The sequence below is a fragment of the Burkholderia pyrrocinia genome (genome assembly GCF_003330765.1).
Taxonomy (GTDB): domain Bacteria; phylum Pseudomonadota; class Gammaproteobacteria; order Burkholderiales; family Burkholderiaceae; genus Burkholderia; species Burkholderia pyrrocinia_B.
On the sequence record NZ_CP024902.1, the window covers coordinates 1 to 57671 of the forward strand.

Annotated in this window: 37 protein-coding genes, 3 tRNA genes, 3 rRNA genes and 3 pseudogenes (1 of these 46 running past the window's edge); 21 read left to right on the forward strand and 25 right to left on the reverse strand. The window is 60.7% G+C overall.

All coding sequences use genetic code 11. From position 1 onward, the window contains the following. The 12 genes and pseudogenes from dnaA to CUJ89_RS00070 all read left to right on the forward strand — a co-directional run. Window positions 1–1578 (forward strand): chromosomal replication initiator protein DnaA, encoded by a 1578-nt coding sequence (gene dnaA / locus CUJ89_RS00005; protein ID WP_114175257.1) that lies wholly within the window; start codon window positions 1–3, stop codon window positions 1576–1578. 169 nt (window positions 1579–1747) lie between these two features. Next, a complete protein-coding gene (dnaN, locus tag CUJ89_RS00010; RefSeq protein WP_114175259.1) occupies window positions 1748–2854 on the forward strand; it encodes a DNA polymerase III subunit beta in 1107 nt (368 codons plus the stop codon). A gap of 193 nt (window positions 2855–3047) precedes the next feature. Further along, window positions 3048–5522, forward strand: a complete 2475-nt coding sequence (gene gyrB, locus CUJ89_RS00020) for a DNA topoisomerase (ATP-hydrolyzing) subunit B (protein ID WP_114175261.1) — start codon at window positions 3048–3050, stop codon at window positions 5520–5522. A gap of 502 nt (window positions 5523–6024) precedes the next feature. Continuing rightward, on the forward strand, window positions 6025–7821 hold the full coding sequence (locus CUJ89_RS00025; protein WP_114175263.1) for a GmrSD restriction endonuclease domain-containing protein: 1797 nt from the start codon (window positions 6025–6027) through the stop codon (window positions 7819–7821). A gap of 26 nt (window positions 7822–7847) precedes the next feature. Further along, window positions 7848–11144: a helicase-related protein gene (locus tag CUJ89_RS00030; protein ID WP_114175265.1), complete on the forward strand. Its 3297-nt coding sequence runs from the start codon at window positions 7848–7850 to the stop codon at window positions 11142–11144. Further along, a complete protein-coding gene (locus tag CUJ89_RS00035) occupies window positions 11141–11818 on the forward strand; it encodes a DUF4391 domain-containing protein (protein ID WP_114175267.1) in 678 nt (225 codons plus the stop codon). Before CUJ89_RS00030 ends, CUJ89_RS00035 begins: the two co-directional genes overlap by 4 nt. Before the next feature lie 25 nt (window positions 11819–11843). Further along, complete coding sequence (locus tag CUJ89_RS00040) at window positions 11844–13943, forward strand: site-specific DNA-methyltransferase (RefSeq protein WP_114175269.1); 2100 nt, start codon at window positions 11844–11846, stop codon at window positions 13941–13943. Between the two features lie 8 nt (window positions 13944–13951). After that, window positions 13952–17080, forward strand: coding sequence for a type III restriction-modification system endonuclease (locus CUJ89_RS00045; protein ID WP_114175271.1), 3129 nt, complete (start codon window positions 13952–13954; stop codon window positions 17078–17080). 205 nt (window positions 17081–17285) lie between these two features. Then, window positions 17286–17979 (forward strand): annotated as a pseudogene (locus tag CUJ89_RS00050) (transposase); the annotation flags it as partial. A gap of 91 nt (window positions 17980–18070) precedes the next feature. Beyond that, complete coding sequence (gene istA, locus CUJ89_RS00060) at window positions 18071–19099, forward strand: IS21 family transposase (protein WP_114175274.1); 1029 nt, start codon at window positions 18071–18073, stop codon at window positions 19097–19099. Further along, on the forward strand, window positions 19096–19869 hold the full coding sequence (gene istB, locus CUJ89_RS00065) for an IS21-like element ISBcen13 family helper ATPase IstB (RefSeq protein ID WP_114175276.1): 774 nt from the start codon (window positions 19096–19098) through the stop codon (window positions 19867–19869). The genes istA and istB overlap by 4 nt, the downstream gene beginning before the upstream one ends. A 69-nt stretch (window positions 19870–19938) precedes the next feature. Continuing rightward, a pseudogene (locus CUJ89_RS00070) lies at window positions 19939–20309 on the forward strand (integrase core domain-containing protein); the annotation flags it as partial. Window positions 20310–20445: 136 nt separating this feature from the next. On the opposite strand, the gene rrf reads toward CUJ89_RS00070, so the two are convergent. The 7 genes from rrf to CUJ89_RS00120 form a co-directional block, all read right to left on the reverse strand. Continuing rightward, a 5S ribosomal RNA gene (gene rrf, locus CUJ89_RS00075) occupies window positions 20446–20558 on the reverse strand. A gap of 184 nt (window positions 20559–20742) precedes the next feature. Continuing rightward, window positions 20743–23624 (reverse strand): 23S ribosomal RNA (locus CUJ89_RS00085). A 303-nt stretch (window positions 23625–23927) separates the two neighbouring features. Beyond that, window positions 23928–24003 (reverse strand) — tRNA-Ala (locus tag CUJ89_RS00095). Between the two features lie 90 nt (window positions 24004–24093). Next, window positions 24094–24170 (reverse strand) — tRNA-Ile (locus CUJ89_RS00100). A 62-nt stretch (window positions 24171–24232) separates the two neighbouring features. Continuing rightward, window positions 24233–25765, reverse strand: a 16S ribosomal RNA gene (locus CUJ89_RS00105). Together the 16S, 23S and 5S rRNA genes with 2 tRNA genes alongside form the textbook arrangement of a ribosomal RNA operon. Window positions 25766–26165: 400 nt before the next feature. Then, a complete protein-coding gene (locus CUJ89_RS00115) occupies window positions 26166–26696 on the reverse strand; it encodes a cytochrome b (protein WP_114175278.1) in 531 nt (176 codons plus the stop codon). Beyond that, on the reverse strand, window positions 26696–27787 hold the full coding sequence (locus tag CUJ89_RS00120; RefSeq protein WP_114175280.1) for a catalase family peroxidase: 1092 nt from the start codon (window positions 27785–27787) through the stop codon (window positions 26696–26698). The genes CUJ89_RS00115 and CUJ89_RS00120 overlap by 1 nt, the downstream gene beginning before the upstream one ends. A 157-nt stretch (window positions 27788–27944) precedes the next feature. Here CUJ89_RS00120 and CUJ89_RS00125 point away from each other — a divergent pair, with 157 nt between their 5' ends. Continuing rightward, on the forward strand, window positions 27945–28466 hold the full coding sequence (locus CUJ89_RS00125) for a sigma-70 family RNA polymerase sigma factor (protein ID WP_114175282.1): 522 nt from the start codon (window positions 27945–27947) through the stop codon (window positions 28464–28466). Continuing rightward, complete coding sequence (locus CUJ89_RS00130) at window positions 28463–29221, forward strand: anti-sigma factor family protein (protein ID WP_114175284.1); 759 nt, start codon at window positions 28463–28465, stop codon at window positions 29219–29221. The genes CUJ89_RS00125 and CUJ89_RS00130 overlap by 4 nt, the downstream gene beginning before the upstream one ends. 781 nt (window positions 29222–30002) lie before the next feature. Here CUJ89_RS00130 and CUJ89_RS00135 read toward each other — a convergent pair. From CUJ89_RS00135 to CUJ89_RS00165, 7 genes and pseudogenes are all read right to left on the reverse strand, one after another. Next, window positions 30003–30884: pseudogene (locus CUJ89_RS00135) on the reverse strand (Imm72 family immunity protein); the annotation flags it as partial. A gap of 129 nt (window positions 30885–31013) precedes the next feature. Then, complete coding sequence (locus CUJ89_RS00140) at window positions 31014–32090, reverse strand: Imm72 family immunity protein (protein WP_114175288.1); 1077 nt, start codon at window positions 32088–32090, stop codon at window positions 31014–31016. Further along, on the reverse strand, window positions 32087–33664 hold the full coding sequence (locus CUJ89_RS00145) for a hypothetical protein (protein ID WP_114178427.1): 1578 nt from the start codon (window positions 33662–33664) through the stop codon (window positions 32087–32089). The genes CUJ89_RS00140 and CUJ89_RS00145 overlap by 4 nt, the downstream gene beginning before the upstream one ends. A gap of 2 nt (window positions 33665–33666) precedes the next feature. Next, the gene (locus CUJ89_RS00150) at window positions 33667–36441 is read right to left on the reverse strand and encodes a type VI secretion system Vgr family protein (RefSeq protein WP_114175290.1); all 2775 of its coding nucleotides are present in this window, start codon (window positions 36439–36441) and stop codon (window positions 33667–33669) included. 178 nt (window positions 36442–36619) lie between these two features. Further along, on the reverse strand, window positions 36620–37294 hold the full coding sequence (locus CUJ89_RS00155; RefSeq protein WP_114175292.1) for a hypothetical protein: 675 nt from the start codon (window positions 37292–37294) through the stop codon (window positions 36620–36622). 123 nt (window positions 37295–37417) lie between these two features. Next, a complete protein-coding gene (locus tag CUJ89_RS00160) occupies window positions 37418–37675 on the reverse strand; it encodes an Imm74 family immunity protein (protein ID WP_114175294.1) in 258 nt (85 codons plus the stop codon). Window positions 37676–37693: 18 nt separating this feature from the next. Next, window positions 37694–38134: a hypothetical protein gene (locus CUJ89_RS00165; RefSeq protein ID WP_114178428.1), complete on the reverse strand. Its 441-nt coding sequence runs from the start codon at window positions 38132–38134 to the stop codon at window positions 37694–37696. 562 nt (window positions 38135–38696) lie between these two features. On the opposite strand from CUJ89_RS00165, the gene CUJ89_RS00170 reads away from it, so the two are divergent. Both CUJ89_RS00170 and CUJ89_RS00175 read left to right on the forward strand, forming a co-directional pair. Then, window positions 38697–38773, forward strand: a tRNA-Val gene (locus CUJ89_RS00170). A gap of 348 nt (window positions 38774–39121) precedes the next feature. Next, entirely contained in the window at window positions 39122–39637 is a 516-nt protein-coding gene (locus CUJ89_RS00175) for a DUF2628 domain-containing protein (protein ID WP_114175296.1), read from the forward strand. A 105-nt stretch (window positions 39638–39742) separates the two neighbouring features. Here the strand turns inward: CUJ89_RS00175 and CUJ89_RS00180 are convergent, their stop codons facing one another. Both CUJ89_RS00180 and CUJ89_RS00185 read right to left on the reverse strand, forming a co-directional pair. Beyond that, window positions 39743–40624: a sigma-70 family RNA polymerase sigma factor gene (locus tag CUJ89_RS00180; protein WP_114175298.1), complete on the reverse strand. Its 882-nt coding sequence runs from the start codon at window positions 40622–40624 to the stop codon at window positions 39743–39745. Then, window positions 40624–41100, reverse strand: a complete 477-nt coding sequence (locus CUJ89_RS00185; protein ID WP_114175300.1) for a carboxymuconolactone decarboxylase family protein — start codon at window positions 41098–41100, stop codon at window positions 40624–40626. The genes CUJ89_RS00180 and CUJ89_RS00185 overlap by 1 nt, the downstream gene beginning before the upstream one ends. Before the next feature lie 561 nt (window positions 41101–41661). Here CUJ89_RS00185 and egtB point away from each other — a divergent pair. The 5 genes from egtB (at window position 41662) to CUJ89_RS00210 (ending at window position 45370) form a co-directional block, all read left to right on the forward strand. Beyond that, window positions 41662–42885 (forward strand): ergothioneine biosynthesis protein EgtB, encoded by a 1224-nt coding sequence (gene egtB, locus CUJ89_RS00190; protein WP_114175302.1) that lies wholly within the window; start codon window positions 41662–41664, stop codon window positions 42883–42885. Next, complete coding sequence (gene egtD / locus CUJ89_RS00195) at window positions 42869–43882, forward strand: L-histidine N(alpha)-methyltransferase (RefSeq protein WP_114175304.1); 1014 nt, start codon at window positions 42869–42871, stop codon at window positions 43880–43882. Before egtB ends, egtD begins: the two co-directional genes overlap by 17 nt. A gap of 296 nt (window positions 43883–44178) precedes the next feature. Further along, window positions 44179–44499 (forward strand): hypothetical protein, encoded by a 321-nt coding sequence (locus CUJ89_RS00200; protein WP_114175306.1) that lies wholly within the window; start codon window positions 44179–44181, stop codon window positions 44497–44499. Between the two features lie 37 nt (window positions 44500–44536). Continuing rightward, window positions 44537–44791 (forward strand): hypothetical protein, encoded by a 255-nt coding sequence (locus CUJ89_RS00205; protein WP_069746326.1) that lies wholly within the window; start codon window positions 44537–44539, stop codon window positions 44789–44791. 204 nt (window positions 44792–44995) lie between these two features. Then, entirely contained in the window at window positions 44996–45370 is a 375-nt protein-coding gene (locus tag CUJ89_RS00210; protein WP_114175308.1) for a hypothetical protein, read from the forward strand. A gap of 224 nt (window positions 45371–45594) precedes the next feature. Here the strand turns inward: CUJ89_RS00210 and CUJ89_RS00215 are convergent, their stop codons facing one another. From CUJ89_RS00215 to fliR, 9 genes are all read right to left on the reverse strand, one after another. Continuing rightward, window positions 45595–48621 carry a type III restriction-modification system endonuclease gene (locus tag CUJ89_RS00215; protein WP_114175310.1) on the reverse strand — a complete coding sequence of 1009 codons (3027 nt, stop codon included), beginning with the start codon at window positions 48619–48621 and terminating at the stop codon, window positions 45595–45597. Further along, window positions 48621–50627 (reverse strand): site-specific DNA-methyltransferase, encoded by a 2007-nt coding sequence (locus CUJ89_RS00220; RefSeq protein ID WP_236654904.1) that lies wholly within the window; start codon window positions 50625–50627, stop codon window positions 48621–48623. The genes CUJ89_RS00215 and CUJ89_RS00220 overlap by 1 nt, the downstream gene beginning before the upstream one ends. Window positions 50628–50973: 346 nt before the next feature. Further along, window positions 50974–52104 (reverse strand): porin, encoded by a 1131-nt coding sequence (locus tag CUJ89_RS00225; protein WP_114175314.1) that lies wholly within the window; start codon window positions 52102–52104, stop codon window positions 50974–50976. A gap of 326 nt (window positions 52105–52430) precedes the next feature. After that, window positions 52431–53108, reverse strand: coding sequence for a response regulator (locus CUJ89_RS00230; RefSeq protein ID WP_114175316.1), 678 nt, complete (start codon window positions 53106–53108; stop codon window positions 52431–52433). 13 nt (window positions 53109–53121) lie between these two features. Next, on the reverse strand, window positions 53122–54489 hold the full coding sequence (locus CUJ89_RS00235) for a sensor histidine kinase (RefSeq protein ID WP_114175318.1): 1368 nt from the start codon (window positions 54487–54489) through the stop codon (window positions 53122–53124). Between the two features lie 90 nt (window positions 54490–54579). Further along, window positions 54580–55437 carry an ABC transporter permease gene (locus tag CUJ89_RS00240; protein ID WP_114175320.1) on the reverse strand — a complete coding sequence of 286 codons (858 nt, stop codon included), beginning with the start codon at window positions 55435–55437 and terminating at the stop codon, window positions 54580–54582. 28 nt (window positions 55438–55465) lie between these two features. Then, window positions 55466–56263, reverse strand: a complete 798-nt coding sequence (locus tag CUJ89_RS00245) for an ABC transporter ATP-binding protein (RefSeq protein WP_114175322.1) — start codon at window positions 56261–56263, stop codon at window positions 55466–55468. Window positions 56264–56370: 107 nt separating this feature from the next. After that, a complete protein-coding gene (locus CUJ89_RS00250; RefSeq protein WP_114175324.1) occupies window positions 56371–57375 on the reverse strand; it encodes an ABC transporter substrate-binding protein in 1005 nt (334 codons plus the stop codon). A gap of 162 nt (window positions 57376–57537) precedes the next feature. Continuing rightward, window positions 57538–57671, reverse strand: partial view of a flagellar biosynthetic protein FliR gene (fliR, locus tag CUJ89_RS00255; protein ID WP_114175326.1) — the 3' end only. The gene runs 649 nt beyond the window's last position; only the last 134 of its 783 coding nucleotides appear in the window; its start codon lies beyond the right edge, outside the window; it ends in the stop codon at window positions 57538–57540.

Consider the following 57671-nt stretch of genomic DNA (forward strand, 5'->3'; position numbering starts at 1 on the left):
ATGAACGATTTCTGGCAACACTGTTCCGCACTGCTGGAGCGCGAGCTCACGCCCCAGCAGTACGTGACGTGGATCAAACCCTTGGCCCCGGTGGCCTTCGATGCGTCGGCGAACACGCTGTCCATCGCCGCGCCGAACCGTTTCAAGCTGGACTGGGTCAAGAGCCAGTTTTCGGGCCGGATCTCCGCTCTGGCCCAGGATTTCTGGAATGCGCCGATCGAAGTTCAATTCGTCCTCGATCCGAAGGCCGGCATGCGCAGCGCCGCACCCGGCGCCGCGTCGGCGGCCGCCCCGCGCGCGCCGCTGACGGCCGGCGGCCCGGCCGCCGCGGTGGCCGCGATCGCCGCGAACTTCACCGCCCATGCATCGGGTGCGCCCGGCGCGCCGGCTAACGTGCCGATGACGCCGTCGGCCGCCGCCGCGCACCACCTGAACGCCGACGACGCCGACATCGACCTGCCCAGCCTGCCCGCGCACGAAGCGGCGGCCGGCCGCCGCACGTGGCGGCCGGGCCCCGGCGCCGCGCCCGCCGGCGGCGAAACCGATTCGATGTACGAGCGTTCGAAGCTGAACCCCGTGCTCACGTTCGACAATTTCGTGACCGGCAAGGCCAACCAACTCGCGCGCGCCGCCGCGATCCAGGTCGCGGACAACCCCGGCATCTCGTACAACCCGCTGTTCCTGTACGGCGGCGTCGGCCTCGGCAAGACCCACCTGATCCACGCGATCGGCAACCAGCTGCTGCTCGACAAGGCCGGCGCGCGAATCCGCTACATCCACGCCGAGCAATACGTGTCGGACGTGGTGAAGGCGTACCAGCGCAAGGCGTTCGACGATTTCAAGCGCTACTACCACTCGCTCGACCTGCTGCTGATCGACGATATCCAGTTCTTCTCCGGCAAGTCGCGCACCCAGGAAGAATTCTTCTACGCGTTCGAGGCGCTGGTCGCGAACAAGGCGCAGGTGATCATCACCAGCGATACCTACCCGAAGGAAATTTCGGGGATCGACGATCGCCTGATCTCGCGCTTCGACTCGGGCCTCACCGTCGCGATCGAGCCGCCCGAACTGGAAATGCGGGTCGCGATCCTGATGCGCAAGGCGCAGTCGGAGGGCGTGAACCTGTCGGAAGACGTCGCGTTCTTCGTCGCGAAGCACCTGCGCTCGAACGTGCGCGAGCTCGAAGGCGCGCTGCGCAAGATCCTCGCGTATTCGAAGTTCCACGGTCGTGAAATTTCGATCGAGCTGACCAAGGAAGCGCTGAAAGACTTGCTGACCGTGCAGAACCGGCAGATTTCGGTCGAGAACATCCAGAAGACCGTCGCCGACTTCTACAACATCAAGGTCGCCGACATGTATTCGAAGAAGCGTCCGGCGAACATCGCGCGGCCGCGGCAGATCGCGATGTATCTCGCCAAGGAACTCACGCAGAAGAGCCTGCCGGAAATCGGCGAGCTGTTCGGCGGGCGCGACCACACCACCGTGCTGCACGCGGTGCGCAAGATCGCCGACGAACGGAGCAAGGATGCGCAGCTCAACCACGAGCTGCACGTGCTGGAACAGACGCTGAAAGGCTGAGCCCGCGGGCGCGCTTGTTAATTCGGCATCCGCCCCAAATTAAGGGGGGCGGTTCGGTTTTGAGGCACAATACTGGTTTGACCGCCCCGGCGGTAGTGGGCCAAGAGCCCGGCTGGCGGGGCGCTGCGAGGCTGCTGCGCTGCAGGCCGTTACTCAACGAAGGAACTCTATGCAACTGGTCAAGACCGAACGAGACACCCTCCTCAGGCCGCTGCAAACGGTCAGCGGCATCGTCGAACGCCGCCATACGTTGCCGATCCTCGCCAACCTGCTGATCACCAAGAACGGCCCGGACGTTTCGTTCCTGTCGACCGACCTGGAGCTGCAGATCACCACGCGCGCCGATTTCGGCGTCGGCGGTGACCAGGTGGCCACCACCGTCGCGGCCCGCAAGCTGCTCGACATCCTGCGCGCGATGCCTGACGGCCAGGTCACGCTGTCGCTCGCCGACAAGCGCCTCACCGTTCAGTCCGGCAAGAGCCGCTTCGCACTGCAGACGCTCGCGGCCGACGAGTTCCCGACCGTCGCGCAGGCGAAGGATTTCGGCGCGACCCTCACCGTCCCGCAGAAGTCGTTCCGCCAGCTGCTCGGCATGGTGCACTTCGCGATGGCGCAGCAGGACATCCGCTACTACCTGAACGGCATGCTGCTCGTCGTCGACGGCGACCAGCTGATGGCCGTGGCCACCGACGGCCACCGCCTCGCGTTCTCGTCGATGAAGATCGAAGGCGGCACGTTCGGCCGCCAGGAAGTGATCGTCCCGCGCAAGACCATTCTCGAGCTGCAGCGCCTGCTCGAAGACATCGACGACACTGTCACCATCGACATCGCGCAAACCCAGGCCAAGTTCACGTTCGGCCAGGTCGAGCTCGTGTCGAAGCTGGTCGAGGGCAAGTTCCCCGACTTCCAGCGCGTGATCCCGAAGGCGCACAAGAACACGTTCGAGATCGGCCGTGAAGAACTGCAGCGTTCGCTGCAGCGCGCGGCCATTTTGACCTCGGACAAGTTCAAGGGCGTGCGCTGCATCATCGCGCCGGGCCAGCTGAAGATCATGTCGACCAACGCCGATCAGGAAGAGGCGCAGGAAGAACTCGAAATCGCCTACCAGGGCGATACCGTCGACATCGGCTTCAACGTCACCTACCTCCTCGACGTGCTCGCGAACCTGAAGGTCGACACCGTGCAGGTGAGCCTTGGCGACGCCAGCTCGAGCGCCCTGATCACGGTGCCCGAGAACGAGGAATTCAAGTATGTCGTGATGCCGATGCGCATCTGACGCGCGCGACATCACGGCACACACCAGGGGGCGGCAAGCCCCTTTGGCGTTTTTATGGCGAATCGATAACCCGTCTTTTCGGCGCCTTACCGGCGCCGTGGACGGGCCAGGAAACTGGAGCGGCCCGGCGATTTCTCTCGCTGAAACGCACCGCGCCGCCACTTGAGTGGCCTCGCAGAACCGGAAGATATCCATGAGTGAACAGCACAATTCGCAACCCGATAACAGCAGCTACGGCGCCTCGTCGATCCAGATCCTCGAAGGTCTGGAAGCGGTGCGCAAGCGCCCCGGGATGTACATCGGCGACACGTCGGACGGCACCGGTCTGCATCACCTCGTGTTCGAGGTGCTCGACAACTCGATCGACGAAGCGCTGGCCGGGTACTGCAACGACATCCACGTCACGATTCACGCCGACAACTCGATTTCCGTGACCGACAACGGCCGCGGGATTCCGACCGACGTGAAGATGAACGACAAGCACGAGCCGAAGCGCAGCGCCGCCGAGATCGTGATGACCGAGCTGCATGCCGGCGGCAAGTTCGACCAGAACAGCTACAAGGTGTCCGGCGGCCTGCACGGCGTGGGCGTGTCGTGCGTGAACGCACTGTCGAGCTGGCTGCGCCTCACCGTGCGCCGCGGCGGCAAGAAGCGTTTCATGGAGTTCCATCGCGGTGTTGCGCAGGATCGCGTGCTCGAGATGGTGGATGGCGTGGAAGTGTCGCCAATGCTGGTGACCGGCGATACCGAGAACCGCGGCACCGAAGTGCACTTCATGGCCGATCCGACGATCTTCGGGACGGTCGAGTATCACTACGACATTCTTGCGAAGCGGATGCGCGAGCTTTCGTTCCTGAATAACGGCGTGCGGATTCGGTTGACCGACCTGCGCTCGGGCAAGGAAGACGATTTCGCGTTCGCGGGTGGCGTGAAGGGCTTCGTCGAGTACATCAACAAGACGAAGACCAACCTGCATCCGACCATCTTCCACATCAACGGCGAGAAGGATGGCATCGGCGTGGAAGTCGCGATGCAGTGGAACGACAGCTACAACGAAAACGTGCTGTGCTTCACGAACAACATCCCGCAACGCGATGGCGGGTCGCACCTTACCGGTTTGCGTGCGGCGATGACGCGCGTCATCAACAAGTACATCACCGACAACGAAATCGCGAAGAAAGCCAAGGTCGAAACGTCCGGCGATGACATGCGCGAAGGGTTGTCGTGCGTGCTCTCCGTGAAGGTGCCGGAGCCGAAGTTCAGCTCGCAGACCAAGGACAAGCTGGTTTCTTCCGAGGTGCGTGCGCCGGTTGAAGATGTCGTGGCGAAGGCGCTGGAAGAATTCCTGCTGGAAACGCCGAACGACGCGAAGATCATTTGCGGGAAGATCGTTGAAGCTGCCCGGGCGCGCGATGCTGCGCGGAAGGCGCGTGAGATGACGCGACGCAAAGGCGTGCTCGACGGTGTTGGCCTGCCGGGCAAGCTCGCGGACTGCCAGGAGAAAGACCCGGCGAAGTGCGAAATCTACATCGTCGAGGGTGACTCGGCAGGTGGCTCGGCCAAGCAAGGGCGTGACCGGAAGTTCCAGGCAATCCTGCCGCTGCGCGGCAAGGTGCTGAACGTCGAGAAGGCGCGGTACGACAAGCTGCTGTCGTCGGAGCAGATCGTCACGCTCGTGACCGCGCTCGGGTGCGGGATCGGCAAGGACGATTACAACCTCGACAAGCTTCGGTATCACCGCATCATCATCATGACCGACGCGGACGTCGACGGTGCGCACATCCGCACGCTGCTGCTCACGTTCCTCTATCGACAAATGCCGGACATGATCGAGCGCGGCTATGTGTATATCGCGCAGCCGCCGCTTTACAAGATCAAGGCGGGCAAGGACGAGCGGTATCTGAAGGACGATACGGAACTCAACGCGCATATGCTCCGGTTGGCCCTGCAAGGGTCGGAGCTGGTGCCTGGCGAGAATGCGACGGCGATTTCAGGCGATGCGCTTGGGGAGCTCGCGCGGTCGTATCTGCTGTCGCAGAGCGTGATCAACCGGTTGAGCCGGTTGTATGACCCGGCGGCGCTCGAAGCGATCATGGACGGCGTTGCGATCGATTTGTCCAACGAGGCTTCGACTGAGGTTTCGGCCAAGGCGTTGCACGCGGCGCTGCATGATGAAGCGCTCAAGAACGAAGTGCGCGTTGTGCCTTCGTATGACCCCGTTCGAGAACAACGGTCGCTGCGGGTTGAGCGCACGCATCACGGGAATGTTCGGGTTTCGGTCATCGACCAGGAATTCCAGCACACCGCGGATTATCAGCAGCTCGTGACTACCGCGAATACGTTCAAGGGGCTCATCGAGGAAGGTGCGGTCATCAAGCGCGGCGAGCGCAGCATGGCTGTGACGAACTTCAAGAGCGCGATGAAGTGGTTGCTTGCGGATGCCGAGCGGAATGTTTCGAAGCAGCGGTATAAGGGGCTGGGGGAGATGAACCCCGGGCAGCTGTGGGAAACGACGATGGATCCGGCGGTGCGGCGGTTGCTGCGTGTGCAGATCGAGGATGCGATCGCGGCGGATGGGATCTTTACTACCCTTATGGGGGATGATGTGGAGCCGCGGCGGGCGTTTATTGAGAGCAATGCGTTGAGGGCGGGGAATATTGACGTTTGACGCAATCTACAGATAACCGCATAAACCTTGAGGGCGAGGCCCATAAGTTGAGAAACTTATGGGCTTTTTCTATCGAGTAAGTCGTACCGCTATAGGGCTATGATTACTTCTTTCCGCGATCTGAATTGACAGCCTCGTGCACTTGCTCAAACCCGGGTTCCGCGACACCGACTTCAAGTTCAACATCGTGCACTCGCTGTCGGCTGTGACAGCAACGACGCACATCTGAGGAGCACAGGCGCGGGACACTCGGAACATGATATGACCCTATTTTTAGTCCGAACCGTCCATGAAGATCGCGCCGTGGGCAAGGGGCGGGATCGCATCCTTCAATCGGATGCATGCGAGCTTGCCAGAACAAGGACGGGGGCAATCGATTGATCGCGACTGTGATCCTACTTGATCCGCTCAAAGGACCTGATTCGCCCGGCGCATTACGCCATAACCAGAGCGGAAATTGAATCCCCGTAATTTGCCAAATTAAACCTAGCCCATTTCAGCGATGTCGACCCAACGCTACTCTGTTACACCACATCCGATCGAAACTCTACTGACTTGGGTAAAGTCAGGAGAAATTGCCATTCCTGAGATTCAGCGCCCCTTCGTTTGGGAAGCAACTCGTGTTCGAAATCTTCTTGACTCGCTGTATCAAGGGTATCCAGTCGGTTACCTCATTGCGTGGAAGAACCCCAACGTCAAGCTCAAGGATGGCACGACGTCATCAGGAAAACGCATATTGATCGATGGGCAGCAACGTGTCACCGCCTTAATGGCATCGCTATTGGGAGTTGAAGTCCTGAACGATGACTATGAAAGTGTCCAGATTCGTATAGCATTTAACCCACAGGAAGAGACCTTCGAGGTATCCAACCCTGCCATCCGCAAGAATAGTGCATGGATACCAGACGTTTCAGCCGCATTCAATCCACAATCCAGCGTCTTTCAACTGGTCAGCGACTACTGTTCAGCCAACGCGGGATGTACGCAAGACAAAGTCTTCAAGGTTATCGAAAAGTTGCGTGGCATTGTTCACAACCATGTTGGCGTGATTGAGCTTGCTGAAGACCTGGATATCGAGACGGTTACGGAAATCTTCATTCGAGTCAACTCTGCTGGCGCATCACTATCGCAAGCCGACTTCGCCATGTCCAAGATTGCTGTCAATGAATCATACGGCGGCAATCTGCTCCGCAAGGCAATCGACTACTTCTGTCATTTGGCCGCCGCACCTGATTTCAAGTCGAAAATCGAGACATCGGACAAAGCCTTCGTCGCATCCGAGTTCTATGGGAAGATGAAATGGATCTGCAATATCAACGATGATATATATGATCCCACCTACACCGACATGTTACGCGTAGCGTTTACATCAGAATTCGGTCGCGGAAAACTGCAGGATCTCGTTGCACTTTTGTCGGGGCGTAACTTTGAGACAAAACAATTTGAAGAGGTTATCGCCGAGAAGTCGTTCAGCAGGTTGAAGAATGGAGTGCTATCGTTCATCAACGAGACGCACTTCAATCGCTTTACGATGATCTTGCGCTCGGCTGGCTTTGTCTCCAGTTCACTCATCAGTAGCCAGAATGCCGTAAATTTCGCATACGTCCTCTACTTGCGAGGGCGAAAGAGTGGCGTGCTAGCGCCCGATCTTGAGCGAGCTGTTCGACGTTGGTACGCCATGTCAATGCTTCGAGGTCGTTACAGTGGGTCTCCCGAATCTCAGTTCGATTTCGACATCCGGCAGATCGAATCTCAGGGAATTCAGCAATATGTAGATGCAACCATCGCGAACGAGTTGCCGGATAGCTACTGGAGCGGGATGCTTCCACAATTCATGGCAACCTCATCGATAAAAAGTCCATATTTTCTCTGTTATAAGGCTGCCCAAACAAAATTGGGAGACAAAGGATTCCTGTCTCGCGATATTACTGTACTTGATTTACTTCTCAATCAGTCTGATGTACACCACGTCTATCCCAAAAAGCATCTCACGGATCAGCAGTTCAAAGCTGCAATGTACAACCAGATCGCCAACTACGTCGTTGCGCAAAATGAAATTAACATTTCTATCGGGGCGAAAGACCCGGCTGTGTACTTCAAAGAATTGGCAACGCAATGTAGCGGCGGACATAAGAAATATGGCGGTATCGACAACAGAGACGAGCTGATTGCGAATTTGGAGGCAAACTGTATCCCAGTCTCCATGCTTGATGGAAAAGTTGCCAAGTATGAGAATTTCTTGGAAGAGCGGAGAAATTTGATGGCACTCAAGATTAAAGCGTGGTTCAAAGTGCTCTAAGAGAGTCGGCGGGGGAATCTAATCTCATGGAAATCATCGACAACATCAATCGTCTGCTTGGCGACGACCTGAAACTAGCGCTCCAGCCTGGGGCGCGGTTGAAGGTCGCGGCGTCCTGCTTCTCGATGTACGCCTACGAGGTATTGAAGGAAGAGCTGGAGCAGATCGATGAATTGAGGTTCATTTTCACCTCCCCCACCTTCGTCGCGGACGAAGTAACCGACGAGATTCGTAAGGAGCGCCGCGAGTTCCATATTCCCAAGCACGATCGCGAGCGCAGTCTTTACGGCAGTGAATTTGAAATTCAACTGCGCAACAAGCTCACCCAGCGGGCTGTTGCAAAGGAGTGCGCTGACTGGTTGCGCCGCAAGGCCACGTTCAAGAGTAATCGTAGCAAGGCTCTGATGCAGCAGTTTGCCAGCGTACAGTCGGCCGTCGCGAGCATCGCGTACATGCCATTGCACGGCTTTACCGCCGTTGACCTGGGCTACCAGCACGGCAACGCCGTTTCGAATCTGGTCAACAAGATGGACGAGCCGACCTGCACGGCGACTTGGCTCACTCTGTTCGATCAGATCTGGAACGATCCCGAAAAATTGGAAGACGTTACTGCGCAGATCTGCGATCACATCGCTTCGGTGTATCAGGAAAACTCACCGGAGAGCATCTATTTCTTGATGCTCTACAACATCTTTAACGAGTTCCTGGATGACGTTGACGAGGACGTTCTGCCGAACGATCGCACGGGTTATCAAGACACCCTGATCTGGAACAAACTCTTCAACTACCAAAAGGACGCGGCCACCGGCATCATCAACAAGCTGGAGACTTACAACGGCTGTATTTTGGCCGATAGTGTGGGTTTAGGTAAAACGTTTACCGCACTTGCGGTCATCAAATACTACGAGCTGCGGAACAAGTCCGTGCTGGTGCTTTGCCCCAAGAAACTGGCAGACAACTGGCTGACCTACAACCACAATCTTAAGACCAATCTCTTCGCCCGAGATCGCTTCAGCTATGACGTGCTGTGCCACACCGATCTCAACCGAACCCGCGGTGAGTCGTTCGGCACACCGCTGAATCGTATCAACTGGGACAATTATGACCTCGTCGTCATCGATGAGTCGCATAACTTCCGCAACAGCGACGTCGCCAAGGACAGGGAGACGCGTTACCAGAAGCTCATGAACAAGGTCATCAAGGAGGGTGTCAAGACCAAGGTCCTAATGTTGTCGGCCACACCCGTCAACAACCGCTTCAACGATCTGCGTAATCAGTTGGCTCTCGCCTATGAGGGCGACTCTGAAAATCTCAGCAAGAAGCTTCGTGTCGGAAAATCCATCGAGGAGATATTCCGTCTCGCGCAAACTGCCTTCAATACCTGGGCGAAGTTGCCACCAGAGGAGCGCACGGCTCGCGCCATTTTGGACGCGTTGGATTTCGATTTCTTCGAGCTGCTGGATAGCGTGACCATAGCGCGTTCGCGCAAGCACATTCAGACTTTCTACGACACCAAGGACATCGGCCATTTCCCAGATCGTCGTAAGCCTCTTTCCTTTCATGAACCCCTAACCCGCCGTGCCGACGTGATGGGGTTTAATGAAATATTTGAGCATCTCACTCGGCTCAAGCTCGCCGTATATGCCCCAGCGGCCTACATCCTACCCAGTAGACTCCAGGCGTACGTCGAGCGATACAACGCACAATCCGGCGATACCGCGGGCAACTTGAGTTTGGCTGGCAGAGAAAGCGGGCTTCAGGCACTGATGACTGTGAACCTGCTTAAGCGGCTGGAAAGCTCAGTGGCTGCATTCTGCCTAACTTTAGAATCTCTGCAAAAAAAGAACCAGTGGACGCTGGCCAAGATCACATCGTTCAAACAAACTGGACACTCTAGCTGCGTAAGCGATTTGGCCGTCGAGTTGGAAAACATTGACCCCGACGAGGATGATCTGCCCGATTGGAGTGAAGATGACGGCAGCGATAAGATCGGGGGCAAGGTCAAAATCAGCCTCGCCGACATGGACTTGCCGTCTTGGCAATACGACCTGAATGCCGATTTGGAGCTCATCGAGGCCCTATTGACTTCGATGGGTAAGATCACGCCTGCCGATGATGCCAAGCTCCAACACTTGAAAGCGCATGTTCTGGATAAAATCGCCAACCCGATCAACCCAGGCAACAATAAGGTACTGATCTTCACCGCCTTTTCTGACACGGCGGACTATCTGTACGCTAACCTCGCTCCCGAACTGTTGAGCAACCGGCAACTGCATTCGGCCAAGGTAACGGGCAAGGGTACGCCCAAGTCCACCTTGACGAACAGCTACGACTTCCAGGAACTGCTCACGCTCTTCTCGCCGCGTTCCAAAGAAAAAATGGTCGTATTGCCTAATGAGCCAGACGAGATCGATCTTTTAATTGGCACCGACTGCATCTCGGAAGGCCAGAACCTCCAAGACTGCGACTACCTGATCAACTACGACATCCATTGGAACCCGGTGCGGATCATCCAGCGCTTTGGTCGCGTGGATCGTATCGGCTCGATCAATAGCAGTATCCAGTTAGTCAACTACTGGCCCGACATCTCGCTTGACGAGTATATCAACCTCAAAGAGCGTGTCGAAAGCAGGATGATGATCGCGGACGTTACCGCCACCGGTGACGACAATGTGCTTTCCGCGCAGGCAAACGACGTTTCTTATCGCAAAGAACAACTGCGTCGCCTGCAAGAGGAAGTGATAGAGCTCGAGGATCTGAAAACCGGAGTTTCGATCACTGACCTTGGCCTCAACGACTTCCGCATGGACTTGTTGAACTATGTCAAAGCTCATGGCGAACTTGAAAAGGCTCCCAACGGACTTCACGCTGTCGTACCCGCTGCTCCGGAGCTTGGCCTGCGGCCCGGCGTGATTTTTACACTGCGCAATCGTAACTCGGGCATGAATCCTGCCGCCCACTTGCCTCAGCACAATCGGCTTCACCCTTACTATCTCGTCTACATTGATCGAGATGGAGAAGTCGTTCATGACCATACGGAGGTCAAGCGCCTGCTTGATTTGGCGCGCACGTGCTGTAAGGGGCAGGCACAATCCATCGTCGATGTGTGCCAACGATTCAATCAGGAAACGGCAGACGGCCGCAAGATGAAGGCGTATTCCGAGCTGCTAAACAAGGCCATTCGCTCGATGATCGAGGTTAAGGACGAAAGGGATTTGGATAGCCTGTTCAGCGGCGGCAAGACCACTGCGCTCACTCAAAGCATTTCCGGGCTGGACGATTTTGAGTTGATCGCCTTTTTGGTGGTTCAGGAGGCAGAATGAGTCAAATCTCCCATCCTGCCTACGTCACGTATCCGGAGAAAGCGATCTTCGGCCGGACACTGCCTAAGAACAAGATTTACGAGCACAGCGGAGCTAACAAGCGGATGAAGGATCTATTCGTGAGGCAGGTCGAGCAGATCGTTTGGCAATACAAATTGGCTCCTGAAACCATCAATCTTCCCGCTCGACAGGGTATTCCGGAGATACAGGTTTTCACCATTCAGCTCAAGACACCGGAGCTGAATCGGGATGTGCTGCGTTGCATTGATGAGGCGGTACAATTTCCCATCATCTTCGAGCTAGCCTTCGACGGTCGCATGCAGGTGGTTGCCTGCTACAAACGTCCGAACGAAGCGGATGCGAGCCGCTGGGTGCTCTCCGACTACTTTGGAACGGACTGGCTGCCGGTCGGCTGCCCTCGTGCTGCCATGCCGCTGGCGGTGGATCTAGGCGGCCTATACGAGCAGCTGCTGCGCCGCCTGCTACCCCTGTTAGTGCGCCCGCAAGAGACTCTCACCAAACTGGTGGCCCGCGTGGAGCAGGCGCGGGCCAAGCGGCACGAGGTGGAAAAGACCACTATACGGCTGGAAAGAGAGAAACAATTTAACCGCAAAGTGGAGATCAATGTCACGTTGCGGAAACTGAAAACCGAACTTGAAGAATTGAGCCGCTGAATACGGACGGCTCGAGGAAAAGAACATGGATAGTCTGAAAATGCATTCGCCTAATCTCACTCAGGACAACATCGCCCGCATCCGCGACTTGTTTCCCGCCTGTGTGGTTGAGATCAAGGATGAGGATGGTAGCGTGAAGCTGGCGGTGGATTTCGACCAGTTGCGCCAGGAACTTTCCGAATCCATTGTCGACGGCTCGCAGGAGCGCTATCGGCTGGACTGGCCGGGGAAGCGGGAGGCGCTCGTTACTGCGAACGCAGCAATCACCAAGACTCTTCGTCCATCTCGTGAAGAAAGCGTGGAATTTGACACCACTCAAAACCTTTTTATTGAGGGCGACAATCTAGATGTCCTGAAGCTCTTGCAAGAGACCTATTTGGGACAAGTGAAATTGATCTACATAGATCCCCCCTATAACACTGGAAAGGATTTTATTTATAGAGACAATTTCTCCTCATCGAAAGAGGAATATGAAACAGCGAGCGGCGCAAGAGATCAAGAAGGTAGCCGATTGGTCGCGAATCCGGACACTCGGGGCAGATACCATTCAGACTGGATGTCGATGATATATGCACGTTTAACGGTTGCCAAACGACTACTGAAAGACGACGGCGTAATTATGGTTAGCATCGATGACTATGAGCAGGCTGCCCTTCGAAAACTAATGGACGAGGTTTTCGGAGAAAAGAACTTTATCGCCCAATTGGTTTGGGAGAAGGGACGAAAGAACGACGCAAAGTTTTTTTCCGTTGGCCATGAATACCTCCTAGTTTTTGCAAAGAATTCCCTGCAGTTACGCGAAAGAAAGGAGATTTGGCGAGAGGAGAAACCGGGAGCCAGAGATATTTGGGATGAATTCGTTCGACTCAGAGAAATTCATGGCGATGACTTCAAATCCATAGAAACCGATATCGCCCAGTGGTATTCTGATTTGCCAAAGAATCACCCTGCTAAAAAGTGGTCCAGGTACAAGCGGGTCGACAAGCATGGACCGTGGAGAGATCGCGATATCTCTTGGCCAGGCGGTGACGGGCCGCGATACGATGTTATCCATCCGAAGACCGGACAGCCATGTGCCGTTCCTGAGCGCGGTTGGATTTACGCGTCATTGGATGAAATGCAGCGTCAAATTAAGCTGGGGCTCGTGGAGTTTCGCGAGGATCATACTGAACCACCTTTCCGAAAAGCCCATATTCGCCCGATTCCAGAGGAAACCGAGGTTAGCGACGCAAGTGTGCAGGATGATAACGGAGAAGACGGAGACGATGCCGAACTTGCTACGCAAGTTCGTGGTTCTTATTTCTACAAGCAGTCGCAGGTTTCTGTGAAATATCTGCGCAATCTAATGGGCGCAAAAGTCTTCACAAACCCAAAGGATCACGAGGAACTGGCGAAACTCATTGAATACGTTACGCCAAACGATCGGAATTCCTTGATCATGGACTTCTTCTCTGGATCAGCGAGCACTGCCGAAGCCGTATTCAACGCAAATGCAACATATGGGACGAACCACAAATTCATTATGGTTCAGTTGCCTGAAAGCCTAGTGGAAGCGGAGGCCTCAACAACAGGAACGGCCAAGAAAACTGTTCAAGCCGCAATTAAAATGATGAAGAAAAGTGGACGTCCACTGGTCCTGTCAGAAGTTTCCAAAGAGCGTATTCGGAAAGCTGGCGCGGCCGCCGTTGAAGGGCCAGTCGATCTTGGCTGGAACAAGGATATCGGCTTCCGCGTATTGAAATTGGACACGTCAAACATGAAAAACGTGTTTTACCGCCCAGACATGCTTTCGCAGCAAGACCTCCTCGACGTGGTCGATAATGTGAAAGAGGGGCGAACGGCCGAGGACCTGCTGTTCCAAGTGCTGGTCGATTGGGGCGTCGATTTGACGCTGCCTATCCGGCGTGAGACTGTGCGGGATAGCACTGTCTTTTTTGTAGACGACAATGCCCTAATCGCCTGTTTCGGCGGCGGGGTGACCGAGGATTTGGCGAAGGAGCTTGCCAAGTATGAGCCTTTGCGTGTCGTCTTCCGCGACAACGGCTTTGTTTCGGACGCCGTGAAGATCAATGTCGAACAGATCTTCCGTCAGCTCTCACCCACTACCGAAGTTAAAGCGATCTGAGCGTTGCTATGAAGTTGAAATTTAAGGTCCAGCCCTATCAGACTCATGCCGTCGATTCCGTTGTGAATTGCTTCGCCGGCCAGCCCAAGATTGACGGTTTAACCTACCGCATCGATCAAGGCTACAAGGTGCAGGCGAGCGCCTTCGAGGAAGGATTCAAAAACGCTGACATCGCGCTGAGCGAGGCGCAGATCATCAAGAACATTCAGGGGGTTCAACGCCAGCAGAATCTGCCTGTCTCGCAGCGGCTAGACGATTTCACGGTGCTTGACCGCAGCAATCAGCGTATCGCAGCCCCAGCCGCTTACCGACGCGACGCGCTGGCTGCCACTCGTGTCCACCTCGACGTCGAGATGGAGACAGGCACGGGCAAAACCTACTGCTACATCAAGACTATCTTTGAGATGAACAAGCGTTACGGCTGGTCGAAGTTCATCATCATGGTACCGTCGATCGCCATCCGTGAGGGAGTCTACAAGTCACTAAAGATCACTGCGGACCACTTCATCGAAAGCTACGGCAAGAAGGCGCGGTTCTTTATCTACAACTCGAAGCGCTTGTCAGACCTAGAGAGCTTCTCCTCGGATGCCGGGATCAATGTGATGGTGATCAACATACAGGCGTTCAATGCTCGAGGAGCGGACAACCGCCGAATCTACGACGAGCTGGACGACTTCCAGTCGCGTAAGCCAATTGACGTGATCGCATCGAACCGTCCGATTTTGATTTTGGACGAACCGCAGAAGATGGAGGGTGTCGCCACGACGGAGGCGCTCCCGAAGTTTAAACCGCTTATGATCCTGCGCTATTCAGCGACACATCGAACACAGCACAATCGCGTTCACCGCCTAGATGCGCTGGATGCCTATAATCAGAAGCTGGTGAAGAAGATCGCTGTGCGCGGCATCCAGACGCGCGGCCTTGCCGGGACAAATGCCTACCTCTATCTCGAAGGGATCGATATTTCGAAGAAGGCGCCGGTGGCACGCATCGAGCTAGAGGTAAAGCTCGAATCGGGTGAAATCAAACGACACTTGCGACGCCTGGGATATAGGAAGGATCTTTACGCGGAGTCTGGTGAATTGGACCAGTACCGCGGCTTTACCATTTCGCAAATCGACTACAACACTGACACGGTCGAGTTTACCAACGGAGTGGTACTAAAGGCGGGCGAGGCCAATGGTGACGTGTCAGAGCGTGACATCCGCCGCATTCAGATCCGAGAGACGATCAAGACGCATCTGGACAGGGAAAGGCAGCTCTTCGGCCAAGGAATCAAGGTATTGTCCCTCTTCTTCATTGACGAGGTAGTGAAGTACCGTGACTATAACCAAGCTGACGAGAAAGGTGAGTATGCTCGTATTTTTGAGGAAGAATACGAGCAGTTGAAGTCAGAGTACCTGTCTGGCGATGACATCGACAACGAGGCTTATCGCAAATACATTGGCGAGATCGATGCGGCCAAGACCCACAACGGCTATTTCTCGATTGACAAGAAAACGAATCGACTAAAGGACCCAGCCGTCGGCGTACGCGCTGTCGATTCCGACGACGTCGACGCCTATGATCTGATCCTGAAAGACAAGGAAGGTCTTTTGACTTTCCATGGGCCGCACGATAGTGCGGACGACAAAGCTAGAAGGATGGTTCGCTTTCTTTTCTCGCATTCGGCTCTGCGCGAAGGATGGGACAACCCTAATGTTTTCGTCATGTGCATGCTTAAGCACAGTGACAATACTATTTCCCGGCGCCAAGAGGTTGGGCGTGGCCTTCGGCTGAGCGTCGACCAGCATGGCGACCGGATGGATAACCCGACGGTTGTCCACGACATCAACGTCCTGACAGTGGTTGCCAGCGAAAGCTACAAAAATTTTGTGGCGGGGTTGCAAAGCGAAATCGCCGAAACCCTATCCTCGCGTCCCCGTCAAGCGACGGAGGCCTATTTCACCGGCAAGACCATCACGACAGAACGAGGACAAGTCGAAGTAACCGGGGCAATGGCAAAGCAGATCTATCGCTACTTGGTGAAGAACGATTACACCGACGACACCGACCAGATCGCTGCGGCCTACCACGCGGCCAAGGCCGCGGGCACGCTCGTGCCGTTGCCCGAGGATCTAAAGCCTTACACTGATCAGATTTTCCAGCTAATCGATAATGTATTCAGTGACGCACAATTGCCCGAGGTTGGCGACGGCCGAAAGCCCAAGACGAACCCACTCAACGCCAACTTTGAAAGAAAGGAGTTCCAAGAACTGTGGGCACGAATTAATCAAAAGGCGATCTATCGCGTCGAGTTCGACTCCAAGGAATTGATTGCGAATTGCATTAGCGCGCTCGACAGTCAGTTGCGAGTGACGCCACTTCAATATATGGTGCAGGCAGGCGCCCAGTACGGCGACTTGACCGATGAACAGATTCGCAACGGCGACGGATTCGAAGTCCGGGAGACGACTTCCACGTATGGAGACTCAATCCATTCTCTTGTGAAATACGATCTGGTTGGGAAAATTGCGGAGAATGCTCAGATTACCCGAACCACTGCCGCGACCATACTTGGACAGATCGAGGCAACCGCTTTCGGAAAGTTTAAGCAGAATCCTGAGCATTTCATCTCCGAGGCATCGCGTATCATTGCTGAACAGAAGGCAGCCATGGTGATCGAGCGGTTGACATACGATGAGATGAAAGAACGATACGACGCCGATATCTTTACGGCCAACCAGACCGGGCAGGATTTTTCTCGCGCAACGGCAAAGCTCAAGAACCACGTCTATGACTACGTGATCACAGAATCCGACGTGGAGCGGGATTTTGTCAGAGAGCTTGATACCAGCAGTGAGGTGGTTGTTTATGCCAAGCTGCCTCGCGGTTTCGCGATCCCGACTCCTGTCGGGGATTACAATCCGGACTGGGCAATTTCGTTTAAATCCGGGAGTGTCAGACATATTTATTTCGTGGCTGAGACGAAGGGCTCGATGTCATCGCTGAAATTGCGTGGAATCGAGCTGACCAAAATCGAGTGTGCGAAGAAGTTTTTCCGCAAACTAGACAAGCAAATTACTCAAGATCGTGTCAGATATGAAGTGGTCACCAATTACGCGGAGCTAATGGATGTCGTTGGGCGGCCCTCTTGACCATGAGGGTCGTGACGCGCTTGCGGCTGGTACCGTTGCAGTGGTTCGTGCTGCTTGTGGTTTGGTTTCGCCCTTCTGATAGCCGAGATGGTGCGTCAGCTCACCGCCCAGCGCGCGCTCGAAGTGACCCTAGCCCACAAAACTGTCCCATTTGAAAGTGGAAAATTCCGGTATGACGTTGTCATCAAGACCAGGAGGTCATGCCGTGAAGAAGAGCAAATTCACAGACGAGCAGATTGCCTACGCGTTGAAGCAGGCCGAGCTGGGCACGCCAGCAGTTACGATACGCCTGCCGGAGCAGTCCATACCATTAACTGGCGGACCAAGTACGGTGGGCTATCGCCCTCGGAGCTGCGCCGGCTGAAGCAGTTTGGGGAAGAAAACGCGAAGCTCAAGCGGCTCGTGGCCGATCTGTCGGTGGACAAGGCGATGCTGCAGGACGTGCTGTCAAAAGAGCTCTGAAGCCTTCCTGGCGCCGTGAACTGGTCACGGACTTGATGCAGCGCTTTGGCGCGAGCCAGCGGCAGACCTGTGCGTTGTTGCAACTGTCCCGCACGGTCTACCGTTACGAGTCGGCCGCGCGGGATCAAAGTGCGCTGGAGATGCGCATCAAGGAGATCACGGAAGTGCGGGTACATTACGGTGCGCCACGCGTGTACCGCGAGCTGGGGCTTTCGTTGCGTCACAAACGACCTCGACGCAACAAGTCGGCCAGACGCCGGCAGCCAAAGCAATCAGTGAGCGCAATCAACGAAATCCGGAGTATCGATTTTGTCGCTGACGCGCTGTTTGATGGTCGGCGCTTGCGCACGCTCACGATCGTGGACAACTACACGCGCGAATGTCTGGCTATAGAGGTCGACGGCTCGTTGCGTGGCGAGCACGTTGTCGCCGCACTTGTTGGGCGCAAAGTAATAATGAGCCACTTCGCGCGAAGTAAATCTGAGCCACCTTTCAGTACAGTCAGCCTTTTGCGCGCAAAGGCTGGCGATGCTCCAGAAGGAACAGTGGATGCAAATCCATGTGCTCAAAGCCCAGGGCGTATCGGAGCGCGAGATCGCGCGGCGCCTGGGTATTTCTCGCAACACGGTGGCGCGGTACCTGTCGGCCGAGGAAGTGCCTCGCTACAAGCCGCGTGAACCGCGACCAACCAAGCTCGGAACGTTCGAGGCGTACATCCTCGAGCGCATGAGCGCGGCAGCACCCGAGGTCATCGCCGCGCCGGCGCTATTGCGCGAGTTGCGTGCGCGCGGCTACGACGGCCAACTGCGAAGCCTGCAGGCCTTCATGAACGCGCATAAGTCCGTGCCGAAGCCGGATCCGGTCGTGAGATTCGAGACCGAGCCCGGCCGGCAGATGCAGTGCGATTTCGTTGTCTTCCGCCGAGGCACCGACCCGCTTTACGCCTTCACCGCCACGCTCGGCTTCAGTCGGTGGCGCTGGGCACGCTTCACCACCGATGAACGCGCCGAGACGCTGGTCGCCTGTCATCATGCGCTGTTCGAAGCCTTGGGTGGCGTTCCTTGCGAGATCCTTTACGACAACGCCAAGACCATCGTTGTCGAGCGCGATGCATATGGCGACGGTCAACACCGCTGGCACGCCGGCATGCTCGATCTGGCCAAGCGGTACGGCTTCCTGCCCAGACTGTGCCAACCGTACCGCGCGCAAACCAAAGGCAAGATCGAGCGATTCCACCGCTATCTGCGTGGCAATTTCTATGTGCCGCTGGCGAGCCAGCTCAAGCAATCCGGCTTAATGCTCGACGCCGTGACTGCGAACGTCGAGGTGAGTAAATGGTTGCGCGACGTGGCCAACCAGCGAGTGCATCCGGTTACAGGGCTGGCACCCGCGATTCTGTTGGAGCAACGAGAACGGGCTTGCTTGCGCGACATGCCAGGCTACGCGGTGCCCCGATTGCCGGCTCGTGCCGTCGCTCGGCCGCGCGTTGATCCCGCGATGTCGATCCAGCACCCGTTGTCCGTCTACCAGCAATTACTGACCGAGGTGCGCGCATGAACTTGCAGCAGGAACGCATCGACGGGCACTGCCAGAGTTTGAAGCTCGAGGGGCTCATGCACCGATACATCGCTCTGGCCAGCGACGCCGCGGCCAAGCAATGGAGTTTCCTCGACTTCCTCGAGAACGCGCTCGCGCACGAACGAGAGACGAGGCAAGTGCGTTCGCGGCAAACACTGGTGCGCATGGCGGGGTTTCCCGCTATCAAGACACTGGATGACTACGACTACAGCTTCGCCGTCGGGGCCCCACGCAAGACGATCGACGAGCTTGCCACCCTGCGCTTCATCGAGCGAGGCGAGAACGCCGTGTTGCTTGGTCCGTCAGGCGTGGGCAAGACGCACCTCGCGATCGCCATCGGATACGCCGCAACGCAGGCCGGCATCAAGACGAAGTTCATTACGGCGGCGGATCTAATGTTGCAGCTCGAGGCCGCACGCCGACAGGAGCGATACGACGCGGTACTTCGACACAACATTCTCGGCCCGAGGTTGCTCATCGTCGACGAGATTGGCTATCTGCCGCTCTCGGGCGATCAGGCCAGCCACTTCTTCCAAATCGTCGCCAAACGCTACGAGCGCGGTTCAATGATCCTGACCAGCAACCTTCCGTTTGCGCAGTGGGACGAAACCTTCGGCGGCAACACCACACTGACTGCAGCGATGCTCGACCGCATCCTGCACCACGCCCACATCATCCAGATCAAAGGAGACAGCTACAGACTGAAACAGCAGCGCCAGGCCGGTCACGTCTGGTCATCGAAGAAGTAACGACTGGCTCAGTTTTACTTTGCGCGATCAGGCGCGAAGTGGCTCAGATTTCAAATGCGTTTGACAGCACTGACACGGCTCGCGCAGCATCGTCCGCTTCCACGCTATATCAAGGCAGACAATGGCAGCGAATTCATTTCGAAGGCGCTCGACAAGTGGGCGTACGAGAATGGCGTGGAAATTGACTTCTCGCGCCCAGGCAAGCCGACCGACAACGCGAAGAACGAATCCTTCAACGGGCGCTTTCGGGAGGAATGCCTCAACACACATTGGTTCTTGTCGCTGGAGGACGCCAGACGCAAAATCGAAGTCTGGCGCGAGTACTATAACGAGGCGCGTCCTCACTCTGCGCTGCAGTGGATGACGCCGGCGGAATTCGCCCGCCAGTACACCGATCGGGCCGATCCGGCCCCCCCGAAGAGCCGGAATTTTCCAACTAAGACCGGGACGGAAATTGGGCTAGCCTCATCAGCGCATACAGCACGAGATGCGACCCATGCCGGGTGCACCGCACCCTTTCCGGCGTCCCAATGCAAAAACCCCCGCCTTTACGGGCGGGGGTTTCTGGCTTAGGGAGCCTGACGATTACCTACTTTCACACGGGAACCCGCACTATCATCGGCGTAGAGTCGTTTCACGGTCCTGTTCGGGATGGGAAGGGGTGGGGCCGACTCGCTATGGTCATCAGGCAAAGAGGGGTGTCGCGTTGCTTCGCAGCGCGACCAATCTCGGAAGAAGCAGTAATTTAGGGGTTGTGAGGTTGTATCTCACACGTACGCGGTACTTCAACCGTCGTACGTCGAGTGCCTTGCACTCGACGCTCGATATCCGTAAGCGCTGAAGCGCTAACGGCTATCGAGACAGACTTGTTATAGGATCAAGCCTTACGGGCAATTAGTATCAGTTAGCTGAACGCATTACTGCGCTTACACACCTGACCTATCAACGTCCTGGTCTCGAACGACCCTTCAAGGGGATCTAGTCCCCAGGGATATCTCATCTTAAGGCGAGTTTCCCGCTTAGATGCTTTCAGCGGTTATCTCTTCCGAACATAGCTACCCGGCGATGCCACTGGCGTGACAACCGGTACACCAGAGGTTCGTCCACTCCGGTCCTCTCGTACTAGGAGCAGCCCCCTTCAAATATCCAACGCCCACGGCAGATAGGGACCAAACTGTCTCACGACGTTTTAAACCCAGCTCACGTACCTCTTTAAATGGCGAACAGCCATACCCTTGGGACCGGCTACAGCCCCAGGATGAGATGAGCCGACATCGAGGTGCCAAACACCGCCGTCGATATGAACTCTTGGGCGGTATCAGCCTGTTATCCCCAGAGTACCTTTTATCCGTTGAGCGATGGCCCTTCCATACAGAACCACCGGATCACTATGACCTGCTTTCGCACCTGCTCGACTTGTCGGTCTCGCAGTTAAGCACGCTTATGCCATTGCACTATCAGCACGATTTCCGACCGTACCTAGCGTACCTTCGTACTCCTCCGTTACGCTTTGGGAGGAGACCGCCCCAGTCAAACTGCCTACCATGCACTGTCCCCGACCCGGATCACGGGCCAAGGTTAGAACCTCAAACAAACCAGGGTGGTATTTCAAGGACGGCTCCACCGAAACTAGCGTTCCGGTTTCATAGCCTCCCACCTATCCTACACAGATCGGTTCAAAGTCCAATGCAAAGCTACAGTAAAGGTTCATGGGGTCTTTCCGTCTAGCCGCGGGTAGATTGCATCATCACAAACACTTCAACTTCGCTGAGTCTCGGGAGGAGACAGTGTGGCCATCGTTACGCCATTCGTGCAGGTCGGAACTTACCCGACAAGGAATTTCGCTACCTTAGGACCGTTATAGTTACGGCCGCCGTTTACCGGGACTTCAATCAAGAGCTTGCACCCCATCATTTAATCTTCCGGCACCGGGCAGGCGTCACACCCTATACGTCCACTTTCGTGTTTGCAGAGTGCTGTGTTTTTATTAAACAGTCGCAGCCACCAGTTTATTGCAACCCCTTCACCCTCTGCCCGCAGGGGCATCAAGCTACAAGGGCGTACCTTATCCCGAAGTTACGGTACCAATTTGCCGAGTTCCTTCTCCCGAGTTCTCTCAAGCGCCTTAGAATACTCATCTCGCCCACCTGTGTCGGTTTGCGGTACGGTCATCGTTAGACTGAAGCTTAGAGGCTTTTCTTGGAACCACTTCCAATTGCTTCGCTCCCGAAGGAGCTCGCGCCACACCCTTGAATCCTGCGCCCGGATTTGCCTAAGCGCCTTCTCCAATGCAGCGACCGGGACTTCCAACACCCGGACAACCTTCCGCGATCCGTCCCCCCATCGCATCTAACAATGGTGCAGGAATATTGACCTGCTTCCCATCAGCTACGCATTTCTGCCTCGCCTTAGGGGCCGACTCACCCTACGCCGATGAACGTTGCGTAGGAAACCTTGGGCTTACGGCGAGGGGGCCTTTCACCCCCTTTATCGCTACTCATGTCAGCATTCGCACTTCCGATACCTCCAGCACGCTTTTCAACGCACCTTCGCAGGCTTACGGAACGCTCTCCTACCATGCGAGCATAGCTCGCATCCGCAGCTTCGGTATATAGCTTAGCCCCGTTACATCTTCCGCGCAGGACGACTCGATCAGTGAGCTATTACGCTTTCTTTAAAGGGTGGCTGCTTCTAAGCCAACCTCCTGACTGTTTTAGCCTTCCCACTTCGTTTCCCACTTAGCTATATTTGGGGACCTTAGCTGGCGGTCTGGGTTGTTTCCCTCTTGACACCGGACGTTAGCACCCGATGTCTGTCTCCCGTGATTGCACTCTTCGGTATTCGGAGTTTGCTATGGCGGGGTAATCCGCAATGGACCCCCCAACCATGACAGTGCTCTACCCCCGAAGGTGAGACACGAGGCACTACCTAAATAGTTTTCGGAGAGAACCAGCTATTTCCAAGTTTGTTTAGCCTTTCACCCCTATCCACAGCTCATCCCCTAACTTTTCAACGTTAGTGGGTTCGGACCTCCAGTACGTGTTACCGCACCTTCATCCTGGCCATGGATAGATCACTTGGTTTCGGGTCTACGCCCAGCAACTGAACGCCCTATTCGGACTCGCTTTCGCTACGCCTGCCCTATACGGTTAAGCTTGCTACTGAACGTAAGTCGCTGACCCATTATACAAAAGGTACGCCGTCACCCCTTGCGAGGCTCCGACTGTTTGTATGCATGCGGTTTCAGGATCTATTTCACTCCCCTCCCGGGGTTCTTTTCACCTTTCCCTCACGGTACTGGTTCACTATCGGTCGATCACGAGTATTTAGCCTTGGAGGATGGTCCCCCCATCTTCAGACAGGATTTCACGTGTCCCGCCCTACTTGTCGTACACTTAGTTCTTTCATACTGTTTTCGCCTACGGGGCTATCACCCGCTATGGCCGCACTTTCCAGAGCGTTCGGCTAACAATACAAATAAAGAGTACAAGGCTCATCCCATTTCGCTCGCCACTACTTTGGGAATCTCGGTTGATTTCTTTTCCTGCGGTTACTTAGATGTTTCAGTTCACCGCGTTCGCTTCACTAGACCTATGTATTCAGTCTAGGATGACCCAAAAGGGCCGGGTTTCCCCATTCGGACATCTACGGATCAAAGCTCGTTTGCCAGCTCCCCGTAGCTTTTCGCAGGCTACCGCGTCCTTCATCGCCTGTGATCGCCAAGGCATCCACCACATGCACTTGTTCGCTTGACCCTATAACGAGTCTGTCTCATCTTTCGACGCTACAGTCGTTACAGGTTGAGTTCTCGCATTTGTGCCGTATTCCAATTGAGCCGAACATGAAGTTCGAATCATCTTGAGATACATCGATACAATCACAACCCGGATAGTTTCCACGTCCATCTCAAGACGCTTCCGCTATCCAAATTACTTACTTCTTCCAGATTGTTAAAGAACGACAGCCGATATAGTGTTACTCATATCGCTCTGACTGGCTCAATCGCCAATGCAAAATTCTCGGTTCAGTGTCTGAACCAAGCACTTAGCGTTGGTGATTGGTGGAGGCAGACGGGATCGAACCGACGACCCCCTGCTTGCAAAGCAGGTGCTCTCCCAGCTGAGCTATGCCCCCATGTACAGAGACTTCCTCAGGTGTATAGCCTGTTGGCATGGGGTACTCGTAAGCGCTAAAGCGCTAACGATCACCGACACGTCAGACAATTGGTGGGTCTGGTTGGATTCGAACCAACGACCCCCGCCTTATCAAGACGGTGCTCTAACCAACTGAGCTACAGACCCCTGAGTCTGTCCTAATTTACAGCCGATAAGCGTGAGCGCTCAACTTCGCGAGATAGCTCTAGAAAGGAGGTGATCCAGCCGCACCTTCCGATACGGCTACCTTGTTACGACTTCACCCCAGTCATGAATCCTACCGTGGTGACCGTCCTCCTTGCGGTTAGACTAGCCACTTCTGGTAAAACCCACTCCCATGGTGTGACGGGCGGTGTGTACAAGACCCGGGAACGTATTCACCGCGGCATGCTGATCCGCGATTACTAGCGATTCCAGCTTCACGCACTCGAGTTGCAGAGTGCGATCCGGACTACGATCGGTTTTCTGGGATTAGCTCCCCCTCGCGGGTTGGCAACCCTCTGTTCCGACCATTGTATGACGTGTGAAGCCCTACCCATAAGGGCCATGAGGACTTGACGTCATCCCCACCTTCCTCCGGTTTGTCACCGGCAGTCTCCTTAGAGTGCTCTTGCGTAGCAACTAAGGACAAGGGTTGCGCTCGTTGCGGGACTTAACCCAACATCTCACGACACGAGCTGACGACAGCCATGCAGCACCTGTGTATCGGTTCTCTTTCGAGCACTCCCACCTCTCAGCAGGATTCCGACCATGTCAAGGGTAGGTAAGGTTTTTCGCGTTGCATCGAATTAATCCACATCATCCACCGCTTGTGCGGGTCCCCGTCAATTCCTTTGAGTTTTAATCTTGCGACCGTACTCCCCAGGCGGTCAACTTCACGCGTTAGCTACGTTACTAAGGAAATGAATCCCCAACAACTAGTTGACATCGTTTAGGGCGTGGACTACCAGGGTATCTAATCCTGTTTGCTCCCCACGCTTTCGTGCATGAGCGTCAGTATTGGCCCAGGGGGCTGCCTTCGCCATCGGTATTCCTCCACATCTCTACGCATTTCACTGCTACACGTGGAATTCTACCCCCCTCTGCCATACTCTAGCTTGCCAGTCACCAATGCAGTTCCCAGGTTGAGCCCGGGGATTTCACATCGGTCTTAACAAACCGCCTGCGCACGCTTTACGCCCAGTAATTCCGATTAACGCTCGCACCCTACGTATTACCGCGGCTGCTGGCACGTAGTTAGCCGGTGCTTATTCTTCCGGTACCGTCATCCCCCCGCCGTATTAGGGCAGAGGTTTTCTTTCCGGACAAAAGTGCTTTACAACCCGAAGGCCTTCTTCACACACGCGGCATTGCTGGATCAGGCTTTCGCCCATTGTCCAAAATTCCCCACTGCTGCCTCCCGTAGGAGTCTGGGCCGTGTCTCAGTCCCAGTGTGGCTGGTCGTCCTCTCAGACCAGCTACTGATCGTCGCCTTGGTAGGCCTTTACCCCACCAACTAGCTAATCAGCCATCGGCCAACCCTATAGCGCGAGGCCCGAAGGTCCCCCGCTTTCATCCCTAGATCGTATGCGGTATTAATCCGGCTTTCGCCGGGCTATCCCCCACTACAGGACATGTTCCGATGTATTACTCACCCGTTCGCCACTCGCCACCAGGTGCAAGCACCCGTGCTGCCGTTCGACTTGCATGTGTAAGGCATGCCGCCAGCGTTCAATCTGAGCCAGGATCAAACTCTTCAGTTTAAACCTGTTACTGTTTTCGGTTCAGTTAAGAACCGGTCGCTCACTCAAAGCTGACAGGAACATGAATTGCTTCATGAACCTGACTTACTTTAGTGTGAGACTCTTGATACTTTCGCTATCTGATCCGAAGATCAGCTCGCTTCCATCAAGCGCCCACACTTATCGGCTGTTAATTTTTAAAGAACATCGCGTTTCAAACGTCTCGTTTGTTTCGCGTCTCAATCAAGAGAGGCCGAATTATGGTTTTCCCCGACATCATCGTCAAGCACTTTTTGAAAAATTCTTGAAATATTTTTCCAAGAGACGGTGCCGGGGAATCAGCGGGGCTGTAGCCAGTGGTCAGCAGGAACGCCGATAGCCCATGAACAGTCCCGCCGCAGCGAACGCAGCCTTCCGTCGCTCACCGCCCCACCATCGCCCTCACCACCCCATCCCGCCGAATCAACCCGTGATACAGCGCCGCCGCAAAGTGCGCGAGGAACGTAGCGAAGAACAGATAAGCGAACACCCGATGCGCGACCCTGAGCCACGCGAACGTCACCGGATCAGCCGCCACAATCGCCGGCAACTGCACGCCACCACCCAACGTCACCGGATACCCGCCCGCCGAAAGCATCGCCCACCCGATCAGCGGCATCGCGACCATCAGCGCATATAGCACGAGATGCGACCCATGCGCGGCAACCTTCTGCCACCACGGCAGGTCTTCCGGCAACGCCGGCGGCGTCGACAAAACCCGCACCACGATCCGCGCACAAACCAGTACCAGCACGGCCACACCCAGCGGCTTATGAATCGCCACCAGGAACGCGTGGCGCTCGGAGACGGAAGCCACCATCCCCACTCCGATAAACAGCATCGCGACGATCATCGCGGCCATCACCCAATGCAGCACCCGCGCCGGCAAACTAAAAGTCGTAGCAGCCTTCATCACCGTCCCTCCCCACTCAACCGCGCCGCCCCCGCCACGCCAGCCTCTTCACTGGTCCGTCGCAGATACGAATCCGCATAAGCCGCCGACCTGGCCGCCAGCAACGGATCCCCCGACACCTGAATCCCCTGCGGCAGCACCGTCGGGTCGTAATTCACATCCCGGCACGGCCCGCTGTCCTGCTGCTCCACCCGATCGAGCACGAGCGTCCCCGCATCGATCGTCGTCCGCTGCGCGGGCCAGATCTTCGTCGCGTCGTCCACCGGATCGTCGGGCGCCGCCAGCGTGACCAGCAGCTTCCACTTCTGCGCACCCGCCGCGATGCGCTGCGTCACGTCCCGCTGCAACACGTTCGGATCCGCAGCCGTCGCGACGTCCCCGGCGCCGGCCGTCTGCTCCGGCACGACCCGCCACCGCACCGCCTGCCGCCGGCCGTTCGCGTCGACGAAGTAAAACGCATTCAACCCGTAATAACTTTCGGTGACGTAGCTCGCGCTCGGCTTCGCACCTTTCACCCACGCCAGGAACGCCCCCGCCTCCGGATGCGCGGCAAAAAACGCCTTCACCTTCGCCGGATCAGGCTTGCCCGTCTTCGGATCGGGCCGGGTCGCCACCGTCTGCGCGTAGAACGCCTGCGGCGTCGCCACCGGAAACACGGGCATCGCGTTCATCCCGGTCCGCCATTGCTCGCCGTCGGGCGCGGTGAGCTTCAGCGCGAGGCTGCGGATCGGCACGCTGCTGTCGGGCGCATACGGATTCCCGCCCGGCAGCGCGAACCGCCCGACCACCGGCGTGCGCCCCGCCTTGAAGAACGGCGCGACCGAATACGCGCTCGCGGCCCCGTTTCCGTCGAAGTAACCGGTCACGCACACGCCTTTCGCGTGATTGCGCCGGTATCCGGCGTGCAGCCCGCTGTTGGCCTGCAGCGCGTTCACGAGGCGGTTTGGCGTGAGCCGCGCCGGCGCGAGCCACCCGCCGACATACCCGAATGCCACGGCCACGCCGGCCACCGCGCCGCCGATCACGGCCCAGCGCCACCACCCGCGCCCGGGCTCGCGCTGCGGCGAAGAAGAGGAAGAAGATCGCTCCATGAATGTGCTCCCGATCGTCAGATCATTGTCGAACCCGCGTAGGACGCCACCCGCGCCGCTTTATTCCACGAAAAATTTTTTCCTATGCTTGATGGAATAATCGGTGCCGACCGGCGTCATACGCGGCATCTCGACCCTTTCGGCAACCGGCCCGGCCATGCCCTCCACCGCCCTCGACGACGACGCGTTGCGCGAACTCCTCCCCAGGCTGCGACGCTTCGCGCTCTGGCTGGCGCGCGACGTCCACGCGGCCGACGATCTCGTCCAGGCGACGCTCGAGCGCGCGCTGTCGCGCTGGACGAGCCGCCGTGACGACGCGTCGCTGCGCAGCTGGCTCTTCACGATCCTGTATCGGCAGTTTCTCGACGGCAAACGCAGCGCGAAGCGCTACGCGTGGCTGCTCGGCCGCATCCGGGATGACGATGACGCGCACTGGCCGTCCGCCGAACGCGAATTCGCGGCGCGCGCGACGCTCGAAGCGTTCGGCAAGCTCTCCGACGAGCAGCGCAGCCTGCTGCTGCTCGTCGCGGTCGAGGGCTTCACCTATCAGGAAGTCGCCGACTTGCTCGACGTGCCGATCGGCACCGTGATGTCGAGGCTCTCCCGCGCGCGCCAGGCGCTGCGCCAGCTCAGCGACGGCGAGCTTCCTGCGCCTTCTTTGCGACTGATGAAAAAATGAACACGCCTCCGAACGAACATGATCTCCAGGCCTATGTCGACGGCCAGCTCGACGACGATGCGCGTGCCGCGGTCGAGCGGTATCTCGCGCTGCATCCGGAGCGTGCGGAACAGGTGAAGCAATGGCAGCAGGATGCGCAGCGGTTAAGGGCGGCGCTGGAGAGCGTGCGGATGCCTCCGGACAACCCTGCGCTCGATCCGGCTGCGATTCGGGCACGACGGGCGGAGCGCACGCGGATGCGGTTTGCGATGGCGGCTTCGTTCGTGTTCTGCGTCGGGCTGGGGACGTTGGGTGGGTGGCAAGCGCGTGGGTGGAACGCGGCGCCGCCCATCGCGCCGATGAGCGATGCGGTCGAGGCTTACAAGATGATGGTGGTCGATCAAACCGCGAAGGTGGATTATCGGCCGACGGGTGCGGGCGATTTGCAGGGATGGCTCACCAAGCGCGTGGGGGCGTCGGCGAAGCTGCCGGATTTGAGCGCGGCGGGGTTCAGGCCGGTCGGTGGGCGGTTGTTCACGACGGACAGCGGGGCTACTGCTGCGATGGTGCTCTATGAGGACGATGCGGGGCGGACGCTGAGCTTCTATCTCCGGCCGGCGGAATCGAAACATCGTCTGCTGCCGGCCGGGCAACGCGTCGATGGTGCGCTGCTGGCAAGGTATGGGTCGGTGAATGGGCTCAACTATGCAGTGGTCGGGCCGGCCGGGAGCCTTGGGGAGAAAGCGGTCGTACAAGCGCTGGATCAGCAGACTTGAGGGGTAGGATGCGCGCGCGGCCGGTGGTGGTTGCCAGCGCCTTTTGCGGCGCGCCTTGGCCGGCTTGAATGTGCTCACGCTCACCGCTCTAATGCACAGCGTTTCGACTTGCTTTCCTGGGCTGTTGTCCACATCGGAGCACTGCCGGCGCCCTCACCTTTAAAATCACAGGGTTTAGAGTCGCCGCGGAACAGGATATCCACATCGATCATGGCGACACCGCGCGCGGTCATCGGTCGGCTCGCTCACCTTCGGCCTGCACAGCGTTTCGGGTTGTTTTGGCGTGCGATATCCACAACCCGTGAGATAACGCGAACACCTGCCCGGAATTCGATTGCCCTCATCCGTTGAATGCACAGGTCTTCGAGTGTTTTGACTTCTCGATATCCACAAGGCATTCAATCACGACGGATCGCGCGAAAACTATCCGCACCATCTGCTCTATTCCGGCAAAGCCCTACCAGACAAGACATTCGGGCTGACTCGTGTGGTCGAATGCAAGGTGCTCACCTGTTCGATGCACAGCGATTCGACTGGTTGGGCGTGCGAGTTGTCCACACGTTCCCGCCGACAAGTGCACGAAACGCGATGCACATTCCACAAGCGCCCACGTCGTAGAGCCGGCTGCCCTCCGCCCACTCGTGTGCTTACGCATTCGGTCCAGATCTCGAAGTTGTGCAGATCCTGCCCGGTCGTCGCAAATTCCTCGTAGGCGGCTTTCAGGCCGAGCAGCGTCGCGGTATTGAGGACTTTTCTCCGGACATCACGGGTTCAGGCTCGTCTGCGGCACTTGCAGCGGCTCCAGGAAATACTGCGATTCGTCGGGAACGACGCCGTCCGTATAACGCTTGTCTTCCCACAACAGTCGCCAGTGTGTCTTGACGACCGCATCCGTGTCATCGTCGTTGAGGTTCGGCGCGCGGATGTCCCGAATGAGGTAATTGAAGCAGCCACTACCGCGCAGACTGCGTTCGCCGACCGGCACAATGCCCAGCCACTTCGATTGCTCGACGGCAACGGGTTCCCAGATGCCGTCGCACGGCACCTTGTCGCCGGACTTGATCACCGGGCCGACTGGCTCCGGAACCTCGGGCAGGTCTTCCGGAAACACAGGATAAGGAAGCGTGTAGAAGGTGTACTCGTATGCATCCAGAGACAGCAGCAGCCCCTCCGAGCGCAGTTGTGCCAGATCGTTATTCAAACTCGACGGCTCGAGCGGCGCATGCTCCATCTGGTATTGCGATGCGTGCAGCAGTTGGGCCAGCGCGTCGACCTTCGGCGGATAGGGGGCAATCTGCGCACCACGCTCCCAGTAGTTGTAATGGGGGAAGAAATACGCGTTCAAATAGTTATACCGGTCGACTGCGTATTCCAGCGGCTCGCCGGTCTGCCAGACGAACCGATGCCCTCGGGCCAGCTCGGACAATCCTCGGTCATAAGCGGAGAGAACTTCAAAGATGGTTGGCAGATGGTCTGCCACCACGCGCTCCGGATCGTCTTCAGGCCAGGTCTTCACCGCGTTCTCGTATTCGTTCGCGAATCGCGCAAACGCATCGCGCTTGCGCTTCCAGAGCGAAAAACTGGTCAGGCGTTGAAGCAGCCAGAAAATCCTGCGCCGCGTTGCGTCGTCCGTCATGTCGTACAGCTTGATCGTGTCCGTCATCGCTGAACTTCGTCATTCGCCGCCGATCGTGTCGCTGCGGTCACTTTGCTTCGAGATTCTGCACGGGTGTCCTTGAGCCGTACTGCTCGGCAAGCTTCCCGGCCCACGCATCCCCATCACCCGCCCGCACTACGAACGCTTCACCAGGCACCACGTCACCCAGTGCACCTTGAGCTCGCCGAGATTGTCCCTGACGAGCATGTCCGGCATCGCCGCACCGGCTTCGACACGCAGTGTCTTGCCGCCGTATTCGTCCGTCTGCCATTCGCCGGTAACCGGGCAGATATCGCCGGTGCGGACCTGTGCGACGTTTTCGCGGTCCAGCTGCGGCGCTTGCGGCGGCTCGAGGAAATACTGCGATTCGTCGGGGATGATGCCGTCCGCATATCGCTTGTCTTCCCACAACAGTCGCCAGTGCGTCTTGACGAGCGCTCCCGTGTCGTCATCGCTGAGGTTCGGTGCGCGGATGCCCCGAATGAAATAATTGAAGCAGCCGTTGCTGCGCAGACTGCGATTGCCGACCGGTACGACACCCAGCAACTTCGATTGCTCGACGGCAACGGGTTCCCAGATGCCGTCGCAAGGCACCTTCTCGCCTGACTTGATCACCGGGCCGACTGGTTCCGGAACCTCGGGTAAATCCACCGGAAACGCCGGATACGGAAGTGTGTAGAAGCTGTGCTCATACGCATCCGGGGACAGCAGCAAATCTATCGAGCTCAGTTGTGCGAGATAGTCTTCCAAAGGTGGCGGCTCGAACGGCGCATACTCCACCTGGTATTCCGATGCATGCAGCAGTTGGGCCAACGCGTCGACCTTCGGCGGATAGGGGGCAGCCTGCGCACCGCGGTCCCAGTAGTCGTAATGAGGGAAGAAATACGCGTTCAAATGGTTGTACCGATCGATCGCGTATTGCAGCGGCTCACCGCGCTGCCAGACGAACCGGTACCCTCGGGCCAACTCGGTCAACCCTCGATCGTAAGCGGAGAGAATCTCGAAGACGGTCGGCAAATTGTCTGCCGGCATCCTCTCCGGATCATCTTCAGACCAGGTCTTCACCGCGCTCTCGTATTCGTTCGCGAAGAGTGCAAACGCATCGCGCTTGCGCTTCCAGAGCGAAAAACTGGTCAGGCGTTGAAGCAGCCAGAAAATCCTGCGTCGCGTCGCATCATCCGTCATGTCGTATTGCTTGATCGTATCCGTCATCTCTGACCTTGGTTGTTCGCTGCCGATCGAGTCGCTGCGGTCACTTTGCTGTTGGCCGCCTTGGTCTGGATTTCGTCACCCGCCAGCCGGCGTGTCTTCGTCGCGTAGTGGATGTCGTCCTCGTACTTGCTGTAGCCGTAGACCTTCTCGACATTCTCCCAGTTCGTCTTGTGGAACTCGATCTTGACGCCGTTGAACTCTCGCTCGACGTGCAGATTCGCGTGCCCGGTGAAATTCTCGAATTGCTTCTTGATCTTGTTTCCTTCTTCAGTCACAAACTCCGACAGTTTGCCGAAGTCGACAACCAGTTGATCAGCGCCGCCTTCGAGATACTGCACGGGCGTCGCCGTGCCGTACTGTTCGGCAATCTTTCCAGCCCACGCATTGGCCGTCGGCATCCGTTCGCCGAAATCGTGCGGCAACTGCATGATGACGATGAACCCGTTGCCGTTCCAGGCATCCAGCACCGCGGAGAACCTGCGCCACTCCTCGGCGGTCTTCGGTGGCTCGCCGACGCCCCAGAACGCGGGATTTCTGCCGCCCGCCGAACTGCCGCCCGCCCACGTCGCCAGTTCAGACGGGTTACCGAACACGCGATACACCTTCTTGCCAGCGAGTTCCTTCGCAGTCAGCGCCTTGATCGGCCCGCTGAACGACGCGATGTCGAGAAACACATCCTTATCGCCAAACAGGGGCATCTTGCCTTTCCTGTCGACGATGTTCGGCCAACCCTTGGCAATTTTCTCGCCGTATTTCGCCTTGAGCCGCGCCTCGCCACGTTTGTCAGCCAGGCACTCCTCCGACGGAAAACGACCCCGACGAATATCGCGGGCAAACTTGCGCTCCTGCAGATATGCCTCGGCCTCGCGCTTGAGCTTCGGTGCGCCGCCCGTCGCGATTTCATGCACCTCACCGCGATAGACCATGTTCTGCAACACCTTGAGCTTCGCGTTAAGCTCCTTGATCGCGTCCGGCACGATCTTGTCGGCCATGTCCTGAATCGCGTGAAAACCGCTGCTGACGCGTTCGAGTGCTGCCCGCCATTTGTCCGGCAGCACTCGACCGACGCGCGATTCGAGTGAGCGCTGAATGGTGACGCGCATGCCCGCGCAAAAATCCTTCAGCTTCGTCAGGACCAGCGCCTGGTACTTGCCCAGGTCCAGCGCCTTCAACCACTTCGGCGCGTCGCCGTGCCCCATCCGGTTCAGGAATTGCACGACCGCCTTGAGCAGTTCGGCATCCTTCGCGACATCTCCGGTGACCTTCAGCAGTAGACGCCCGAGCCCCTTGATGACGCCGCCCACGACCGGGATCAGCGCGAAGATGAGCACGACCAGCAGTACGCGCTGCACCTTGTCGTCGCGCTTGACCGGATCCTGGCTCATGCCGATGCTGACGGCCAGCAGGTCGCGAACGGCGGTTGCGTCACCCACGAGCGGAATCATGCCGATCGCGGCATCGACGATGATCTGGCTGATGGTCTGTTTTTCATTGAATGCGCCTTCCAGCGTTCCCCAGCACCATTGCCCGACTTCCAGCGACGTTGCCTTGAAATCCTCTATCGTCAAGCTCACGCTCACGCTCCCCCGTGCTTGTTGATGATTGAATCGATGTCGGCATCGGAAAGGCGCTCTCCCTTGTAGTCGGGATTGGCGGTCGTATCCTTGCGCGCATACGCGCGCGCGTCCGGCCCGAGTTCGACCTTGATCGCGCCGGCCGGCACGTTCTCCAGATGCATCCGGCCCTGCGAATCCAGCACGCCTTCGCGCGTGGCGCCATCGGACAGCGTCGCAACGTACTTCGCGCCCTGCACCGGCTCGTTGTCGTGATACTGGTATTGCAGTGCCGCCGCATGCGTGGAAGTCGGCAACGCCGGCAACGGATAGGTCATGCTCGCCGGCCCCGCGAACGTATGCGACGCGCCTTTGATGTCGACCTTTCCGGGCGCATGAACCTCGACATTGCCATCCTTGATCCGGATGTACGCGCCGCCGCTCGTCAGCAGGATTCCCTGGTCGGCCGCGATCTCGATCCGGTCCGTCGCCGACACGATCTTCACTGCCTTCTGCGCGGTCACCTCGATGTTGTCCGACTGCGCCTGAATCTCGACCTTGCCCTTGCCCGCGAACAGCTTCATCCCCGCGTTCTGCGCGAACAGGCTCAGCTTCTGCCCGATGCTCGCCAGCAGCGACTTGCCCGCCGCGACGTGCACGCTTTGCCCGCTCGCGACGTTCACGTGGTCCTTCGCGACCACGTGCATCGACTGCTGCGTCGACATCCCGATCCCCGACGGGCTGCCGAACAGCATCACCGGTTCCTTGAACGCGTTCGCGCTGCCTGTCCCGCCGCCCGCCGTGCGCCCGCCGGCCGTACTGCCCGATGCGCTGTTTTGCGTCGCGTCGGTAAACGCACGCATCGTGTCCTGCGCGTCCTTCAGGCTTTCCGCCTGATGCTGTTCACTCACGCCCGACAGCGCCTCGACGAGGCTTTCCGACGTCACGAGCTGCTGCTGCGCCTCCTTCACGTCGAGCGGCTGGCTGTTCGGCGCCTTCGGGTGCGTCGTCACGTAAAGGCCCTGGCTCGCCCGCACCGCGCCGTACGCATCCGAACGCAGGTCGAACCCGCTGCCGAGATACTGCCCGCGCGAATTGCCACTCTGGTCGATGATGTAGCCGAGATGCAGCAGGCTGTTCGCGCTGCTGCTCATCAGTTGCACGCGGTTTTGCCCGGTCGCGTCGTCCATCACGAGCTGGTTGTAGCCGCTGCCTGAATACTCTTTCGATCGATATCCGGACAGGATCCCGTCGGTATGCCACTGCGGCTGGTTCGCGCCGTTGTACACGCGCCCGACCGCAAGCGGCCGATCGCAGTCGCCGCCGACGTAGTCGATCAGCACCTCCTCGCCGATGCGCGGTACATGCACGCCACCGTAGCCGCCACCGCTATCCGACTGCACGACGCGCACCCAGCACGATGCGTTCTCGTTGCCCGGGTTCAGGCGGTCCCACACGAACTGCACGCGGATCCGGTTCAGCGCATCGGTATAGACTTCCTCGCCCTGCGGCCCGACGACGATCGCCGTCTCGAGGTGCATTTCCGGCTTGCGATGCTCGAACGGGCTGCGATACGGCACGCTCGCGCGCTGCGCGTCGACTTCGACGAGATAGAAGCCGACCGAACCGTCGCCGTGCGATACGTGAAGGCCGGGCGTGTTTTCATATCGCGCGCGCACCTGATGCAGCGCGCGCCCCAGGCTATGCGGGAAATCCGAGTCGGTGCCCGGTACGGGCAGGTTGTTCTCGATCCACCACGCCACCTCGGTCGCGGCAAACTCGCGCTGATCGGCGGGATCGCGATCATGCTCGGGATGGTCGGCCAGCGTGAAGCGCCGGCCGGCGTCGATCGCGCGCACACCGCCCGCGCCATGGAAGCGCTTTGCCTGCGACTCCCATTCCTCCATCCTGACCTTCGTCAGGTGGTCGCCGCGCGTCTGGTCCAGATACGTGTATGCACCCGTGTACTCGTAGACTTCGAGCTGGTCGGGCAACTCGCCCTGGCCACCCATCGTCGGCAGCGACGTGCCCTTCGGGTTCGCCGACTGCGCAGGATTCTTGTAGTCGAACGTGCGCGTCGTGAGCGTGACGCTCTGCAGTGTGCGCGTGCCCGACCATTGCGTGAATGCGTTGGCCTCGCTGCCCACGCCGCCGCTATAGAAACGCACGGCCTCCGGCGACAGCGGCGCGAACGCCTGCAGGTTGTCGGTGATCACGAGCGTATGCGACTTGCCGTCGTCAGCCTGCTGCCACGTGCCGTACAGCCCCTCGTCCTCCATCAGCCGGTGCACGAAGTTCCAGTCGGTGTCGCTTTGCCGTGTATACGACCGGTTCTCCAATGGCTGCGACAACGCAAACCGGAACCGTCCGCGCGCTTCCGGATGCATGTCGAGCACATCGGAAATAATTTCCTCTGCGTTCTTGTCGATCCAGATTTTCTCGTCACGACGGAACCGCAGCACATGCATCCACGCGTGCAGTTCGAGCTGATAGGTCGTTACCCCGCCATTCGCGCCAAGCCGGCGCGCGGTGTAGATGTAGCCGCTGACGGGCCGATAGGCATTGTTCGCCTGCTGAATCCATAGCGTTGCCGGTTGAGCGATCAGCTTCTTGAGCTCAAGGCCGGCATTACCGGCTATGACGTCGAGCGTGAACGAATAATCTCGTCCGATCCGCGATCGGCCAACCGCGCGCTGTACGGCGAGTGCGTTGGCTCCCAGCGGAGTATCCAACTTGAGCAAACGATCCTGCTGAAGCAAACCACCGCGAAGCGCGGCGCCAACGTCCGGCATGTTCATGATGCAGCCCTTTTTTATTTCAGCACCCTCGGATGGTGTCTGTGACTCAGTCGCGCGAGATTCTACCGTTTAATCAGGGCACTAAGATCAATCGTCCGACCAGGAACAAGGACATGGCCAAATCACGTGCCGCGCGATCCGTCATGCGAATCGGTCGGACGCCGTCGTATCGCTCCGTTCAAGCGTGCATGTCGTCATCTATCAAGCCGCTGCGCTTCAACACATCGCGCAGGCAGGTTCGACAAACCAGTTCGCCCGCATTCCACAGCCTCTGGAATGCCGCCTCGTCATCGACCCTGAGCACTGATCCCTCAATCGCGACATCGGGTCCAAGCACCTTGCGCAGAAACGCTTCGCTGAACCAGTACTTCGGTTCGTGCTTCTTCGTGTGATCGATCACCTGCACGACATGACAATTGCGAATCACGTCGATCGACAGGATCGCTGCTTCGATATCCGGTGACGTGCGTGTCGGCAGGATCAACCCGTGAAGCTCGCATCGCGCGTGATTGGAAGGCCATTTCGCATTCGCCGCGACAACGGAGGTGTCGAACGCCTGCTCCTTCGTCGTCGGTTTATATGGCGCCTCGCCGGAGCGCACGAGCAGTTCGTCCACGCATGTCGAACACACATACGCGCGCAAACGCTCCAGCGCCGCAATCTTCGGAAACTCGTTCACATGCGCGACGTTATCGAAAAAGGTCGCCTCGACCTCGTGCTCGTCAAGTTCGGCGCGCAGCATCCACATTTCCCGGCTGTATTTCGGCCGATCGAGCGAGACCTTCACGAGTTCCCCGGGAGCGAACTGCCCGCGTGTCCGGACGCGCGCGGCAATGCCCGTCGACGTTGTCATCGCGCGATCGTATCCGTGTCGATGGCAAACGATCGGCCCCATCACCAGCTTCCGTCGCGAGCGCAGCTCGCATCGCCCTGCTCTTTCTTCCGTTTCATCGCGTCGGTTTTCATCGTCGCTGGCTCAGGATTCAAAGTCGACTGTCGTCTGTTGCGACGAGAAATGCGCAGTAATCGCCGAAATCACGGCCTGCCGCGTGACGGCATCGATCGTCTCGCCATCGTGTATCGGCTCCACGTACTTCAATGAATCGATGTAGGCAACGAATGCAGGACCGTTGTCCACGACCGGCAGCAACGCTTCGCCAAGCACCCGGACCGTGTACTTGCCGTCGCACAGCACGATCGCACCGCGCGACACCGTGAGTACCTTGTACGTCATCGCTTTGCCTCGCGTGATTCAGTCGTCACGGAACTGCGCCTCGAAACTCAAATCCCCTTGCCGTGGATCGTAGCGAAACTCGGCGATTCCCCAGGCACATGGTTCGAGCCGGGCCACAGCGGGATGCTCGCTCACCACCGTCAATCCCGATGACTTCGCAATTGACCGCACGATCTTCGACTCGGTAATGCTCGTGTCGAGGAAGCGGATCGTCTCGAACAGGATCGTCACGCTCGCCAGCCGCCCTCCGGCCACGTCGATCATGCATTCAGCCGGATGACCGCCAAAGGTGATTTTCTGCAACATGCGACAACGCCTTGCCCCGCTTTTCAACGGCTGCACCGGTGAGCACAAGCGACGAATGCCCTCACCCAACTGCCCGTCGCTTCCGATCTCGATGCGAGCACGGTCCGCATGAACCGCACCGCTTTGCCAATCAACCCGAATCGCAAGTGCCATGTCGGCGAGCCTTCGCATCCTGAATGCCGGCGATTCTACAGATACGGCGGTTCGCTCCTCGTCCACACGCGTCACAGCCTGGCGCTTCGTTCGTCTGCTCGCCGCATGCAGTGCATATCCTGCGCGAATCACAGTCGCATGACTGTGCTTATCCAAAGGTGTTAACAGGGTTCGTATACATACGTAGTAACAGTTAACAAGCCCTGTGCCTCACAGTGGATAACCTCCCTAACCCCCTGAATTTTCAACGCGAAGCAGGATGCATAACCCTGGGCGACTTGCGTGCACAGCTCCGTGGAGCACAGAACAACTTTTCGCCGATTCACAGCCGCGGCGACATATCCTCAATCGATCCACTGTGAATCCAGAGGCTTGCCGGATGGTTATCCAGAGGGGAATGTGGATAACATCGCGACGCCGACGCGTTTCGCTGTGATGCCCCACATCGCACACACGCAGCAGCCAACGAGACCACCACCCGCATGCGCGACTGTCGAGTCAAAAAATTTTCACAGAGGGGCTTGTGCTCCGCAAAAACCCTCTCTATAATTCGCGGCTTCTTAGGCTCGTAGCTCAGTTGGTTAGAGCACCACCTTGACATGGTGGGGGTCGTTGGTTCGAATCCAATCGAGCCTACCAACGAACAAAATGAAGGGGTCCGGCAGCACAAATTGCCTACAGGCAATGCGGCTCGCCAAACATACAAACGCCACGCGGCAACCTCGCGTGGCGTTTTTCTTTTTCCGGCCGAAACAGCGCGAAGCAGTGCATGTGCCCCGATGCGTTGCGCGATCCACGGCACGGTATCGTCACCGATTCTTCCGCTCGCGATAAAACGTACAACGTACAACGTACAACGGTCACTGCACGGCGAGTAGAATCGTGTGCCAGTCGAAGCGGCATGCTCTGCACGCCGCACGATTCCCTCCGCAGCAGAACCGCATCAAAACGACGACGCGCGATTCGCGCGACTGAGAGCAAACGGCCATGTCCGAGGTCACGACCACCACAGCGTCAGCGAGCAACGACGAAATCGCCGCTTACGTCGGCAAGAAAGCCGCCTGGTTCGAGAAGAAATGGGCGATCGCCGAATCGCGCAAGAGCCGGCAGTCCTGGAACTGGGCGGCCTGCTTCCTGGGCCCGGTCTGGATGGCGTATCGATGCATGTACTGGCAGGCGGCCGCCGTTCTTGGCGCGACGCTCGCGATCACGTTGGTCGAGTTGCTGTACTTCCCGAAATACTTCGAATCGAGCACGCTCGACCCGGTCACGATTGCGATCGCGGTCTCGCTCGGCTGGTATGGGAACGGCATCTACAAGACGTACGTCGAACGCAGGATCGAAAAGCTGCGCCCGAACGCGATGTCCGGCGAATCGTTTCTCGCGCTGCTGGAAGCGCAAGGTGGCACGAACTGGCTCGCGGCGGCCGGTTTCGCGGTCGCGACGCCGCTGCTCGGTTTCCTGATGATCATGATCCGCAACCTCGTGGGCGCGACGTATTGATCGCGGCAACCGGCGACCGGAAAAGCAGGGCGGAAAGACTGAGACAAGCGGGCGGGGGCGCCGCCGCCGTGCATCCGCACGGCACGCAGCGCACGATCCTGCCACTCAATGCAGATGCTTCAACTTGTCAGGATTCCGCACGACATAGATCGCGACGATCTTCCCGTCCTCGATCTCGAGTGCGGTCGTCTGCAGCTCGCCGTCGGATTCCAGCGTGACGAAACCCGGCAGACCGTTGACGAACCCGGCCCGCACGAGCTTCGACGCATGCGTGGCGAACAGCTCGGCCAGGTATTCGTGCACCTTCATCACGCGCTCGAAGCCGAATACCGGCTTGCCGGCGGCCGTGCGCTTGCCGCCGCCGTCCGAATGCAGGCTCACGTCCTCGGCGAGCATCGCGCCGAGCGCGCGCATGTCGCCGCTGCGTGACGCGGCGAAGAACGCCTCGGCCAGCTCGATCCCGCGCTGCTTCTCGACATGAAAACGCGGCCGCGCTTCGCGCACATGCGTGCGGGCCCGCGCGGCGAGCTGCCGGCATGCGGCCGGGTCGCGCTGGATGGTCCTGGCCACTTCGTCGAACTCGAGGCCGAACACGTCATGCAGCAGGAATGCCGCGCGTTCGAGCGGCGAGAGCCGTTCGAGCGCGAGCATCAGCGGCAACGTGACGTCCTCCTGTTCATCTTCCTCGACGACCGGCTCGGGCAGCCACGGGCCGATATAGGTCTCGCGCTGGTGCCGCGCGGACTTCAGCTGGTCGAGGCACATGCGCATCACCATACGGCGCAGGAACGCCTCGGGCACGCGCACCTCGGTGCGGTCGACGTCCATCCAGCGGATGAAGGCCTCCTGCACCATGTCCTCGGCATCCGCGACGGAACCGAGCATCCGGTACGCGACGCGGATCAGCGTGCGGCGCAGCGGGTCGAAGCTCGCTGCCGCGTCGGCCCGTTGTTCGGCGCTACCCTTGGCCGGATCGAGGCGCGTCATCAGGCGACCATCTTCGCGGCGGAGGCCTTCGCCTCGGCCGGGTCGATCCACAGCCCGAAGCCGACAGCAAGCCGGTTCCAGCCGTTGATCACGTTGATCATCAGCGTGAGTTTCACCTGTTCCTCCTGACTGAAGTGGTCGTTCAGCGCCGCATAGGCCGCTTCGTGCGTTGCCTGGCCTTCCGACAGCCGCGTGAGCGCCTCGGTCCAGCCGAGCGCCGCGCGTTCGCGGTCGGTGTAGCAGGGCGCTTCGCGCCACGCGGCGAGCAGGTAGATGCGCTGCTCGGTCTCGCCTTGCTCGCGCGCTTCGACGGTGTGCATGTTAATGCAGTTCGCACACGCGTTGATCTGCGATGCGCGGATCTTGACCAGCTCGATCAGCGTCGGCTCGAGGCTCTTCGCAGCGGCGACCGACACGGTCATCCAGTCCTTCATCAGCGCGGGAGCGGCGGCAAACGGATTGAGTTTCGCAGTCATGGTTCATTCTCCTTTCGTGTGGGTTCCGGTGATATGACGAGCGAGCCCCCCGTGCGTGTGACATCGGCGCAAAAAATATTTCGAAGCACGCGTGGGCGAGGATGGTGAGTGAAGGGTGGGGCGGCTCAGCGCCGCGTCGATGACGGCACACGACGGCGTTTGTCAGACGAGAACCCGTGCGTCACCCGGCCGTCACGATCGCCGCGCGGGTGTCATGGGCCGTCAGTAGCCGCGCACGCCGGCAAGCGCGTGGCGAACGCCGTCGCACGCCCGCCGCGACAGGCATCGCCGGTTTGACACGCAGGCGACACGTGCGCGACCAACACTTTCATTTTTCTTTCGACCGCGTTTCATCGGCATCCCGATTCGCAGCATTCACATTTCTGGCCCATACTGTTCTGCATGGGCAGATGAAGTGACGCCGCATCAGCGGCCCGGCGCGCGCGCCGGCTGCCCGTCGACGCAGCAACTCAGGTCGCACGTCAGCCGCGCGCATCACGCGCAAGGCTTTCCTTTTTCCGGCAACGCAACGCAGCGAATCGCGACGTGGACGGTTAACCGATGAGCCTCCTTGCATCACAGCTTCAGCGCCGTTACCAGGACGTGCGCGCCCACAGCATCGCGTTGACGGCGACGCTGTCCGCCGAAGACCAGGCCGTGCAGTCGATGCCCGACGCGAGTCCGGCGAAGTGGCATCTCGCGCATACGACCTGGTTCTTCGAAACCGTCGTGCTGATGCGCCGCGTGCCCGGCTACGCGCCGTTCGACGACGCATTCCAGTTCCTCTTCAATTCCTATTACGAAGCGCTCGGCCCGCGCCATCCGCGCCCGCAGCGCGGGCTGCTCACGCGCCCGTCGCTCGACGTGGTGCACGCGTACCGGCAACACGTCGACGCAGCGATGCTGCGCGCGCTGGCGAGCGCCGATCCGGCGCTGCTCGACGCGATCGCGCCCGAGATCGAACTCGGCCTGCATCACGAGCAGCAGCACCAGGAGCTGATCGTCACGGACATGCTGCATGCGTTCTCGTGCAACCCGCTGAAGCCGGCGTTCCGGCCGCGCAACGGGATGGACGCGGGCGCGATGGCCACGGGCGACGCCGGGGCGCAGCGCTGGCTTCACCAGCCGGGCGGGCTCGTCGAGATCGGCCACGACGGCGATGCGTTCTCGTTCGACAACGAACGGCCGCGCCACACGGCGCTCGTGCGGCCGTACGAGATCGCGAATCGCCTCGTGACGAATGCGGAATTCGCGGCGTTCGTCGCCGACGGCGGCTACATGCGCCCGGAATACTGGCTGTCCGACGGCTGGGCAACGGTGCAGCGGGAAGGGTGGCAAGGGCCCGCGTACTGGATGCCCGACGACGACGACGTGGCCGCCACGCGCGTACGGCGCACGTTCGGCCTGCACGGCGTCGAACCGCTCGCGCCCGACGCACCGGTGTGCCATGTGAGCTTCTACGAAGCGGCCGCGTATGCGGAATGGGCCGGCGCGCGGCTGCCGACCGAGTTCGAATGGGAAACCGCGTTCGCCGATGAAGGCATCCAGCAGATGCTCGGGCACGTGTGGCAGTGGACGCGTTCGTCCTACGAGCCATATCCGGGCTTTCGGCCGCTCGCGGGTGTCGCGGCCGAATACAACGGCAAGTTCATGGTCGGCCAGCAGGTCCTGCGCGGCAGCAGCATCGCGACGCCGCCCGGGCACGAACGGCCGACGTACCGCAATTTCTTTCCGCCGGCCGCGCGCTGGCAATTCACGGGAGTGCGACTTGCGCGAGACGTCTGACCAGACGGCCACGAGCGGTGGCCAGCAACCCGCCCGCGATTCGCGGCCGAGCGCGTTCGAGCGCGACCTGATCGACGGACTGTCGCGCACGCCGCGCAGCATTTCGCCGAAATACTTCTACGATGCGGCTGGCTCCGAGCTGTTCGACCGCATCTGCGAACTGCCCGAGTACTACCCGACCCGCACCGAGCTCGGCATCCTGCGCGATCGCGCGGCCGAGATCGTGCGGCGTGTCGGCCCGCATGCGGATATCGTCGAATTCGGCGCGGGCTCGCTCGAGAAGATCCGCGTGCTGCTCGACGCGTTCGCAGGCAACTACGCGAACGCGCCGGCGCGCTACGTGCCGGTCGACATCTCGGCCGACTACCTGCACGACGCGGCCGCGCGGCTGCGTTCGGCCTATCCGTGGCTCGACGTCGCGCCGATCGCGGCCGACTACACGAAGGCCGAGCAACTGGCCGAACTGACCGCGACGCCGCGGCGGCGCATCGGCTTCTTTCCCGGCTCGACGATCGGCAACTTCTCGCCGGACGAGGCCGACGCGTTCCTGCGCGATGCGGCGCGGCTGCTGCGCGGCGGCGGATTGCTGGTCGGCGCCGATCTCGTGAAGGACGAGCGCACGCTGCATCACGCGTACAACGACGCGCAGGGCGTGACCGCGCAGTTCAACCTGAACCTGCTGGTACGCGCGAACGCCGAGCTCGGTGCGAACTTCGAGCTCGACGCGTTCTCGCATTGCGCGTTCTACGACCGGGAGCGGCAGCGCATCGAGATGCATCTCGTCAGCGACATCGCGCAGACCGTGCACGTGCGCGGCCACGCGTTCCGCTTCGAAGCCGGCGAACGCATCCACACGGAGAACTCGCACAAGTTCACGATCGACGGTTTCCATGCGATCGCGCGCCGCGCAGGATTCGAGCCCGATACCGTGTGGACGGACGCGGACAACCTGTTCAGCGTGCACTGGCTGCGCAGCGTCGACGATATCCGCGCGTAACGCCGGCGCTTGCGAACCGCTCGCACACGGTGCGGGCGGTTCGCATCCCGCGCACATCAGCACATACCGGCGCGCTCCGATCGTCCGGTTTCGTGCAGAAAATCCCTTTTTTACCGGCTCGATGGGCCGTTGAAACGGTGCGTGGAATGCCGGCTCTCCCTTGTCGGGCAAGGCTTTGCGCGTGCCCGTAATCGTCCGTTACCGGTCTCGCATACCCGTTTCACCTGTGTCAGCGCTCCATGCCTAGACTCCGAACCGTATTCACATGACGCACGACACGTGCAGGGAGTCGCGGGATGAACAAGAAGCTTATTCTCGGTGCAGTTCTCGGTGTAGCGGCGCTGGCAGCTTCCGGCGTTGCATCGGCCCACGTCGACCTGTCGGTCGGCATCGGCGTGCCGGGCGTCTACGCGGCGCCGGCGCCCGTCTACGTGGCGCCGCCTCCGCCCGTCATGTACGCGCCGGTCGGCTATCGCGAAGACGGTTGGCGTGGCGACGGCTGGCGTGGCGATGGCTGGCGTGAGCGTCAATGGCGCGAACACGAGTGGCGCCGCCGTGAATGGCGCGAGCACGAGGGGCGTGATCGCGGCGGCTGGCACGGCGACCGCTGGAATTAAGCGGTTCGACTGATCACAACAAGAGGAGAGTGAACCCATGATGCCCATTCGACACATCAGGCTGTGCGCAACCGCCGCCATCGTTGCGCTCGCAACGATCGGCAGCGCGCACGCGGCGGGCTGCATGAAGGGCGCGGTGGTCGGCGGTGTTGCCGGCCACTACGCCGGGCACCACGCCGTCGTCGGCGCGGTCGGCGGCTGTATCGTCGGCCACCACATGGCGAAGAAGCATGCGGAAGAGCAGGCCGCGCAGCACAAGGCCGCCGCGCAGGGCATGCAGCCGGCGCAGTAAGCGCAATCATCACCGGGGCGGCGCTGCGGCGCCGTGCCCGCCTGCTTCGTTCTCCGCTCACGCCTGACCGCATGGCGATGTCATCCGCATTGATCTGATGAATGCACGCTGCGCGCATCGTTACGATCATTTACAACGTCGTGTGGCGCGAATTTTGCGCGTTCTTAGAATGCAATCACACGAACGCGCTCCAGGGAGCACAAGATGAAACATCAACGATATCTGTCCGTACTGGCGGCCGCGCTGCTCGCGCTCGGCACGGTTTCCGCGTATGCGGCCGCCGGCGGCAATGGCGGTGGCAACGGTGGCGGTCATGGCGCAGGCGGCTCCGGCGGCAACGCGGGCGGCATGTCCGGCGGCCACATGAGCGGCTCGGCGCTGAGCAACTCGAACAGCATGCATGCCGGCGACCGCGACAAGGGCCTGTCGCGCGCGGCCGACCGCTCCGATACGATCGCCGATCGCGCCGGCTCGCAGCCGGGCCGCGGTCACACGCACGGGCATGCGCATGGCCATACCGCGCACGCGTCGATGTCCACGCATCATTCGCATCACAACGCATTCGGCCGCACGCTGTAAGCGCCGCACGCGAATGCGATGGAAGGGCGCTTCGGCGCCCTTTTTTCATCGCGGCAACGCCACGCTGCTGTCGCGCAAAAACTTCGTGCCGACCCGATTTGCAACCAGCCGTAACCGCGCCGCGGCCGCGCAAGAATACGAATCGCTTTCACGCGGATAACAGACGGAAAATCGACGCGCGGAGAGGGCGATGAAAAAAGGGCGGCTCGTCGCCGCCCTTCGTCTCAGCGCCCCGCGCCCGCCAGCGGCGCAACAGGCTCGAACAACGCGTCCGCCTGCCGGACGCGCACGAACCGCGCCGCGCCGTCACCGTCCACCAGCGCACGGAAATGCGCTTCGCCGCATGCGAGCTTCGCGCGCTCGTGCTCGCTCGGCACGTTGCCATCCGCGTTCGGCGTATCGACGACGAAGTACAGCCGCTCGCCGCCATCCTGCTCCGCGAGCACGGCCCAGTCCGGGTGATAGCTGCCGAGCGGCGTCGGCACGCGGAACCACGCGGGCAGCTTCGCGTACAGCTTCACGCCGTCGTGCGCTTCCAGCGCATCGGCAAACGCACGCTCCGCATCGGTCTCGCACACGACCGCCTCATGGATCGACTTCTGCGCATCGGGCCGCAGGTTGCGCAGATAGCCGGTCAGCGCCTCGCTCTCGAACGATTCGAGCGCATGCACGTGGCGTTCGCCGAGCTTGCGATACGCGATGCCGGCAACCAGCGCGAGCCGCTTGCAACGGTTGATCGCATCGGCCGCGACCGTAATGAACTGCTGCGGATTCACGCGGAAATCGTCGAGCCGGCCGCTGTCGGCCAGGATCGTCGCGAGCGAACGGCGCGTGAGCTGCGTGCGGTCCTGCAACTCGGTGAGCAGGTCGGGCAGCGGCAGCTCGCCTTCGTCGATCAGCACCGTGCCGGCGCCGGCCACCTCGATCGCCTCGATGCCGGCCTTGCCGATATCGATCTCGGCCTTGCGCCATTGCAGCCGTGCGCGCGCGATATCCGGCGCATCGTGCAAGGCAGCCGTGCAGTCGCGCACGAGCTTCGCGTTGTCGAACTCGACGCGGTACACGGTGCGATGCCGGATCCGGTCCCACAGCGCACGGAAATCCTCACCGAACACGACGGCCTTGCCCGACGCATCGCGCCGCAACGCGATTGCGCGGCGCTCGTCCGCATTGCGCACCGCGAAGCGGCCCGACAGCTTGCGCAGCGTCGCGACGATCGGCGCGCGCAGCATCCCGAACGCATCGGGCAGCACGAGCGCGCTCTGGCGCAGCGCATCCTTCAGGCGATCAAGCACCTTGCCCTGCGCGTCGACGTAGCCCTGCTCATGCAGATGGTTCCACAGCACGCGCGACAGCTCGATGCCGAGCGCATGCGCGGGCCCGTCGCCTTCCTGCACGGGCAGCGCCGCGAACTGGTGTTCCTCGACGATCCCGAAGCGGATGCCCGTATCGGCTTCGATTTCCTTCTGCAGGTTCTCCGCGAACGACTCGTAGCGCTCGGTCGCAATCACGGTGAGCGTGTTCACGCCCGCGTCGCGCACGCGTTCGCCGTCCTGGTCGACGGCGAGGCGCAGCCCGCGGCCGAGCGTCTGGCGGCGCTCGCGTTCGGTCTGGATGTCGCGCAGCGTGCAGATCTGGAACACGTTCGGGTTGTCCCAGCCTTCCTTCAGCGCCGAGTGCGAGAAGATGAACTTCAGCGGCGTGTCGAACGACAGCAGCGCTTCCTTCTCGCGCATGATGAGGCCGTACGCGCGCTCCGCGTTCTCGCGGGCCGCGGCGCTGCTTTCGCTGGTGTCGGTCCAGCCGCCCTTGCGGTCGATCGAGAAGTAGCCGTTGTGCGCGCGTCCGACTTCCAGCGCCACGTCGACACCGTCGAACAGCGCACGGTAGGCCGGCACGCGCGCCGCGCGCGCATATTCCTCTTCGAAGATCAGCGCATAGTCGCCCTTCACGGGCATCCCGTTCTCGTCGTACTGGCGATAGCGCTCGACCGAATCGACGAAGAACAGCGACAGCACCTTCACGCCGCGCTCCGCGAGGCGCAGTTCCTTGTCCAGATGCTCGCGGATCGTGCGGCGGATCATCTCGCGCTGTACGGCGAGCGTGTCGATGTCGCCGAACGCTTCGCCGAGCGACAGGAACGCCTCGCCTTCCGGATGGCGCAGCTCGACGTATTCGGCGCCCTTCACCGCATGCACCTCGCCGATCCGCAGGCCCGCATAGAGCGCGCGCTTGGTCAGGCGCTCGAGATCGTCGCCGTCGGTGGCCGACACGATCTGGCGCTTCACGCCGGTCGCGGTCGCGACGTCGAGCTCGACGCGCGCGCTGATCGTGCCGCGCCGGTTCGACACGCCGACCAGCCGTATGTACGGCTTGTTGTGCGCATCCTCGACGATCGCCGACGCGATCTCGATCTGCTTGACGAGCTTGCGCTCGTACGCGTCGACCGCGTCGAGCCGGTACACCATGTGGTGACGGTCGGCGTGCGTCGCCGAATAGCGCAGCGTGCAGAGCGGCGCCATCGCGGCGAGCGCTTCGCGGCCGCGCCCTTCGAGCCCGCCGTCGACGCTCTGCGGCTCGTCGACGATCACGATCGGCCGCGTCGCGCGGATCAGGTCGATCGGCTTCTCGCCGCCGGTCTTCTCGCTGTCCTTGTAAAGATTGTTGATTTCCTTCTTGTTGATCGCGGCGACGGTCATCACCATCACCTGGATCGCCGCGCTCGCCGCGAAGTGGCGCACCTGGCCGAGCTTCGCGGAGTCGTACAGGAAGTAGTCGTACGGCACGCCCGCGTACAGCGCGCGGAAATGATCCTCGGTGATCGCCAGCGTCTTGTGCACGCCTTCCTTGATCGCGATCGACGGCACGACGATCACGAACTTCGTGAAGCCGTAGCGGCGGTTCAGCTCGAAGATCGTGCGCAGGTATACGTAGGTCTTGCCGGTGCCGGTTTCCATCTCGACGGTGAAGTCGCGCGAGCCGGGCAGGCCGGACGGCGGCAGCCCGCCGCGCAGCTGCACGTCGGCGAGATTGCGCGCGAGCGCGTCGTCGGTCAGCGACAGCCGGTTGCCGACGCCCTGTTCCGATACCGCGAAGCCGAGCGAGCCTTGCGCGGCGGCCGTCGTGCCGGGCGCGGCGTTCGCGAGCACGCTGAAGTCGCCGCGATACGATTCCTGGCCGCGAAACAGGTCGCAGACGGCGTCGATCGCGTCGCGCTGGTAGTCGAGATCCGCTTCGAAATGCAGCCGCATCACAGGCTCCGCACGCGCTTCACGCCGTGCTGTTCGAGCAGCGCGGCGAGATTGAGCTTCGCGACGTCGTCGACGAAGCCGCTGTCGCGGAACAGGCAGGTGACGTCGCGCGTCGCGCCGCTCGCGTCGAGTAGCGCGACGATGCCGTCGGCGAGCGGGCCCGCGTCGTCGCGCGAGATGCGCGCGTCGAAACACGCGACGATCGAGCGGCCGATCAGGTGCACGGCCTTGCCGGCCACCGGGTGATGCTCGACCGGCGTGCACAGGTCGAGGCCGAGTTTCAGCGTCAGCTCGGCGAGCAGGTCGTCCTCGGTGCGGCCGGTCTTCACGTGCTCGACGGAGGCGAAGAGGGCATGGTCGAAATCGTCGCGGCGCGGATCCCACTCGATCACGTTGGTCGTGTCGAGCCGGTACACGCGGAAGCCGAGGTCGCCATAGCTTTCCGGATAGTCGCGCGCGACCTGCTGCGCGGCGCGGCGCAGGCGCTCCTTGGTGACTTCGGCGAGCGTCGCGGGCTTCTTCAGCTTGGCGCAGAAATCGGCCGCGCTCAGCTGCGTCTTGTCGCGGCGGTCGAGCGCTTCGGGCAGTTGCACGAGCACGTAGCGGCGCGCGCCGCCGTCGGTCGCGTTCACCTGCATCACCGCGTGGCCGGTCGAACCGGAGCCGGCGAAGCAGTCGAGCACGATGTCGTCGCCGCGCGTGCACCAGCCGATCACGGCCGCCGCGAAATCGACCGGCTTCGGCTGGTCGAACGGGATGCCGAGCGTCTTCAGCAGCGCGTCGTCGGAGCCGGCGAACGGCAGCACCGACGGCACGTTCTCGTACATGTTCTCGTCGAGGTAGTAGATTCGCTGCGGCTGCGTGCTCTCGTCCGCGCCGAATTCGATCTGGCCGCGCTCGATCAGCGCCTGCATCGTCGCGGGCGGGTTGCGCCAGCCGCGCGCCGGCATCGCGCACGGCTTGCCGGTGACCGGGTGGATCAGCGGCGTGAAGTACTCTTCCGGCGCCTTCTTCTTGTTCGGCCATGCCATCGACACGAGGCGGTACACGCGGCCTTCTTCGGACAGCCGGTCGTACATCACTTCGCCGCCCGACAGATTGGTCTGCGCCTTCATCCACGCGCGGTACGCCTTCTGCGCGTCCTTCGCATTGCCGCTGCGGTACACCGCGTCGTGCGCGGCGTCGAGCATGCGCTGCGCGTTGCGCTTCGGGCGCTTGAGCGGCGCCTGTTCGAGCAGTGTCTCGGCGTTGCGCGCGAACAGCACCAGCGATTCGTGCTGGTACGCGACACCGCGCGCGTCGCCCTTCGGGTTGCGCTTGTCCCACACGGCGACGCCGAGCTCGTTCTCCTCGCCGAAGATCTCGCGCAGCATCAGCACCAGCGCATGCACTTCATGCTCGTCGATGTGCACGGCGATCAGCCCTTCGTCGGACAGCAGCGCATGCGCGAGCTTCAGGCGCGGATACATCATGTTCAGCCAGTCGGTGTGGAACCGGCCGTTCGCCTCGGTGTTGGTGCTGCGCTTCACGCCGCCCTGGGTCTGCCCGGTCATCGCCAGGTAGTGGCGGATGCTGTCGCTGAAGTCGTCCGGATAGACGAAATCGCTGCCCGTGTTGTACGGCGGGTCGATGTAGACGAGCTTCACCTTACCCGCGTAGCTCTTGTGCAGCAGCTTCATCACGTCGAGGTTGTCGCCCTCGATCACGAGATGGCGCGTGTCGTCCCACGCGACGCTGTCGTCGGGGCAGGGCCGCAGCGTGCCGGTCGACGGCGTGAGCGCGGCCTGGCGCGCGCTGCGCTTGCCGTGCCAGTGGAAGCCGTAGCGCTCGTCGGCGTCGCCGACCGTGCGTTCGCCGATCAGCGCCTTCAGCACGTCGACGTCGACCGACGCGCCGCCGGGGCCTTCGGTCACGAGTTCGGGGAACAGCGCCTTCAGGCGCGCGACGTTGTCGGCGGTGAAATCCGTCGACATCGCCTGCGGGCTGGCCGCATCGAGTTTCTGCATCGTCTTTTCCATCGGAGCCCGGCCGTGCGCGCCAGGACGTCGGGCGCGCTCACGGCACCGGCGGCAATGGCCGCCCGGGCAAACCCGAAACGCTAGCGAGTCGGTCGTCGCAGGTCAAGCGCCGATGTGGGCCGGGCGGGCGGGCATCGGCCGCGATCGCCCGCCCGACGGGCCGCCAGCGGCTTCGGGCCGGTTGTCGCACGGCCGGCCGGCGGCCGTTTTCCGGGCAGCCCGGCGCGCCCCGGAAAGGACGAAAAAAAGGGCACGGTCGGCGCAAAGCGCCGGCGTGCCCGCATGGAGAATCCCGGATGGAGGGAATAGCGGGGCGCGATGGCCCCGCTTCAGGTCAGAAACGCGTACGGATGCCCGAAGTCAGTTCGAGCTGGTTTTTCGCGCCGAACGTCGACGACACCGTGTAGCCGCCATGCAGCTTCATGTAGTCGCCGGCCAGGTACACCTCGGTGCGCTTGCTCAGGTGATAGAACACCGAGCCGTAGATCGTCTCCTTGAAGCCGTTGGCGACGCCGTTGGTCAGGCTGAACGCGCCGAGGTTCGCGTTCGGCGTGAAGCCGTCCGCGTTGTTCGCGGCGTTCTTGATGCGCATCTGCTGGTAGCCGAGCTCGTAGTCGAGCGGGCCCTTCGGCGCGATCTTCATCGACACGGTCCACGCATCGTCGTGGCGCTGGCCGAGCGCGCCCTGGTCGCCGTTGTAGCGGAAGTAGCCGGCGTTCAGGCGCACGATGCTGAACGCGTAGTTGCCGCCGATCGAGAACGTCTGGTTCCTGAAGCCGTCGTGGTTCACGTGGTTGTAGAAACCCGACACGTTGAACGGCCCGCCGTTGTAGCCGAGCGCGAGCTGGTACGCGGAGCCGGTCGCGAACTGCGTCGAGTTGCTGAACTGGTAGCCCGCGCTCGCGAAGATGCCGTTGCTGAACAGCTTCTTCCACGCGATGCCGTTGTTGTAGCGCGTGCCGGTCGGGCCGGCCGCGTAGAAGATCATCTGCTTGAAGTTGTTCGAGTTGGTCCAGCCGCCTTCCTCGGTCGTCAGCTTCGCGGAGCCGTACGGGTCGCCGTAGATCGTCGATGCATCGCGCGCGATGGTGTTCTGGAAGCCGGCCGTCAGCTTGCCGAGGCGCTCGTCCTCGACGCCGACCCACGCGTCGCGGTCGAAGATCTGGCCGCTGTCTTCCATCTGGCCGTTCGCGACCACGAATTCGCTTTCGAGGCGGAAGATGATCTTCGTGCCGCCGCCGATGTCTTCAGCGCCTTTCAGGCCCCAACGGCTGCCGCTGAACCACGGCTCGCCTTCGTTGCCCATGCCGATCACGTGATTGCCGTTCGCGTCGGCGTGGGTCCGGTAGGTCGGAAAGCTCAGGTCCATCAGGCCGTAAAGCTGCACGCTCGACTGCGCATGCGCCTGGGTGCCCGCGCACAGGCCTGCCGCCGCGATGGAAAGGGCTAGGGTTTTTCGTTTCAAGATCGTCTCCTCCGAGCTGCCGCATTGAAATCTGGTCGTTGGCAGTACGCAATGTATGCCGACTCTTGCCGGCCACAGCGAGAGGGCCGACGCATAGAATCGTAGAGGGTGCAATCCTTCACGACGCTTTCCCGGATGCACGAATCCGATTGGTGAAAACACCGAACGAAAAGGGCACACGGGGCGCGGCGCAAGGCCAGGCGGGCGAAAGCGGGCGCTGCGCATCGCGCCTGCGCGCGGCGGGATTTGCGCAAATACAACACTTGAAACGCGAAGCGGGCGGCGCAGCGCGCGCGAGCGCCGGCGGCAGGTCGTAGGGGGGCGGGTCAGGCTTGCGCGGTCTTGCTGCGCAGGATGTAGCCGAGCCCGCGCAGCGTGATGATTTCCGCCGTGCTGCCTGCGAGATGCTTGCGCAACCGGTGGATGTAGATGTCGATCGCGTCCGCGCTCGGCTCGTCGTCGAGGGCGAACACGCTGTCCATCAGCCGCGCCTTCGATACGGTCTTGTTCTGCTGCAGCATCAGCATTTCGAGGATCGCGTGTTCGCGGCGGCGCAGCACGAGCGGCGCGTCGTTGCAGCGGAATTCGCGCTTGCCGAACGCGTAGACGAGATCGCCGCAGACGAGCTGCGTCGTGCCGACGCCCGCCTGGCGGCGAATCAGCGCGCGGATGCGCGCAACCAGCTCGCGCGACTCGAATGGCTTCACGACGTAGTCGTCCGCGCCCGCGCCGAAGCAGTCAACCTTGTCGTCGACCGAGCCGTGCGCGGTCAGCATCAGCACGGGCACGTTGTCGTTGCGGCGCCTCAGCCGCGCGAGCACTTCCTTGCCGCTGATGCCGGGCAGCCGCATGTCGAGCAGCACCGCGTCGTAGCGCTCGGTCTTCAGCACGGCATCGGCGCCCTCGCCGTCGCCAACGCAGTCGACCGCGAAATCCTCGCCGCGCAGCAGGTTCACGATCCAGTGCGCGAGTTCGGCGTTGTCTTCCACCAGCAGTAGTTTCATTGCAGCATTCTCTTCAACGATACGCGGGCAGCCGCACCGTTACGACGACGCCGCGGTTGCCAGGCCTCGGCGCGAGCGTCGCCATGCCGCCGTGCGCCTGCGCGATCTCACGGACGATCGCAAGGCCGAGGCCCGATCCTTCGGTGTCGCTCGACACGCGATAGAAGCGCTTGAACACGTGCGGGCGCGCCTCCGCCGGAATGCCCGGGCCGTTGTCGATCACGTCGAGCACCACCGTCTCGCCGTCACGGCGAGCCGCGACCGTCACGCAGCCGCCTCGCTGCGTATAGCGTACCGCGTTATCGACGAGATTCATCACAAGTGCGCTCAGCAGGCTGTCGCTGCCCGCGACGTCGAGTTGCTCGCCGAGATCCGCACCGAGATCGATGTCGCGCCGCTGCGCGAGCACGATCTCCTCCTCCAGTACGCTCGACACGACCGCGGCCAGGTCGACGCGGCCGGTCAGGAGCGTCGGCGGCGTCGCCTCCGCATGCGCGAGCAGCAGCAGCTTGTCGGTGACGTCGGCCATCTTGCGGCTGCTGCGCTGCATGCTGCCGAGCATCGAGGTCATCTCCGGATCGTCGCGCTCGCGCTGCATCGCGTACTGGATCTGCGTGTCGAGCACCGCGATCGGCGTACGCAACTGGTGCGCGGCATCGGCGATGAAACGCCGCTGAGTCGCCGTATGCGTATTCAGCCGCGCGATGCACTGGTTGATCGCATCGACGATCGGGAGCAATTCGTGTTGCAGCCGTTCCGGACGGATCGGCTCCAGCTCCATCGGGCCGCGGTCGGCAACGTCGTCCTTCAGCTTGATCAGCGGGCGCAGCTCGAACGTGAGCCCGAGATAGACGAGCACCATCGCCAGCAGCAACATCAGCGACAGTCGCACGAGCTGCGGCCGCCACAGCGTGTCGACCATCGCGCCGCGCGAGCGCGTCGTCTTGCCGACGATCACCGTGACAGTCTCGATCTGCCCCTCGTTGTACAGCTGTCGGTCGTATGCGATCACGCGCAGCGGGATACCGTCGAGCGCGGTGTCAAACAGCACCGGTTGGCCACCATGCCGCGGCGGCGCTTCCAGCGCGGGGTTGCCGGTGAGCAGCCGGTCGTGGCCGTCGATCACCTTGTAGAACACCGAATCGCGCGACGGCGATTCGAAAATCTCGAGCGCGGCGGGCGGCACGTCGGCGACAAGATAGCCGTTGCGCCACTCGACGTCCTCGCCGATCGTGCGCGCGGACGCGACGAGTGCGCTGTCCTGCACGAGGTCGGCCGTGCGGCGCGCGGTGTCGTACGACATCGCGCCCGCGATCAGCACGAACACCGTGAGCGGCAGCAGCAACCACCAGAGCAGCCGCCAGCGCAGGCTGTGCGTCATCCGTTCTCGCTCCTTCTCCTCAATGCCGAACCGCGCCGGGGCCGGAAGGCCACAGGCGCGGTCGGGTCCCGCGGGGTTATCGCGCGGCGCTCAGAACGCAGCGGGGCGCCACTTCAGCAGCCGCTTCTCCAGCCAGGTCAGCAGATAGTCGGCGGCCAGCGCAACCACGGCCAGCACGATCATCGCCGCGAACACGCCGCTCGCGTTGAACGCGCCCTGGGCGGTGGAGATTAACAGGCCGATACCCTGCTTGGAACCCAGGAATTCGCCGACGACCGCACCGACCAGCGCGAAGCCGAAGCTCACGTGCAGGCTCGCGAGAATCCAGCTCAGCGCGGACGGAATCACGACCGAGGTGGTGATCTGCCGGCGCGACGCGCCGAGGATCTGCGCGTTCGCGATCAGGTAGCGGTCGGCTTCGCGCACGCCCTGGAACGCGTTACCGAACACGACGAAGAACACCATCACGACGGCGAGCGCGATCTTCGACGCCATCCCGAGGCCGAGCGCGATCACGAAGATCGAGCCGAGCACCACGCGCGGAATCGAGTTCGCGATCTGGATGTAGAGGCCGAACACATCGGCCATCAGCTTGTTGCGGCCCAGCACGATCCCGCAGATCACGCCCGCGACCGAGCCGATCAGGAAGCCGATCGTGGTTTCCTCGAGCGTCACCCAGACCTGCGTGAGCAGCGGGCCCTGCGACGTGCCGTTCACGAACCAGTCCTGGATCTGATCGAAGATCAGCGACGGCATCGAGAAGAAGAACGGATCGATCCACTTGAGCCGAGCGGCCAGCTCCCAGCCGCCGAGCGTGAGGACGAGCACGGCGATCCGCAGGCCGATGATCAAATGCCGGCGGCGGCGCAGCCGGGTCTGCGCGGCGCGCTGCTCGTCCTCGAGCGACGTCGCCGGAATGGCGGTGTTGGGAAGCGTCATGTCGGTCATGCTCCTGTCCTTTGCGTCCTTGCTTGCGTCAGCCGATCTGCACTTCTTCGCGCAGGTCGTGCCAGATGTCCTTGGAAATTTCGATGAAGCGCGGGTCGTAGCGCACTTCCGACGTGATGCGCGGGCGCGGCAGGTCGATCTCGTACACCTGCTTGAGCGTCGCCGGGCGCGCGGTCAGCACGAACACGCGGTCCGCGAGCGCGACCGCCTCTTCGAGATCGTGCGTGACGAACACGACCGAGCCCTTGTTTGCCGACCAGAGCTGCAGCAGCTCGTCCTGCATCACCGTGCGGGTCTGCATGTCGAGCGCGGAGAACGGCTCGTCCATCAGCAGGATTTCCGGCTGGTTGATGAAGGTCTGCGCGAGCGCGACGCGCTTGCGCATCCCGCCCGACAGCTGGTGCGGGTAGTGCTTCGTGAACTTGTCGAGGCCGACCTTGCGGATCCATTCCTCGGCCTGCCCGTATGCGACGTCCTTCGAGCGGCCGCGGAACAGCGGGCCCGCCGCGACGTTGTCGATCACGTTGCGCCACGGGAACACCGCGTCGGCCTGGAACACGAAGCCGATGCGCGGATCGATCCCGTCGACGGGGCGGCCCATCACGCGCACCTCGCCGGAGGCAGGCTTGAGCAGCCCGGTGATCAGGTTGAGCGTCGTCGACTTGCCGCAGCCGGTCGGTCCGACGATCGCGATGAACTCGCCGCGCGCGACGCTCATGGTGAAATCGCGCAACGCGACGGTTGCCTTGCCATCCGGCGAAATGAAGCGGCACGACACGTTGCGAAACTCGATCGCCGGTGTGCTCGGTGAAACTGCCTGATTCATCGCATTTGTCCTGCGTGTGGGGCGCCGCCGGTCGGGCGGCACCGTGGCCGGTCAGCCGGGCCGGAACGGGAGCGGCGGGGCGGCGGGATCGTCCGCCGCCGCGGCGCTTATTTCGCGGTCACGTACTCGTTGGTGTAGGTGCGCGACAGGTCGATGTGCTTGCCCTTCACCGACGGGTTGAACGCCGACAGCACCTTCAGCACGGTCGCCGGGCCGTCGGCCGGCATCTTCGCGTCGGCCGTGAACATCGGCAGCGACGCCTTCAGCGCGCTCACGTACAGCACCTTGTCCTTCTGGTAGTCGGCCGGCATCTTCGCGGCGATGTCCTCGGCGCTGTGCGTGTGGATGAACTGCATCGTCTTCGCGAACGCGTGCGCGAGCTTGGTCGCCTGCGGCTTGTGCGAATCGACCCAGGCCGACTGTACGTACAGGCTCGCGGCCGGATAGGTGCCGCCGAGCGCGGCGCGCGTGCCTTCGAGCGTGCGCAGGTCGACCAGCACCTTCGCGTCGCCCATCTTCTCGAGCGCGGACACCGTCGGCTCGGTCGTCATCCCGGCATCGATCCGGCCCTGCTTGATCGCGGCGATGAAGCTCGCGTCGGCGCCGACCGGCAGCATCGTGTACTGCGTCGACGGCACGCCGTGCGCCAGTGCGAGGTATTGCGTGAGGAAGCTGGTCGACGAGCCGAGGCCCGTCACGCCGAGCGTCTTGCCCTTCGAGTCGGCCATCGACTTGAAGGTCGGCGCGGCCTTGGTCGACACCATCTCGACTTCGCCCGGCACCTGGCCGAACACGGCGATCGCCTTCACGTCCTTGCCCTTGCTCTGCAGGTCGATCGTGTGGTCGTAGAAGCCGACGACGCCCTGCACGGCGCCCGCGAGCAGCTCGTTCTCGGCGTCGACGCCGGCCGGCTGCGACAGCAGCTCGACGTCGAGCCCTTCGTCCTTGAAGTAGCCGAGTTCCTGGGTCAGCCGCGCGGGCAGGTAGATCAGCTTCGAGATCCCGCCGACCATGATCGTGATCTTGCCGCCGTCGTCGGCGAGGGCGGGGTGCGCGGCGAACGCGCAGGTCAGGCTGGCTGCAACGGCGAGGTGGCGCAGGATGGGTCGCATCGGGTTGTCTCCGTTCGTTATCGGTGTGGCGCGATGCTTTGTGCATCGTTGCGACGAGTATAGGGAGGTGAAACCTTCTGCAACCTTTCGCGGATCGGCGATTCCTTTAGGGGTTTTCCAGCAACGAGGGGCCGGAACAGCGGCGCACGGGGCCGGATGCGGCTACCGCCAGCCGATCAGCACGCGCCCCATCGCATCGAGCCCCATGTCGAACAGGTGCGACACGAACGGCACGAGGTTCGGCACCATCAGTTGCACGAGCAACAGCCCGACCAGCATCGTGACCGGAAAGCCGA

What these genes read in the sequence shown, in the direction of transcription:
- CUJ89_RS00120 (WP_114175280.1), bottom strand. Translation starts at nt 27,787, where the DNA reads ATGGAGCGATCTTCTTCCTCTTCTTCGCCGCAGCGCGAGCCCGGGCGC.
- CUJ89_RS00240 (WP_114175320.1), bottom strand. Translation starts at nt 55,437, where the DNA reads ATGACCGACATGACGCTTCCCAACACCGCCATTCCGGCGACGTCGCTC.
- CUJ89_RS00235 (WP_114175318.1), bottom strand. Translation starts at nt 54,489, where the DNA reads ATGACGCACAGCCTGCGCTGGCGGCTGCTCTGGTGGTTGCTGCTGCCG.
- istA (WP_114175274.1), top strand. Translation starts at nt 18,071, where the DNA reads ATGCTCCAGAAGGAACAGTGGATGCAAATCCATGTGCTCAAAGCCCAG.
- dnaA (WP_114175257.1), top strand. Translation starts at nt 1, where the DNA reads ATGAACGATTTCTGGCAACACTGTTCCGCACTGCTGGAGCGCGAGCTC.
- CUJ89_RS00025 (WP_114175263.1), top strand. Translation starts at nt 6,025, where the DNA reads ATGTCGACCCAACGCTACTCTGTTACACCACATCCGATCGAAACTCTA.
- CUJ89_RS00200 (WP_114175306.1), top strand. Translation starts at nt 44,179, where the DNA reads ATGAACAAGAAGCTTATTCTCGGTGCAGTTCTCGGTGTAGCGGCGCTG.
- CUJ89_RS00140 (WP_114175288.1), bottom strand. Translation starts at nt 32,090, where the DNA reads ATGACGGATACGATCAAGCAATACGACATGACGGATGATGCGACGCGA.
- CUJ89_RS00230 (WP_114175316.1), bottom strand. Translation starts at nt 53,108, where the DNA reads ATGAAACTACTGCTGGTGGAAGACAACGCCGAACTCGCGCACTGGATC.
- CUJ89_RS00185 (WP_114175300.1), bottom strand. Translation starts at nt 41,100, where the DNA reads ATGACTGCGAAACTCAATCCGTTTGCCGCCGCTCCCGCGCTGATGAAG.
- CUJ89_RS00130 (WP_114175284.1), top strand. Translation starts at nt 28,463, where the DNA reads ATGAACACGCCTCCGAACGAACATGATCTCCAGGCCTATGTCGACGGC.
- dnaN (WP_114175259.1), top strand. Translation starts at nt 1,748, where the DNA reads ATGCAACTGGTCAAGACCGAACGAGACACCCTCCTCAGGCCGCTGCAA.
- CUJ89_RS00175 (WP_114175296.1), top strand. Translation starts at nt 39,122, where the DNA reads ATGTCCGAGGTCACGACCACCACAGCGTCAGCGAGCAACGACGAAATC.
- CUJ89_RS00150 (WP_114175290.1), bottom strand. Translation starts at nt 36,441, where the DNA reads ATGAACATGCCGGACGTTGGCGCCGCGCTTCGCGGTGGTTTGCTTCAG.
- CUJ89_RS00205 (WP_069746326.1), top strand. Translation starts at nt 44,537, where the DNA reads ATGATGCCCATTCGACACATCAGGCTGTGCGCAACCGCCGCCATCGTT.
- CUJ89_RS00220 (WP_236654904.1), bottom strand. Translation starts at nt 50,627, where the DNA reads ATGCAGAAACTCGATGCGGCCAGCCCGCAGGCGATGTCGACGGATTTC.
- egtB (WP_114175302.1), top strand. Translation starts at nt 41,662, where the DNA reads ATGAGCCTCCTTGCATCACAGCTTCAGCGCCGTTACCAGGACGTGCGC.
- CUJ89_RS00035 (WP_114175267.1), top strand. Translation starts at nt 11,141, where the DNA reads ATGAGTCAAATCTCCCATCCTGCCTACGTCACGTATCCGGAGAAAGCG.
- CUJ89_RS00040 (WP_114175269.1), top strand. Translation starts at nt 11,844, where the DNA reads ATGGATAGTCTGAAAATGCATTCGCCTAATCTCACTCAGGACAACATC.
- CUJ89_RS00160 (WP_114175294.1), bottom strand. Translation starts at nt 37,675, where the DNA reads ATGACGTACAAGGTACTCACGGTGTCGCGCGGTGCGATCGTGCTGTGC.
- CUJ89_RS00215 (WP_114175310.1), bottom strand. Translation starts at nt 48,621, where the DNA reads ATGCGGCTGCATTTCGAAGCGGATCTCGACTACCAGCGCGACGCGATC.
- CUJ89_RS00125 (WP_114175282.1), top strand. Translation starts at nt 27,945, where the DNA reads ATGCCCTCCACCGCCCTCGACGACGACGCGTTGCGCGAACTCCTCCCC.
- CUJ89_RS00045 (WP_114175271.1), top strand. Translation starts at nt 13,952, where the DNA reads ATGAAGTTGAAATTTAAGGTCCAGCCCTATCAGACTCATGCCGTCGAT.
- CUJ89_RS00250 (WP_114175324.1), bottom strand. Translation starts at nt 57,375, where the DNA reads ATGCGACCCATCCTGCGCCACCTCGCCGTTGCAGCCAGCCTGACCTGC.
- CUJ89_RS00245 (WP_114175322.1), bottom strand. Translation starts at nt 56,263, where the DNA reads ATGAATCAGGCAGTTTCACCGAGCACACCGGCGATCGAGTTTCGCAAC.
- CUJ89_RS00030 (WP_114175265.1), top strand. Translation starts at nt 7,848, where the DNA reads ATGGAAATCATCGACAACATCAATCGTCTGCTTGGCGACGACCTGAAA.
- gyrB (WP_114175261.1), top strand. Translation starts at nt 3,048, where the DNA reads ATGAGTGAACAGCACAATTCGCAACCCGATAACAGCAGCTACGGCGCC.
- istB (WP_114175276.1), top strand. Translation starts at nt 19,096, where the DNA reads ATGAACTTGCAGCAGGAACGCATCGACGGGCACTGCCAGAGTTTGAAG.
- CUJ89_RS00115 (WP_114175278.1), bottom strand. Translation starts at nt 26,696, where the DNA reads ATGAAGGCTGCTACGACTTTTAGTTTGCCGGCGCGGGTGCTGCATTGG.
- CUJ89_RS00180 (WP_114175298.1), bottom strand. Translation starts at nt 40,624, where the DNA reads ATGACGCGCCTCGATCCGGCCAAGGGTAGCGCCGAACAACGGGCCGAC.
- CUJ89_RS00155 (WP_114175292.1), bottom strand. Translation starts at nt 37,294, where the DNA reads ATGACAACGTCGACGGGCATTGCCGCGCGCGTCCGGACACGCGGGCAG.
- CUJ89_RS00210 (WP_114175308.1), top strand. Translation starts at nt 44,996, where the DNA reads ATGAAACATCAACGATATCTGTCCGTACTGGCGGCCGCGCTGCTCGCG.
- CUJ89_RS00165 (WP_114178428.1), bottom strand. Translation starts at nt 38,134, where the DNA reads ATGGCACTTGCGATTCGGGTTGATTGGCAAAGCGGTGCGGTTCATGCG.